A 57671-nucleotide genomic window follows, 5' to 3' on the forward strand; every position below is an offset into this window, starting at 1 on the left:
TGGGGACTAGATCCCCTTGAAGGGTCGTTCGAGACCAGGACGTTGATAGGTCAGGTGTGTAAGCGCAGTAATGCGTTCAGCTAACTGATACTAATTGCCCGTAAGGCTTGATCCTATAACAAGTCTGTCTCGCGCTGAAAACAGCGCGTCGGACTGGTTGGATTCTCGTGTGTGATACACACAACTCAAAAATTACTGCTTCTTCCAAGATTGGTCGCGTTGCGAAGCAACGTGACAACCCTCTTTGCCTGATGACCATAGCGAGTCGGTCCCACCCCTTCCCATCCCGAACAGGACCGTGAAACGACTCTACGCCGATGATAGTGCGGATTCCCGTGTGAAAGTAGGTAATCGTCAGGCTCCCTAAGCCAAGAACCCCCGCCCGAACAGGCGGGGGTTTTTGCATTTCAGCGGCGGAAATGCACAAGGGATCAGGACCGGCGGCGGTGTCCTTTAGCCCGAGATCCCGTGGAATAAACGTTTCGACGAACTCCACACTCAATAAACGACGACCGTAAATTCGACTCCCGATTCAAAGTCCAGGGTCGTGGTCGAAAACCGCCGGTCGTTGTCCAGGTAGTGCTTGTACGGTCGAACGGCGTCCTCGGCCGTGTACATGTTGTCGGCCAGTACGACCGATCCCGGGCGCAGCAGGCGCTCTATCTGCCTGAACAGTTTCAGATAGGCGTCGGCCCATATATCGATGAACACCATGTCGAAAGTGCCGTCCAGTTCGGCGACGGTCTCGAACACGTCGCCCTCCCGCATGTCGACATGGGCATCCAGGCCCGCCGTCCTGACGTGATCGCACAAGCGCGTGAACTTGAGCGGATCGCGTTCGGTTGCGACGACCACGCCACGGCCCAACGTGCGCAGCGCCTCGGCGAAATACAGCGTGGATACGCCGCATGAACTACCGAGTTCAAGGATTCTGGCCGGTCGTTGCGAGAGCACCATGTTGCGCAAGAATCCGCCCGTTTCCGGCGACACGGCCAACGATAGCGGACTGCCTTCGGGGGAATCGAAGTCGTCGCTGGACAGCCCGAACGTTTCGAGAAACCGCCCCCGCAGACGGGGCGCGATCGCTTCGTATTCCTCGGCTAGCGACAGAAAATCCTCGTTCGATCCCTGGAACTGCGCACGGGCGCGGGCGACGATTTCGGCCCGGCTCTCTTCGTGGAGCCGCTGCAGAAGGGCGACGGTGGGTGAAGTCATGTGCGTTCCTTGACGAGATTGATCCGGTCGACGATGTATCCAACGACAGCCTTCCCCGTCAGAGTCGCTGCGCTGTCGCTCGACATCGGCGATACATGGTGTTGCTATGCCGTTCGGGCGAGCGTGATCGCGCGTTCGGGGCACGCCGTCACACACAGTCCGCATGATCGGCACGCGTACGCATTCGGCGTATAGACGACCTTCATGCCGTGCACGCGCTGCTTCAGGCGATGCATCAGGTCAAGGCTGAGGTAATCGACTTTGTCGATGCGCCGGATCTCGAACACGTTCTCGGGGCAAACCGCGACACAATCCCCTTTGCCTTCGCAGCGTTTCAGATCGACGACCGGCGCAATCACGCCCGGCTTCTGTTTGCAGTCGTCCGTTGACTCATCGGACATGTTCATTCTCCCGTGGGCCGGTTGCTGCCGGATCGCCACGCGGTCCGGAAATGCTCGCGCTCCTCCGGTGTCATGGATTCCCACTTGCGCCAGTGGCGTCGGCCGCGCCAGCCGTGATGTCCGCGGAATCCGCCGAACAGGATGCGGCTCAACACGAGCAGGCCCAGCGCATGGGCGAAGTCGATCGTACGGGCGCCGACGAATAGCGCCGGAATCACCCAGTTCCATAACATCATGACGACCCATCCGAGCACGCCTATCGCGATCAACACGAGAAGCGCCTTGCCTGCACATCTGATTCGGAAATTCATCTGTCGATTCCTCTAGGTGTTATCCAGTTCGTCATAAATGGGCTGCAGTCGGGCACGCAAATGCAGGACCGCATAGCGTTTGCGAGCGAGCAGCGTATTGAGCGTGACACCGCTTTGTGCGGCCATTTCCTTGAAGGACCGGCCCTCCAGCTCGTGTGCGATAAATACCTCACGCTGATTCGTCGGCAACTCGTCGAGCGCCTCCTGCAAGGCCTTGAGTACCGACGTGCGAGCGTAGAGCGCTTCGGGGCCGGCATCATGCGCCGGTAGCGCGAGGTCCAGGCGATACTCGCCACTTGTGTCATCGTCGACCTCGGACAGATCGGTCAGCGGCTGCTCCTTCTTTTTGCGAAAGCGGTCAACGATCCGGTTGCGTGCAGCACGGAAAAGCCACGCGCTCGCCTGCTCGATTGGCGCAGGAAGTCGATACGCCTGTACGAATTCGTAAAACACGTCCTGCAGGATGTCCTCGGCGTCGTCCGGGTCGCGAATCCGACGCCGGATGAAATTCACTAGCCTCGATCGTTCACGCATCACTGTCGCTGTGATGTCGCGGTCTGGGTCGGTCATCGTTTGCGAAGTGGGTGGCGATTCCATGTGCCTGAAGACGTTTCAGGCGCGCGAATATTGTGGCGAGAGAAAAAATCTGCTGCTGAACGCCTCCCCTCTACATACCTCAGCGTCCGCACGGTATCCGGCTTGCCGGACCAACCCGTCCGTCCCCCAATCGGCGACTCCGACGGTCCGTTGCTCACACTGGTCTGGCCAGTCAGGCCTTAAGTTCCCCCAACCGCTGTCGTTAAACAGGACGTTGCCTGTTTTTGGCGACCCCATTCCTACAACGCGGTAACGGAGATCGAAGTCATCATGTTGTCCTCGATTCGTGCACGGATACTCGCGACCTGCGTCGCCATCGTGGTAACGGCGCTGGCCGTGACAGGCGGCCTGGTCTATTACGTCGTCAAGCAACACAACGACGAGACAATCGACCAGAATCACAAGTCGATCCTCGCCGGGCACGCGCTGGCGATCAACGAATGGGTGGCCAGCAGAGGCCGGGAAACCCAGGCACTCGCAGATACGATCGCAATCGGCGAAGGGGATCCCCTGCCGGCGCTGAAGCTGCTTGGGAAGTCGGGCGGCTTCGAGGTATTGACGCTCGGCCTGCCGGACAAGACCGCGTTCTCGAACGTGCCGCTCGCCCCCGGCTACGACCCGACGGCACGCCCGTGGTACAAGCAGGCCGTCAGCGCCGGCAGCCTGGTCGTGACGGCACTCTATCGTGATGCAACGACCGGCAAGCCGGCTGTTGCGTTCGCGGTGCCCGTGGTGCGAGACGGCACGGTAAAGGGCGTGCTGGCCGCCAGCCTGTTCATGGAGAGCGTGAGCTCGATCGTGACTTCGGTGCACCCGACACCCGCGAGCTTCGCATTTCTGGTGGACAAGAGCGGGCGCGTGATTGCGTCGGCCAAGACCGACCTGATCATGAAGCCGGCGACCGGTCTTTCTCCTGCACTCGACGCCGACCACCTCGGCGCGCTGCAAAGCGCGTCCAATCCCGTCGCCGTCGACATCGACGGCGCCACCAAGCTGGTGCGGGCCCAGCCGATCGTCGGTACCGATTGGTCCCTCGTGCTCGCGCTCGACAAGGCGGACGTGACGGCCGGCATGCGCGCGGTCGCGACGACGACGCTGGCGGCGATCCTGATCGTGGCCGTGATCGCGGCCGCACTCGTCGGTGCGATGACGAACGCAGCCTTCAAGCGCATCCTGCTGGTCCGCGACGCGCTGACGGATGTGTCGACCGGCAGCGGCGACCTGACGAAACGCCTGCCTGCCGACGGCGCGGACGAAGCCGCACAGATCGCGCATGCGTTCAACCTGTTCGCCGAAAAGATCAGTACGATCCTGCTGCAGATTCGTGAGTTCAGCGAATCCGTCAACCTCGCGAGCGCCGAGATCGCGCAGGGCAACCAGGATCTGTCCGGCCGGACCGAGCATGCTGCATCGAGCTTGCAGGAAACGGCCGCCGCGCTCGAGGAAATCGCCGGCACGGCCCGCAACTCGGCCGATGCGGCGAGTCAGGTGAGCCGTCTGGCGGAATCTGCGTCGGACGTCGCGGTGCGCGGCGGCACGGTCGTCAGCGAAGTCGTCGCGACGATGAACGAGATCACGCAGGCATCGAGCGAGATCGCCAACATCGTCGGCGTGATCGACGGCATCGCGTTCCAGACCAACATTCTCGCGTTGAACGCTGCCGTCGAGGCCGCACGTGCGAACGAGCACGGCCGGGGCTTTGCGGTCGTCGCGGGCGAGGTGCGGGCGCTCGCGCAGCGCAGCGCGCAGGCCGCCAAGGAAATCAAGCAGTTGATTCACTCGTCGGTCGAGAAGATCGAGGGGGGCTCGGGACTCGTCCAGACGGCCGGTACGACGATGAACGAAATCGTCGAGGGCGTGCGCGGCATCACGAGCGTGATTGCGGAAATTACCGTCGCCGCGAAGGAGCAGAGCACGGGGATCGAGCAGGTGAATCAGGCGGTGTCGCATCTCGACAATGCGACGCAGCAGAATGCGGCGCTCGTCGAGCAGTCGGCGGCGGCCGCGACATTGCTGCGCGAGCAGGCCGCCAGGCTCGCGCAGACGGTCGGCGAGTTCAAGCTCGAGGACCGCCGCGCGATGACGTTGCAGTCGGCGTGAGAGGAGCGGTACCGGGTATGTCTGGCGGCGATGCCGACGGACGTTGCAATCAGATCGTGATCCTCAAGATCGGGAAGAACCTGCCCGGGACGACGCTCGACTCCTTTTCGCCGATTTTTTCAGCGCCGAGCGCCAGATAGAACGGAACCGCATTGGGGTCTGCTTCGATCACGAAGCTTCTGATCCCTCTCGCGGCGCTTTCCCTGCGGACCTCTTCCCATAGTGCCCGGGCGACACCGCGGCCCATGTGGTCGGGATGGACGAACAGCCATCCGGGCGTCGGGTGCTCCGATTCCGATGACGCCCTGACCCAGAACCCGATGATTGCCGCGCCTGACTCCGCAACGTATCCGATCGACCCGTCGATCGTCTCCGGCGCAATCGTGCGATCGCTCTGCCACGAGTCGAGCCAGTCCTGCGGATAGCCCCAGTGTGCCTTCGACATGCGAGCCAGTCGTGTGAGTGCGTCCGCGTCCGCGGGACGGGCCGCGCGCACGGTGAATGCCTTGTGCATCTCGTCTCCCGTGATGGCCGACACCTTCGTCGAGGGTATCGCCCGGCCCGCGTCGACTCGACGCCGGATTCGCGCTCGCCGGTTCCAGGGAACGTCGTGCTCGACGCGGCTAGGCGACCTGCGATGCATGCCCGGCGACGACGCGCCAGCCCGCGGATGATCGGCGCCAGAGCCGAGTATAGGCAAACATGCCGTCGAACGCCGTGCCGTCGAAATGACCGGCGAGTATCGCCTTCGTCGTGGTCAGGATCATTTCGCCGATCGCGTATGCGTGTAGTTCCTGCACATCGAGTCTGTCGAGGCGCAGCAGTTTCGCGCGATGCGCGGCCAGGTCGTCTTCCTTCGAGATGATCTGGCCGGTTGGGACGGTGAACACCAGATCGTCGTCCAGCAACGTATCGAGCGCTTCGACATCGTTGGCCAGCATCGCGGCTCGAAGCGCGATTTCACTGGGTTCGATCGCTGTACGGGTTGCATCCATTTCAGGGCCTCGCATCGTCTCTGAAGATTGGTGGTTCGGCTCATACCGGCGAGCAACAGCAGCAACGAACATACCGCACCGACGGATACCGTCTACCGCGCGTTCGACAGCGATTGACGCCGAACGAGCATCACCGCGCAGATGCCGATCGATGCGATGACGTTGACGGCCGGATAGAACGCGACCGCGACACTCCATGTGCTCAACGCCAGCAAGGCCAGCGCGTACTTGAGCACGCACAGCGCGAAATACGCGAGGCTCTCGCTCCACGGATCGCGGATCGTCTTGCGGACGGTCGGGCCGAGCCCGGCCAGCTCGATCAACGTGACCAGGCAGATCGAGAGCGTCGGGTCGTCGGTCAGCATCCACAGCGGAATGGCCGACAGGGCCGCGATCAGGAAAAACCAGTCGACGCGTGTCCAGCCGCGTTCGCCCCGAAAGATGCTCGCCACCAGCGTCAGGAAGCAGGTAACGGCAATGGCTGCCGTGCACCATGCGGACGGCCCCGCACCCGCGACGAACTGGCCGGCAGCCGCGATCGCCGTGACGACCGACCACACGAGCCATGTGAACAGATGCGGACGAACCGTGCGCCGGTAGATTGCGAGCGCATACGGAATCGTCGCCAGCAAAGACACGGCCGTTCCGATCACGCCAAAGATCGAAGCGGCGCCCTGATCGACACGCATCGTCGACGCACCCTCGTTCGTGCAGGCCGACCAGTATGTGGCCGGACGGGCCGGGGCGCAATGTCGTGCCGGCCTCGTGTCGCAGCGGGTGTCACGTCGCATCGCACCGGAAAGCCGATGCGATCGCACGCCGACAGACGGCACCGGGATTGCGACGTGGCAGGACCGATCCCTATACGGGAGAACTGGCGAGCCGGCTCGGCGGCGCGGACGTGTCGTGGATCGTCGGTTTGTCGCTGACGTCGCTCGTCTACTACGCGGGTTCAAGCTGTTCTCGCGGCCGCTGCAGCCCGTCGCGTGAGCGTTTCCGTGTCGGTCGGGCATTCAGTGTCGACGGCTGCTTGCCGCATCATCCGCTCGCCACCCCCGGCTCCCCCTCCGCCGCATGCACGTCCCGCCGGAACGCACCCGGGCTCGTGCCCGTCCATTTCCGGAACGCGCGATGAAACGCGCTCGGCTCGGTGAAACCGAGCTCGGCCGCGATCTCCGCGACGCTGAGCGCATTGCCGCGCAGCAGCGACTGGGCCTGCGCGCCGCGCAGCTCGTCCTTGATTGCCGCGAAGCTTTGCCCTTCGCTGCGCAGCCGCCGCCGCAGCGTCGCGGGCGTCGTGCCGAGGCGCACGGCCAGCGTATCGAAGTCGGGCCACTCCGCGGCCGGTAGCGTTTTCAGCTGCGCGCGTGTCCTCGCGACCCAGCCCGTGTCGTGCCGGTAGCGGACGAGCAGGTTGCCGGGCGCGCCGCGCAGGAAGGTCTTCAGCGCCTGCTCGGAGCGGATCGTCGGCAGCGCGAGGTATGCGGCATTGAATGCGAGCCGGCTGTCGGGCCGGTCGAAATGCACGGGCACGCCGAAGAACTGGTGATAGTCGCTGCGCTGGTCGGGGCTCGGGCATGCGAAGTCGATGCGCTGCAGCGGAATGCGCCGGCCGATCAGCCAGCACGCGACGCCAAGCAGGATCAGCCAGAACGTCCGGTACGCGAACGCCGGGTACGGCGCGCCCGTTTGCGTCAGCACGATCTGCGCCTGCCCGTCGGCCACGATGAGCTCGCCGTGAGGCTCGTCCAGGACCACCCGCAGGAACTGCAGCGCGCGCCGCAGCGCCTTGTCGAGCGTGCCGGCGTGCAGCACCGCATGGCACAGCAGCGTGAAGCTGCCGCGCCGCATCGGGCGTGCGGCGAGGCCGAAGAACTCGTCGTCGAGCGCACCGGCGATCGCGAGCCACAGCCGGCCGTACTGCTGCGGCGTGACGGGCTCGCGCACGACGGCCGGCAGGCCGGCGGCGCGCAGCACGGGCTCCGTCGGAAGGCCTTGCCGGCGCAGGCACGCCAGCGCGTCGTCGACGAAATCCGGCGAAATCATCTGCGGCCCCATTTTCCTGCATCCTCCCGACATGGCAAAAGCGATCACGATTCTAGATTCTGTTTGTCATTGATTGCAATGTGCCGGCTGTCTACTATCGATGTATCCCCCGTCGCGCCCCTGGCTCGCCGGCGGCCATAACGCACAGGAGACACGCATGTCTGATGGAGCTACCGCCCGTGCGGTGCCGGCCTACGCCGACGCCGTGGCCCGGTTCAGTATCGAGACCGCCGCGAAGCAACTGCACGGCGACCTGGAGCGCGGCCTGAACGCGTGCGTGGAATGCTGCGACCGGCACGCATCGGCGGATGCGGTCGCGCTCGACTGGATCGACGCCGGCGGCCAGCGCCACCGCTACACGTTTGCTCAGATGAAGGCGCTGTCGGCACGCGTCGCGAACCTGCTGGTCGCGCAGGGCGTGAAGCCGGGCGACGTGGTGGCGGGCCTGTTGCCGCGTACGCCCGAACTCGTCGCGACGATCCTCGGCACGTGGCGCGCGGGCGCCGTCTACCAGCCGCTGTTCACCGCATTCGGCCCGAAGGCGATCGAGCACCGGCTGCGCATGAGCGACGCGCGCCTGGTCGTGACCAACGTCGCGAATCGCGCGAAGCTCGACGAGATCGCCGGTTGCCCGCCCGTTGCGACGGTGCGCGAGCCGGGCGAGACGCTGCCGGAAAACGACATCGATTTCCGCGCGGCGCTCGATGCGCAGCCCGATTCGTTCGAGCCGGTGCTGCGCAAGGGCACGGACCTGTTCATGATGATGTCGACGTCGGGCACGACAGGCTTGCCGAAGGGCGTGCCGGTGCCGCTGCGCGCGCTGCTCGCGTTCGGTGCGTACATGCGTGAAGCGGTGGACCTGCGTGCCGACGACCGCTTCTGGAACATCGCCGATCCGGGCTGGGCGTACGGCCTCTATTACGCGATCACGGGCCCGCTGCTGCTCGGCCACGCGACGACGCTGTACGAAGGCGGTTTCACGGTCGACAGCACGTATGACGTGATCGAACGGCTCGGGATCACGAGCCTCGCCGGCTCGCCGACGGCCTACCGGATGCTGATGGCGGCCGGGACGGAAGCGGCGGCGCGGCTGAAGGGCAAGCTGCGCGTGGTCAGCAGCGCGGGCGAACCGCTGAATCCGGAGGTCGTGCGCTGGTTTGACGCGGCGCTCGGCGCGCCGATCTACGATCACTACGGCCAGACCGAACTCGGGATGGTCGTGAACAACCACCACGGCCTCGCGCATGCGGTCCACGCCGGTTCCGCCGGCTTCGCGATGCCCGGCTACCGCGTCGCGGTGCTCGACGACGCGAGCCGCGAGCTCGGCCCGGGCGAGCCGGGCAATCTCGCGATCGACATCGCTCGCTCGCCGCTGCTGTGGTTCCACGGCTACTGGCAGCAGGCCACGCCGGCGATCTCGGGCGGCTATTACCGGACCGGCGACAACGTCGAGCTGGAGCCGGACGGCACCGTGAGCTTCATCGGCCGCGCGGACGACGTGATCACGTCGTCCGGCTACCGGATCGGCCCGTTCGACGTGGAAAGCGCGCTGATCGAGCATCCGGCCGTGAGCGAGGCCGCCGTCATCGGCGTGCCCGACGCGGAGCGCACGGAGATCGTCAAGGCGTTCGTCGTGCTGTCGAAAAACTACGACGGCACGCCGGCGCTGGCCGAGGAACTGAGCCTGCACGTGAAGCGGCGGCTGTCCGCTCACGCCTATCCGCGCGCGATCGATTTCGTCGACGCGCTGCCGAAAACCCCGAGCGGCAAGATCCAGCGCTTCGTATTGCGCAAGATGGAAGCCGAGAAAACCGCTCAACCCTGAATACACACTGTACGGACTGCGAATGGATATCAAGGATCGCGTTTTTCTGATTACGGGCGCCGGTTCCGGCCTCGGCGCCGCGGTGGCGCGCATGGTGGTCGCGGAAGGCGGCAAGGCCGTGCTGCTGGACGTCAACGACGAAGCAGGCGCGGGCCTCGCGCACGAGCTTGGCACGGCTGCGCGCTTCGTGAAGACCGACGTGACGAGCGAAGCCGACGGCCACGCAGCCGTCGCAGCCGCGCGTGACGCGTTCGGCCGCATCGACGCGCTCGTCAACTGCGCGGGCGTCGCGCCGGGCGAGAAGGTGGTGGGCCGCGACGGCCCCCACTCGCTCGACCGCTTCGCGCGCGCGGTGTCGATCAATCTGGTCGGCACGTTCAACATGATCCGGCTGGCCGCCGAAGCGATGTCGAAGCAGGAGCCCAATGCGGAAGGGGAGCGCGGCGTGATCGTCAACACCGCGTCGGTCGCGGCGTTCGACGGGCAGATCGGGCAGGCCGCGTATGCGGCATCGAAGAGCGGCGTGGTGGGCATGACGCTGCCGATCGCGCGCGAGCTCGCGCGGTTCGGCATTCGCGTGGTGACGGTCGCGCCGGGCATCTTCGCGACGCCGATGATGGCCGGCATGCCGCAGGACGTGCAGGACGCGCTTGGCAAGAGCGTGCCGTTCCCGCCGCGGCTCGGCCGCCCGGAAGAATTTGCGGCGCTGGTGCGCCACATCGCCGAGAACACGATGCTGAACGGCGAAGTCATCCGTCTCGATGGCGCGTTGCGCATGGCACCGCGCTGACACTGGAGGAAGCGAATCATGACGACTCAGGATCCGATCGTAATCGTTGGTATGGCGCGTACGCCGATGGGTGGTTTTCAGGGCGACCTGGCGGCCGCCAGCGCGAGCGATCTCGGTGCGGTAGCGATTCGCGCGGCGCTCGAGCGCGCGAACGTGCCGGCCGAGCGCATCGATGAAATCGTGTTCGGCTGCGTGCTGCCGGCGGGCCAGGGCCAGGCGCCGGCGCGGCAGGCCGCGCTGAAGGCCGGGCTGCCGCTCGCGGCCGGTGCGACCACGATCAACAAGATGTGCGGCTCGGGGATGAAGGCCGCGATGTTCGCGCACGACCTGCTGCTGGCGGGCTCGGCAGGCGTGGCCGTCGCGGGCGGCATGGAGAGCATGACGAATGCGCCGTACCTGCTGCCGAAGGCGCGCGCGGGGATGCGCATGGGTCACGGGCAGGTGCTCGATCACATGTTCCTCGACGGGCTCGAGGACGCGTACGAGAAGGGCCGCCTGATGGGCACGTTCGCCGAGGATTGCGCGCAGGCGTACCAGTTCACGCGCGAGGCGCAGGATGCGTTCGCGATCGCATCGCTGACGCGCGCGCAACGGGCGATCGCAGACGGCCATTTCGTGTCGGAGATCGCGCCGGTGACCGTGAAGGCCGGCAAGGCCGAAACGGTCGTGTCGATCGACGAGCAGCCGGGCAAGGCGAAGCTCGACAAGATCCCGACGCTGAAGCCTGCGTTCCGCGACGGCGGCACAGTGACGGCCGCGAATGCGTCGTCGATCTCGGACGGCGCGGCCGCGCTCGTGATGATGCGCCGCTCGGAAGCCGAGCGCCTGGGCCTCACGCCGAAGGCCGTGATCGTCGGGCATTCGACCTACGCGGACAAGCCGGGCCTGTTCGCGACCGCGCCGATCGGCGCGCTGCGCAAGCTGTCAGAGAAGACCGGCTGGAACCTGCGCGACGTCGACTTGTTCGAAATCAACGAAGCATTCGCGGTGGTGCCGATGGCCGCGATGCGCGATCTCGACCTGCCGCACGAGAAGGTCAACGTGCACGGCGGCGCGTGTGCGCTCGGGCACCCGATCGGTGCATCGGGTGCGCGCGTGATGGTGACGCTGCTGGCCGCGCTCGAAACGTACGGGATGAAGCGCGGTGTCGCGTCGCTGTGCATCGGCGGCGGCGAGGCGACGGCGATCGCGATCGAGCGCGTCGCCTGACGCACAACGTGTAACGCATCGCATGCTGCGACGCGTACGACGGGTATCGCACGGGAATCACCGGTGCGATACCCGTCGTTCTTTTGGCGGATCGTGTTGTCGCGCTACGCCTTCGCCTCCGGCGACACCGCCCCGCACGCACGAATCACGAGCTGCACGACCTGTTCGGTCTTCTCGTCGAACGCCTTCTGCGTGAACGTGCGCTTGCCGCTCAGCGCGCGGATCTGTGCATCGAAATCCGCGTAGTGCTGCGTGGTGGCCCAGATCAGGTACATCAGCGCATGCGCGTCGATCGGCGCAAGCAGCCCGCGCGCGATCCAGCTGTCGATGACCTTCACGCGCGTATCGAACCACGGCTTCACGCGTTCCGACAGGATGTCCTGCATGTGCTCCGCACCGTGGATGATCTCGTTGGCCCAGACCTTCGAGCCGAGCGGGCGCCGCCGCGACAGCGCCATCTTCGCGCGCACGTACGCACCGATCGCTTCGACGGGATCGTCGTCGGCCTCGAACGATCCGGCCGCGCGATGCCAGTCCTCGAACAGGTCGTCGAGCACGCGGCGGTACAACGCAAGCTTCGTCGGGAAGTAGTAATGCAGGTTGGCTTTCGGCAGGCCGGCGCGCTCCGCGATCATCGCGGTGCTCGCGCCGTCGAGCCCGCGCTCCGCGAACACGGCTTCCGCACAGGCGAGCAGATGCGCTTCGTTGGACTCGCGGATGTGCGCCTTGCGTCGCCGCAAAGGCGCCGGCGTTTCGTCGCTGTCGGTGGCTTCGGTTGTCGCCTCGTCATGTCTCATCGTTGCCCTCGCGCGGCGGGCGTGCCGCGTTGGGCTTCATTCTAGCCGCTGATTCGCATCGAACGCACGCGTACCGATCTCGCGCATTCATCGCCATGCTGCGTTGCGATGGCACGTTTCTCGCTCCATTCATTCACGCAAGAAAGAGATTGATTTGGTCATTTTGATCGTCTAAAACCTGTCCAATCGGACAGGATTCGACGAGCGGCGAAAACCTATCGGCCCGATTCGTCGGACGATTTTCGCGAAGACCGGGGCATGCACCGCGCTTGGGCGGCGTTGCCCCGAAACAGGCATGACGCGCACCGGCACAGACCGGGCTGACGACATCACCGACCCCACAGGAGCGATACGAATGAACGCGGTATCGGAAACAGTGAAGCGGGCAGCTTTCGACACGTCGATCAAGGTCGACGGCAAGCGGTTGTGGGACAGCCTGATGGAAGTCGCGAAGATCGGCGCGACCCCGAAGGGCGGCGTGTGCCGTCTCGCGCTGACCGATCTCGACAAGGCCGGCCGCGACCTGATCGTCGGCTGGGCGAAGGCCGCCGGCTGCACGGTGACGGTCGATACGATGGGCAACGTGTTCATGCGTCGCGCGGGCCGCGTGGCCGATGCGGCGCCGGTCGTCACGGGCTCGCACGCGGATTCGCAGCCGACGGGCGGCCGCTTCGACGGCATCTACGGCGTGCTCGGCGGCCTCGAGGTGATTCGCAGTCTCAACGATCACGGCATCGAGACCGAGCATCCGGTCGAGGTCGTGATCTGGACCAATGAGGAGGGCTCGCGCTTCGCGCCGGCGATGGTTGCGTCGGGCGTGTTCGCGGGCGTGTTCCCGCTCGAATACGGGCTGTCGCGCAAGGATGTGGACGGCAAGACGATCGGCGAGGAGCTGGCGCGCATCGGCTACGCGGGCGACGTGCCGTGCGGCGGCCGCAAGCTGCACGCGGCGTTCGAACTGCATATCGAGCAGGGGCCGATTCTCGAGGCGGAGTGCAAGACGATCGGCGTCGTGACCGACGCGCAGGGGCAGCGCTGGTACGAGATCACGTTCACCGGCCAGGAAGCGCACGCGGGGCCGACGCCGATGCCGCGGCGGCGCGACGCACTGCTCGGCGCGTCGCGCGTGGTCGATCTCGTCAACCGGATCGGCCTCGATCATGCGCCGTTCGGCTGCGCGACGGTCGGCATGATGCAGGTCTACCCGAACTCGCGCAACGTGATTCCGGGCCGCGTGTTCTTCACCGTCGATTTCCGTCATCCGGACGACACGGTACTCGCGAAGATGGATGCTGCATTGCGCGAAGGCGTGGCGCGCATCGCGGGCGACATCGGGCTCGAGACCGAACTCGAGCAGATTTTCTATTACAAGCCGGTGGCGTTCGACGCTGCCTGCGTGGAAGCCGTGCGCAGTGCGGCCGACCGCTTCGGCTTTTCGCATCGCGACATCGTGTCGGGTGCCGGCCACGACGCGTGCTACCTCGCGCAGGTCGCACCGACGTCGATGGTGTTCGTGCCGTGTGTCGACGGCATCAGCCACAACGAGATCGAGGACGCGACGCCCGCCTGGATCGAGGCCGGCGCGAACGTGCTGCTGCACGCGATGCTGTCGCGCGCATGCGAGCCGGCGTCATGACGCCACGACCGTAGCAGCCGGCGGGCTGATCAACGCCTGACAGCCTGACCGCAGCATTCCTAACAACGACCGCCCCGACTGTGCATTCGCAGCCGGCGGGGACGGCTTTGTCTCCACCCAGTCGAAGGAACGCGTATGACCACCAAGCCAACCGGCGATATCGCCGCGCAACGCCTGTCGTCCACGCAACTCTCGTGCGAATTCGCCGACATCGCGCCGCTGCTCGATCCGACGGCCGCGGCGGCCGCCGCGAGCCGCTGCCACTACTGTTACGACGCGCCGTGCGTGCAGGCCTGCCCGACGCAGATCGACATCCCGAGCTTCATCCGCAAGATCGGCAACGGCAACCTGAAGGGTGCCGCAACCGACATCCTGTCGGCGAATCCGCTCGGCGGGATGTGCGCCCGCGTGTGTCCGACCGAGATCCTGTGCGAAGGCGCATGCGTGCGCAACCATCAGGACGCGCAGCCCGTCGCGATCGGCGCACTGCAGCGGCATGCAACCGACTGGGCAATGGAGACCGGCGCGGTGCGCTTTACGCGCGCGCCCGACACGGGACGCCATGTCGCGGTGGTCGGCGCGGGGCCGGCCGGGCTCGCATGCGCGCACCGGCTCGCGCTCGCCGGGCATCGCGTCACGCTGTTCGACGCGCGCCCGAAGGCCGGCGGCCTCAACGAATACGGGATCGCCGCGTACAAGACCGTCGACGATTTCGCGCAGCGTGAAGTCGAGTGGCTGTTGTCGGTGGGCGGCATCACGTTGAAAACCGGCGTCGCGCTGGGCCGCGACATCACGCTCGACGCGCTGCGCGAGCAGCACGACGCGGTGTTTCTCGCGATGGGGCTCGGCGGTGTGCGTGCGCTCGCGATCGACGGCGAGCAACTGAACGGCGTGATGAACGCGGTCGACTTCATCGAACAGGTGCGGCAGGCCGACGCGCTCGGGAACGTGCCGGTCGGGCGGCGCGTGGTCGTGATCGGCGGCGGCAATACGGCTATCGATGCGGCGGTGCAGAGCCGCAAGCTCGGCGCCGAGCGCGTGACGATGGTGTACCGGCGCGGTGTGGATGCGATGAGCGCGACGTGGGCGGAGCGCGAGTTCGCGCAGAAGAACGGCGTCATGCTCGTCACGCATGCGAAGCCGGTGCGCATGGCGGGTGAGAACGGGCAGGTGACGGGTGTCGAGTTCGAGGCGGCATCGGGTGAGCGTTTCACCGTCGATGCGGACATGGTGCTGAAGGCGATCGGCCAGACGCTGGTGGCGGACGCCATCGGCGCCGCGCTGCTGACGGCGGACGGCGCCCGCATCGCGGTGGACGCCGACGGGCGTACCGCATGGCCCGACGTGTGGGCCGGCGGCGACTGCGCGGCGACGGGCGGCGTCGACCTCACGGTGCAGGCCGTGCAGGACGGCAAGCGCGCGGCCGCGTCGATCGACACGACGCTTGCGCAGCGCGACGCGAAGGCCGCGTGACCGCGCGACGCACGTCACACACCACGAGCACAACGAACACGACCCCACTCTCACGGAGCCGACCATGGCCGACCTTCGCTGCACCATCGCGGGCATCACTTCGCCGAACCCTTTCTGGCTGGCGTCCGCGCCGCCGACCGACAAGGCTTACAACGTGAACCGCGCGTTCGAGGCGGGCTGGGGCGGGGTCGTCTGGAAGACGCTCGGGCTCGATCCGCACGTCGTCAACGTCAGTTCGCGCTACGGCGCGGTGCAGTGGAACGGCCAGCGCATCGCGGGGCTGAACAACATCGAGCTGATCACCGACCGTCCGCTCGACGTGAACCTGAGAGAGATCGCGCAGGTGAAGCGCGACTGGCCGGACCGCGCGCTGATCGTGTCGCTGATGGTGCCGTGCAACGAGCGCGACTGGAAATGGATCCTGCCGCTCGTCGAGGATACGGGCGCCGACGCGGTCGAGCTGAACTTCGGTTGTCCGCACGGGATGAGCGAGCGCGGGATGGGCGCCGCGGTCGGGCAGGTCCCCGAATATGTGGAGATGGTCACGCGCTGGGTGAAGGAAGGCACGAAGCTGCCGTGCCTCGTGAAGCTGACGCCGAACATCAGCGACATCCGGATGGGGTCGCGCGCCGCTTACAAGGGCGGCGCGGACGGCGTGTCGCTGATCAACACGATCAACTCGATCGTCGCGGTCGATCTCGACCACATGGCGCCGATGCCGATGGTCGACGGCAAGGGCACGCACGGCGGCTATTGCGGCCCGGCGGTCAAGCCGATCGCTTTGAACATGGTCGCGGAGATCGCGCGTGACCCGGAAACGCCGAACCTGCCGATCTCGGGCATCGGCGGCATCTCGTCATGGCGCGACGCGGCGGAGTTCATGGTGCTCGGCGCCGGCAGCGTGCAGGTGTGCACCGCCGCGATGCATTACGGATTCCGGATCGTGTCGGACCTGGCCGACGGATTGTCGAACTGGATGGACGAGAAGGGCTACGCAACGCTCGACGACATCCGCGGCCGCGCGGTGCCGAACGTGACCGACTGGAAATACCTGAACCTGAAATACGACATCAAGGCGCGTATCGACCAGGACCGCTGCATCCAGTGCGGGTTGTGCCATATCGCGTGCGAGGACACGTCGCACCAGGCGATCACGGCGACGAAGGACGGCGTGCGGCATTTCGAAGTGGTCGATTCGGAGTGCGTCGGGTGCAATCTTTGCATGCATGTGTGTCCGGTCGAGCAATGCATCACGATGGAGCGTGTCGATTCGGGCGACTACGCGAACTGGACCACGCATCCGAACAATCCGGCGAGCGCGGAGGCGGGGGCGAGTGCAGGCGCGGCGGCACCCGAGAAGCACGCGAAGAAGGCTGCTTGACGGCGTCCGGCGATGCGGGTCATCCTGCATCGCCGCCTTTCGTTCCACCCGGGCCGGCATCGAACGATGCCGGCGTTGATGTTTTCGTGGAGTGAGTCAGATGAATCACGCAGCGAATCCCGCCGATCCCGATCGCGCCGCGGCGCAGGGCGGCAGCCTGTACAACGACGACCTCGCGCCGACGACGCCGGCGCAGCGCACGTGGAAGTGGTATCACTTCGCGGCGCTGTGGGTCGGGATGGTGATGAACATCGCGTCGTACATGCTCGCGGCCGGGCTGATCCAGGAGGGCATGTCGCCGTGGCAGGCGGTGACGACGGTGCTGCTCGGCAACCTGATCGTGCTCGTGCCGATGCTGCTGATCGGCCATGCCGGCGCGAAGCACGGGATTCCGTACGCGGTGCTCGTGCGCGCGTCGTTCGGCACGCAGGGCGCGAAGCTGCCGGCGCTGTTGCGCGCGATCGTCGCGTGCGGGTGGTACGGGATCCAGACCTGGCTCGGCGGCAGCGCGATCTATACGCTGCTGAACATCCTGACCGGCAACGCGCTGCATGGCGCCGCGCTGCCGGTCATCGGCATCGGGTTCGGGCAGCTCGCGTGCTTCCTCGTGTTCTGGGCGCTGCAGCTCTACTTCATCTGGCACGGCACCGATTCGATCCGCTGGCTCGAAAGCTGGTCGGCGCCGATCAAGGTCGTGATGTGCGTGGCGCTCGTGTGGTGGGCAACGTCGAAGGCGGGCGGCTTCGGCACGATGCTGTCGGCGCCGTCGCAGTTCGCTGCGGGCGGCAAGAAAGCCGGGCTGTTCTGGGCGACCTTCTGGCCGGGGCTGACCGCGATGGTCGGCTTCTGGGCGACGCTCGCGCTGAACATCCCCGATTTCACGCGCTTCGCGCATTCGCAGCGCGACCAGGTGATCGGGCAGTCGATCGGGCTGCCGTTGCCGATGGCACTCCTGTCGGTGGTGTCGGTCGTCGTGACGTCGGCGACCGTCGTGATCTACGGCAACGCGATCTGGGATCCGATCGACCTGACGAGCCGGATGACGGGCATCGGCGTGGGCATCGCGCTCGTGATCCTCACGCTCGACACGATGTGCTGCAACCTCGCCGCGAATCTCGTCGGCCCGGCCTACGACTTCTCGAGCCTGTGGCCGAAGGCGATCTCGTACCGCACCGGCGGGATGATCACCGCGACGATCGCGATCGTGATGATGCCGTGGAAGATCCTCGCGACGACGGACGGCTACATCTTCACCTGGCTCGTCGGCTATTCGGCGCTGCTCGGGCCCGTGGCGGGGATCCTGATGGTCGACTACTTCCTGATTCGCGGCACGCGGCTCGACACGCGCGCGCTGTTCGACGAGCGCGGCGGCTTCAGCTACGCGCGCGGCTGGAACCCGGCCGCGCTGGCCGCGCTCGCGGCCGGCGTGCTGCCGAACCTGCCCGGCTTCCTGCACACGGCGTTTCCGGCGTCGTTTCCGAACGTGCCGGCGTTCTTCAACACGCTTTACACGTACGCGTGGTTCGTCGGCCTCGTGCTGGCGTCATGCGTGTACGGCACCTGGATGAAGTGGCGTGCCGGACAGCACGCGCAGATCGCGAGCGCCTGATTCGGCACCCGACAGTCAACGAGGAGGCAACCCCATGGCAATCCTGATTCGTGGCGGCACCGTGGTCGATGCGGACCGTTCCTACCGCGCGGACGTGCTCTGCGCAGCTCCGGAGGACGGCGGCACGATCCTGCAGATCGCCGGGCAGATCGATGCGCCGGCCGGCGCGACCGTCGTCGATGCGCACGACCAGTACGTGATGCCGGGCGGCATCGATCCGCATACGCACATGGAACTGCCGTTCATGGGCACGACCGCGAGCGACGATTTCTACTCGGGTACGGCCGCCGGGCTCGCGGGCGGCACGACGAGCATCATCGACTTCGTGATCCCGAGCCCGAAGCAGCCGCTGATGGACGCGTTCCAAGCATGGCGCGGCTGGGCCGAGAAGGCGGCGGCCGACTACGGCTTCCACGTGGCCGTGACGTGGTGGGACGAGAGCGTGCACCGGGACATGGGCACGCTCGTGCGCGAACACGGCGTGTCGAGCTTCAAGCACTTCATGGCGTACAAGAACGCGATCATGGCCGACGACGAGGTGCTCGTGAACAGCTTCTCGCGTTCGCTCGAACTCGGCGCGTTGCCGACCGTGCATGCGGAGAACGGCGAGCTCGTGTTCCAGTTGCAGAAGGCGCTGCTCGCGCGCGGGATGACGGGGCCGGAAGCGCATCCGCTGTCGCGGCCGCCGGAGGTCGAGGGTGAGGCCGCGAACCGTGCGATCCGCATTGCTCAGGTGCTCGGCGTGCCGGTGTATATCGTGCATGTGTCCGCGAAGGACGCGGTCGATGCGATCACGAAGGCGCGCAGCGAAGGGCTGCGCGTATTCGGCGAGGTGCTGCCGGGCCACCTGGTGATCGACGAGGCCGTCTATCGCGATCCGGACTGGACGCGTGCGGCCGCGCACGTGATGAGCCCGCCGTTCCGCTCGGCCGAGCACCGCGAGGCGCTGTGGCGCGGGCTGCAGGCGGGGCAGTTGCATACGACGGCGACCGACCACTGCGTGTTCTGTGCGTCGCAGAAGGCGATGGGCCGCGAGGATTTCACGAAGATCCCGAACGGCTGCGGCGGTGTCGAGGATCGCATGTCGGTGCTGTGGCATCACGGCGTGAATCATGGCCGCATCACGCCGAACGAGTTCGTGCGGATCACGTCGACGAACGCCGCGCAGATCTTCAATCTGTATCCGCGCAAGGGCGCCGTGCAGGTGGGCGCCGATGCCGATCTCGTCGTGTGGGACCCGGCCGCGACCAGGACGATCTCGGTGAAGACGCATCACCAGCAGGTCGACTTCAACGTGTTCGAGGGGATGACGGTACAGGGCGTCGCGACCCACACGCTCACGCGAGGCGCGCTCGCGTGGGCCGACGGCGATCTGCGTGCCGTGCGCGGCGCGGGCCGCTATCTGAAGCGCCCGCCGGCGGCGAGCTACTACGAGGCCGCGCGGATCGCGAACCGGTTGCGCGAGCCGCATCCGGTCGAACGCGCCGGTTGAGCGTTGCGTATCGCGCGGGGCGTGTCGGTTCGAACGACACGCCCCTTGCATGTTTGAGCGTGCGTTTCCGTTCGTGCCGGCACCGCTCATCCCTCCTCTCCGCATCACGCCAATCCTCTCAATATTTGGGATGAATCGAGCGCGATCGCGTCTTGCCGATCTCCAGGTACATAGAACAACTGAGCAAGTCGACGCAGCACGCGACGTCGCGCAAACGCGACCATTTTGTTTGCGTTGTCGGCATGCATGCCGGCGAGTAATATCCACCGACGGCGTTGCGCAGGCGTGCCGGGCCGCCCGCCGAACAATCCAACAACATTGAGAGCAAGGAGTACGAGGTGGATATTCTGCGCAGTCTCCTGGGTATGCTGTTCCTGCTGCTGGTTGCCTATCTGCTGTCGAACAACCGGCGCGCAGTGAGCGGCCGGACCATGATCGCCGCGCTGTGCACGCAGCTGGCGATCGGCGCGCTGGTGCTGTTCGTACCGGCGGGCCGCACGGCGCTGGCGGGTGCCGCGAACGGCGTGAATCGCGTGCTCGACATGGGCAATCACGGCATCGCGTTCGTATTCGGCGGCCTCGTCGACAGCCGGATGTTCCAGCTGTTCGGCGACGGCGGGTTCGTGTTCGGCCTGCGCGTGCTGCCGATGATCATCTTCGTGACCGCGCTGATCGCGGTGCTGTACTACATCGGCGTGATGAAGTGGATCGTCGCGATCCTCGGCGCGGCGCTGGCGAAAGTGCTCGGCGTGAGCCGCATCGAGGCGTGCTCGGCGGTCGCGACGATCTTTCTCGGGCAGAGCGAGATGCCCGCGCTCGTGAAGCCGTTCGTGCGGAACATGACGAGCGCCGAGATCTTCACGGTGATGGCGAGCGGCATGGCGTCGGTCGCGGGTTCGGTGCTGGTCGGCTACGCCGGCCTTGGCGTGAGGATGGAATACCTGCTCGCCGCATCGTTCATGGCGGTGCCGGGTGGGCTGCTGTTCGGCAAGCTGCTGTATCCGACGGTCGAGCCGAGCCGCGTCGTGGTCGACGGGCTCGACTTCGACGACAAGCGGGCCGCCAACGTGATCGAGGCGGCGGCGTCCGGCGCGTCGGTCGGGCTGCGGATTGCGATCAACGTCGGCGCGATGCTGATCGCATTCGTGGGGCTCATCGCGCTGATGAACCTGATCGTCGGCGGCGTGGCCGCGTTCGCGGGCTTTCCGCAGATCACGCTGGTGGGTATCATCGGCCACCTGTTCGCGCCGCTCGCGTGGATCATCGGCGTGCCGTGGCACGACGCGGCGCTGGCCGGCAACTTCATCGGCGAGAAGCTGATCTTCAACGAGTTCGTCGCGTATGGCGACCTGTCACCGTACCTGAAAGGTGGCGAGCACGTCGCGGCGGCCGGCCTGCAGGTGCTCGACCCGAAGACGCTCGCGATCGTGTCGTTCGCGCTATGCGGTTTCGCAAACTTCTCGTCGATAGCGATTCTCGCCGGCGGCTTCAGCGCAGTCGCGCCCGAGCGTCGCTCGGAAGTCGCGCGGCACGGCCTGCGCGCGCTGACGGCCGCGACGCTGTCGAACCTGATGAGCGCCGCGATCGCCGGCCTGTTCTTTTCCCTGCATTGAGCCGGCAGCGGCCATCGATTGATCGAGGAGAGGCAACGATGTTCTTACCGCAGGAATTCATTCGCCGAAAGCGCGACGGGCAGCCGCTCGATCGCGACGGGATCGCCGCGTTCGTGCGCGGCGTGACCGACGGCAGCGTGACCGAGGGCCAGGTGGCCGCGTTCGCGATGGCGGTGTATTTCAACGACCTGAGCACCGACGAGCGCGTCGCGCTGACGCTCGCGCAGCGCGATTCGGGCGACGTGCTCGACTGGCGCGCGCTCGCGCTCGACGGGCCGGTGATCGACAAGCATTCGACCGGCGGCGTCGGCGATGTCGTATCGCTGATGCTCGGGCCGATGGTGGCCGCGTGCGGCGGCTACGTGCCGATGATCTCGGGGCGCGGGCTCGGCCATACCGGCGGCACGCTCGACAAGCTGAGCGCGATTCCGGGTTACAACGTCACGCCCGATACCGATGCGTTTCGCCGCACGGTGCGCGACGTCGGCGTCGCGATCATCGGGCAGACCGCGCGGCTCGCGCCGGCCGACATGCGCATCTATGCGATTCGCGACGTGACGGCGACCGTCGAGTCGATCGCGATGATCACCGCGTCGATCCTGTCGAAGAAGCTCGCGGCCGGACTCGACGGGCTCGTGATGGACGTCAAGGTCGGCTCCGGCGCATTCATGCCGACCGCCGAGAAATCGGCGGAACTGGCCCGCAGCATCGTCGACGTCGGCAACGGCGCCGGGATGAAGACGACCGCGATCCTCACCGACATGAACCAGTCGCTCGCGCCGTGCGCGGGCAATGCGATCGAAGTGGCGTGCGCGATCGACTACCTGACGGGCAAGTCGCGTCCGGCACGCCTGCATGACGTCACGATGGCGCTGTCGGCGGAGTTGCTCGTCACCGGCGGGCTGGCACGCGACGTCGCAGCGGCGCGCGCGAAGTTGCAGCAGGCGCTCGATACGGGTGCGGCAGCGGAACGCTTCGCGAGAATGGTCACCGCGCTCGGCGGCCCCGCGGACCTGATCGACGCACCCGCACGTCATCTCGCGCGGGCGGAGGTGATCGTGCCGGTTCCGTCGCGCACGAGCGGCATGGTGCAGCGAGTCGATTGCCGCGCGCTCGGGCTGGCGGTCGTGGCGCTCGGCGGCGGCCGCACGCGCGCGGCGGATGCGATCGACTACAGTGTCGGCCTGACGGCGCTCGCGGAGATCGGGCAGCGTGTCGATGCCGGCGAGCCGCTCGGTTACGTGCATGCCCGCGACGCCGTCGCGGCCGCGCACGTGGTGGACGCGATCCAGCGCAGCTACGGGCTGGGCGAGACGGGCGACGCGCCGCCGACCATTTATCAGCGGATCGGCTGACGGATCGCCGGTACCGACACCGGCGATCGCTGCACGTCACGGGCGTATCGCGATGGCCGGGATGCGGCCGCGCGGAAACACCCGGCACACAATCGGAGGCACGACGAGATGGAACGAAACGAACTGATCGAAGCGGCGAAGGCGGCGCGCGAACGCGCGTATGCGCCGTATTCGCGCTTCAAGGTCGGCGCGGCGCTGCAGGCGCGCGACGGGACGGTTTTTCACGGCTGCAATGTCGAGAATGCGTCCTACGGACTCTGCAACTGTGCGGAGCGCACGGCGATGTTTTCGGCCATCGCGGCCGGCTATCGTCCGGGGGATTTCACGCGGCTCGCGGTGGTGGGCGACACGGACGGCCCGATCGCGCCGTGTGGCGCGTGCCGTCAGGTGATGATCGAGATCGGCACGCCCGACATCGAAGTGATCCTGGCCAACCTGAAAGGGGCCGTCGAGGTCACGACGGCCCATGCATTGCTGCCGGGCGCGTTCCGGTTGTAACGGCGCGCGCTTTTCACGCTACGCGCCGCACGCATCACGCGCCGTCGCGCGCGTCGCGGATCGGGATCACAGTGCGTGCGCCGCACTGGCGCAGCAGGTCGCGCAGCTCGTTGATGACCGGAAACACCTCGTGGTTCCAGTCGGCGCCCTGGGCATCGTGCGCTTCCTGCTCGCGCTCGACGATCCAGCGATCCTCGCGGAAGATGCGCTCGGTGAACCAGACGAGCAGCGGCCACGCGAGATCGAGCGCGAACGGGATGCCGGGCTTGTGGATCGACAGCAGTCCGAACGTGCGGTTGGTGCGCTGCTCGGCGTCGAGCGGCACGTAGACGATCCACAGGTCCATCACGAGCGTGCCTTCGCTCGAACGGATCTGCAGCGTCTGGTACGGGTAGCCGGTGCGCACCGTCATCACGCTCTTGTCGGACTGGTCGGCCGGCTTCTTGCTGGCGCCGAACACGAGCGCTTCACCCACCGGCTGCTTGCCTTCCATCCGCGCGAACGTGTAATCGACCTCGACCCAGTCGTCGCCGCGGCGCCGGCCTACCGAGCGCGCGCGCATCTGCCCCATCTGCTTGCGGTGCAGGAACTGATGGTTCATGTCCATCAGGTTCTCGTGCATGAACGAGTAGTGGCACTTGACTTCGCGGCCGAAGCGGCGCGTCTTGTATGCGCGGTTGTCCGCCGATTCGAGCGCGGGGAACGGCCGGGTATCGGCGAGCGTCGCATCGCCCGGGAACACGAAGATCAGCCCGTGCGCTTCGCGGCACGGATACGCGCGCACGCCATTGGGCAGCCGCTCGCGGCCGAGGTACGGCACGTCGACGCAGCGGCCGCTGTCGCACGCGTAAGTCCAGCCGTGATAGCAGCAGCGCAGCGTCTCGCCGCTCACGACGCCCGCGTGCAGCGGCACCTGGCGGTGCGCGCAACGATCCTCGAGCGCATACACGGCGCCGGACTCGGTGCGCACGAGCACGATCGGATCGCCGGCGAAGCGCACGCCGAGCGTCTTGCCGCGTTTCAGCTCGCGCGACCACGCGAGCGGATACCAGTGATCGGGATGAATCGGCACGCGGCGCAGGTCGCGCACGGCCGCGCCGGAAGAGGGTTCTTCAAGGGTGCCGCTGTCAGGAATGGGCACTGCGCGCATGCGTGACGTCTCCGGGCTGAACTGGGATTCCAGGCGCCGCGTGATGCGGCGGGGATCTGGAGAAGTCTACGCGAAGTTGCCCGCCGAGGCGGAAGCGATGCGGGTTTGCCCCGGCACGGCGCGCGTGGTTTCGTTGATGTAGGGCAAACCGGCTCGAAGGCGGCGCGCGCTGGCCGTGCGGCGGGCGTCACCCCGTCAAGCGGCCGCTTGACGGTCACGAGCGCGCATCGCGCCACAGTACAGCGTCGGTGCGGTACAGCGCCGGGAAGTGCTGCTTCAGCCCGGTGATCTTCGGCATGTCGTTGTACGCGATGTACGGCGCGTCGGGGTGCAGTTCGAGGTAGTTCTGGTGATAGGCCTCGGCCGGGTAGAACCCCTTGTAGTCCTCGACGCGCGTGACGACGGGGCCCGGAAACACATGCGCGGTGCCGAGCTGCGCGATGTAAGCGGTCGCGACCGCGCGTTGCTGCGCGGTGGCCGGGAAGATCGCCGACCGGTACTGCGATCCTTCGTCGGGGCCCTGCCGGTTGAGCTCGGTCGGATCGTGCGCGACCGAGAAGAACACCTGCAGCAGCCGGCCGTACGTGATCTGGGTCGGGTCGTAGACGATGCGAACCGATTCCGCGTGCCCGGTCAGCCCCGAGCCGACGAGTGCGTAGTGCGCGGTTTCGGACGCGCCGCCCGCATAGCCGGCCGTGACCTGCTTCACGCCCTTCACGTGCTCGAACACGCCCTGCACGCCCCAGAAGCAGCCGCCGGCGAGCACGGCCGTCTCGTCGTGCGATGCGCCGGGCGTTTCGTCGAGCGTCGGGGCGGGCACGGTGCGCATCGGCTCGGCGGAATTGACGATGCGCTGGTAGCCGAACACGGCGGCAGCCGCGACGGCGATGGCGCCGATGCGCCGCAACATCGCCGTGCGCCGTTGCGGCGCGGGACCGCGGGGGGAGGTGGTGTTCACGGTGTGCTCCTTCGAAAGGCGGTATGGGAAGCGGGGGGGGGGCCGGATGCGGCGCCCATGCGCCGCGTCCTGCCGGGATCAGCCGAACGTGAACGCATACGCATTCACGCCGGGATCGAGAAACTCGATCGAGAACGTGCGGTCGGCGATCGCGCCGGGCTGCCGGACCAGCTGGTACAGGCGCTGCCCGGTCACGGTGCCGTAGCCTTGCGCATCGACGTCGCTGCCGTGCGCGGCACCGGGCGCCGCGCCGTCGAGCGTCACGCGAAAGCGCACCGGCTTGCCGTCCTCGCCGGGGCCGAGCACCAGGTGCAGGTCGCGTGCGTGGAAGCGGTAGACGATGCGGCCGGCCGGCGCCGCGAGCGTCGCGCGTTCGGCGCCGACCTGCCACGTGCCGGCGAGGCCCCAGTCGTTGAGATCGGGACGGGCCGGCTCGGCGTAGTGGTACGCCGCGTCGCGCACCACACCGCCCGGCGACATGAAGTCCTCGGCGCGTGCGTAGCCGACGTAGGTCTCGGGCGAGCGGACGTCCGCATTGTCGGCCGCCGCGAGCGCACCCTTCGCGGGCGCACCGGCGAGCCCGATCGGCACGTTCAGCGCTTCCGGATGGCCGGCCTCGGCGAGCAGCGACTGGATCGCGCGCTCCGATTCCGCGTATTCGCCTTCGCCGAAGTGGTGGCGGCGCACGCGGCCCTGCGCGTCGACGAAGTAGTGTGCGGGCCAGTATTCGTTGCTGAACGCGCGCCAGATCGTGAAGCGGTTGTCGATCGCGACCGGGAAGTCGATGCCGAGGTCGTGCACGGCCTTCTTCACGTTGCCGATGTCGCGCTCGAACGCGAACTCGGGTGCGTGCACACCGATCACGACGAGCCCGTAGGGCGCGTACTTGCGTGCCCAGGCGGTCGTGTACGGCAGCGTGCGCAGGCAGTTGATGCACGAGTACGTCCAGAAATCGACCAGCACGACCTTGCCGCGCAGGCCGGCCGCCGTCAGCGGCGGCGAGTTCAGCCACTGCACCGCGCCGTCGAGCGACGGCAGCGTGCCTTCGACGGGCAGCGCGGCCGGCGCATGCGTCGTCTCCACCGCGCGCATCATTGCGCCGCCGGCGATCGGCCCGCCGTTGGCCTGCGTGCCATCGGCAGCCGCGGCCATCATCGCGCCGCCGTTCGTGTCGTCGGCGGTGTTGCCGGTGGCGGCCATCGCCGCCGGTGTGCCCGGTGCGCCGCTCGAGCGCCCGCCGAGCCGATCGACGAGCTTCGTCTCGAGCCCGCCCGTCGTGACGGTCGACAGTTGAGCGAGCGCACCCGTATCGAGGCCGAGCGCGATCGCGCCGACGCCGGCCAGCAGCGCCACGCCGATCCCACGCTTGATCCATTCGCCGGCGCCGAGCGAGCGCTTCATCGCGGCGAACACCTTGCCGCCGATCACGAGCGCGACGCCGAGCGACGTCGCCGCGCCGGCCGCATACGCGACCAGCAGCAGCGTCGTGCCGACGCTGGCGCCACGCAGGGCGGCGCCGGTCAGCACGAGCCCGAGGATCGGGCCTGCGCACGGCGCCCACAGCAGGCCGGTCGCGACGCCGAGCAGCAGCGACGACGCAGGGCCGGCCGGGCGGCCGTCGCGCTGTGCGAAGCCGGTGAGCCGGTTGCCGGCGGCGACGAGCGGGCGCGTCAGGTGCTCCGCGAGGCGCGGCATCAGCAGCGTCAGGCCGAATACCGCGAGCAGCACGATGGCGACCCAGCGGCCGGCCTGGTTGGCCTGCGCGACCCAGCCGCCGCCGACGGCCGCGAGCGTCGCGACGACAGCGAACGTGAGCGCCATGCCGACGAGCAGCGGCAGGCCGCTGCGTACGAACGGCTGGTCGGCGCGCGCGAACACGAACGGCAGCACGGGCAGGATGCACGGGCTCAGGATCGTGAGCACGCCGCCGAGGTAGGCAAGGACGATGAGCAGCATGGTGCGTTCTCCAGTCGGTCGGAGGTTCGGGGCCGGATCAGGCGGCGGCGGGGTGGAAGGTGAGCGCGAGGCCGTTCATGCAATAGCGCAGGCCGGTCGGTTGCGGGCCGTCGTCGAACACGTGGCCGAGATGGCCGCCGCAGCGGCGGCAGTGCACTTCGGTGCGGATCATCCCGAACGACGCGTCGGTGTTCGTCGCGACCGCGTGGTCGAGCGGCTTCCAGAAGCTCGGCCAGCCCGTATGGCTGTCGAACTTGGCGGCCGACGAGAACAGCGCCAGGTTGCAGCCGGCGCACGCGAACGTGCCTTGCCGGTGCTCGTCGTTCAGCGGGCTGGTGTACGGCCGCTCGGTGCCGGCCTCGCGCAGGACCGAGTACTGCGCGGGCGTGAGCCGGCGATGCCATTCGGCGTCGCTGAGGGTGACTTCAAAGGGGGCGGCCGTCTGCGGGGTGGCCGGCGATGCGGCGAACGCACGGCCGACCAGCGCGCGGCGGCCGACGGACGACAGGGTCGCGAGCACGGCGAGGCCGGTGGCGCCGGCGAACAGCAGATGTCTGCGGGTGGGCATGATGGGCTCCTGGCGGCAGGTCCTGAAAATATGCGCCCATCGTAGTCAGCGGCCGGTGTCGAAGTCCTCACGGAAAGTTAAATGAATTGTGATATCCGGGCGATGCATGCGGCTTTTCGGTGACTCGAATATCTGAACGTAAATCATCGACGCGGTGACGCATGCATGCGTCAATTACTGGAATCGACTGGACAGAAACGCGATAACTTCGGGTGCAGCAACGGTCATGACCGTTCCGTGATCCATGCCCGGGTAGGTCTTGTACGCCAGCGACGGAGGAGGTGTCGTTGCTTGCAGACGTGAGACAAGTTCGTTAGTAAGCGTCGGTTGTACGAACACGTCTGCCGTCCCCTGAAGGATCAGCGTGGGCGCCGTCAATCGGAAGTTGGGCTCAACCGCCGGATCATTTGCGGCAAGATAGGCTTGCACTTCCGGCACGCTACTCCACTGAGGATTGAAGCCGGCGTATCCGGCAGTTGTCTTGGTCGCGATCAACTGACCGATCTGACCGAAGGCCGCGAACACGCATTTTGTCTTCAGGTCCGTCAACTGGGACGCCAGATCGGCGCCCATCAGCTTCGAAACGTCCACATTGGGCGAGCCGACTTGCACTGCGACAGTCAGCATGCCGACGAACAAATTCTGGATTGCGGTATAGAGAGCGGCATTCGCGGGATCGCCAGCGGCCATGTCGCTGAGCCCGTTGATTGACGCAGCGACAGACGTGAAGGGCGCGATCGCGACCGTGCCGCGAAAATCGAGGCTGGAGGCTTCACCGACAAAACGCTGGAGTTCGAGGACACCCCGCCCACCTTCCGAATGTCCGATGGCCGCCCAACGGGTGGAAAGCGGCGTGTCGCTCTCACGCGCCGCGACTACCGCCGCAATGATCGATCGCGCCTCGCTTGCTGAGCTGTAGTATCGGTACGGAGTGTTCTCGGCCGGCCCCAGGCCTTCGAAATCGGGAGCGACCACCGCATAACCTGCATGGACCAGCGATTCGATGAAGTCGCTGTAATGGCTCGGGAAACCTTGCGCGGTCAGTCCGCCGTCGAGCGTGTCCAGCGTCAGGCTCGGTGCGCATGTGGCTTGCCCCGCGGTCGTGGTACCGTGCGCCCACGCGACGATCGGCCATCCGCCCGCAGGTGCATTGCCCTTCGGAACAAACAACAGCGAAGTCGCGGGCGTAGTGCCGCCCGCCGTTGCCGGCATCGTATAGGTGAGAAGCGTTGCGTGCGCGTCCGGTACCGACGTGACGGCCTGAGGTACTGCAGACATCAGTCTGGCATACCCGGAGTTGACGTCGTCGCCCCCGCCGCAGGCTCCGAGCGTCAATGTCATCGCCATCATCCATGCAGTAAGCGCTCTCCGCCCTCGTGATTCGCATGAACGTCGCGCAACGGATGCTGTCTTGGGATGCTTTCCACGAACGTTGATCGAGCGAGATGAACTTGCTCGCTTTACCTCCGTCGACGAGGTCCGACAGGTTTCTTTGTGTTCATTCATGATGAGCGTGGCCGGTCAACCGTTGAAGGGAAGGATGGCGATCCCGGTGGAAGCATGCCGAAAACCATTTGCGCCGCGCGCCCCCCGCGAACCCGATACTCCAACGAGATCGCTTCAGCGCGGCGCGTCGACACATGAGTCGACGGGATCGCCGCGGATCAGAACCGATGTCGAATGGCGACGCGAATCGCGGTTTGGTGATTGGAGGTCGACGGCGTCAACTGATTGATGGACGCGACGGCGACTCGACCGGTCGAGTCGGTCCCGCTGGCACGCTGATAGGTGCCGACGAGGTAGACGTCGGTGCGCTTCGAGAGGAAGTAATCGGCTCCGACGGAAGCCTGATTGTAATGAGCTCCACCTTTGGAATCGGCGCCACTATTCCGCGTGTAGACATACGCGGCACCGATGAGGAATGACGGCGTGAACTGGTATTTCACGCTCGCTTCGACGTTGTCGAACTTTGCGGTTCCTGCGATGCCGCCAGCGGGCACCGGCCCGCTCGATGTGTCGCCAAGGTGACGGAACTGCGTATTGGAGTAGGTCGTTCCCAACGTCAGCGCGCCGATCGTATACGCGGCACCGGCGCCGATAACTTGCAGCGAATGCGCTGACGCATAGCCCGAGATCACCGGTGATGCGCCGAAGTTCGAGCCCGGCACTTCATTGACCGTGGCGGCGACGGTTCCGCCGGAGCCGTAGAACGACGTGTTCGGGTTTCGGACGTTGAGATAGCCGGCGCCCAAAGAAAGGGGACCATTCGCGTAACTGACACCGGCCGACCAGATCTGATTGCGGCCCGTATGTCCCGCGACACCGCCGAGCGAGTAGAGCGCGGTTGCCGTCACGCCATGAAAGACCGGGCTGGTGTACTTGATCGCGTTGTTGACGCGGTTCGTATTGTTGAAGTTGTCATTGTCGGACGGGTGAGCGGCCATGGAGCCGCCCCATTGATCACCCACCTCGAATAGGCCGAGCGTATCGACGACGGAATCGTATTGTCGCCCGAGCGTTACCGTGCCATACGGGCTGGACAGGCCAACGTACGCCTGCCGACCGAATCCGAGGCCGCCTTGGCCGAGCTTGCCGGTATTGACGTCAAACCCGTTCTCCATCACGGCGATCACACCATAGCCACTGCCGAGATCCTCCCGTACACGCAGCCCCCAGCGGCTGCCATTCAGCACGCCGCTCGAGAGATTGTAAAGGTGATGGCCAGCCGCATTGCTGACGTAGTTGGCACCTTCATCCAGAATCCCGTAGAGCAGTACGGTGCTTTGCGCACTTGCCGTACCGCTGACGAAGCCTGCCGCTGCGCAAAGCGCAATTGCCTTTCTCATTGAACGTCTCCAAAGTCTCTTCTGAATTTATTCGCCGTGACGTGGTGATTCATGGATCAAAAGTTGATTCGGAAGCCTTAATAAATTGAACCGATGAGTTTCCTTGGGAAGAGACTTCAGATCGGTACAACAGAATCTACCTGGTCCAGATATCGCTACGTTCGATGATTAGATTCGCCACCACCACCATCGTCAATCGGTTGGCCCGTCTGATTCCGTGCATTGGAATGCGCATGATCCGAGGCCGTGCGGATGGGGTAGAGACCCTTACGGGTAAACCGCGTCAAGTTGGAAAGAACGAAGCGAGGCAAGAGTCCCGTGTTGATTCGTCCTGGCAGAGACAATGTGAAGCGTGCTCAGATCGTCACGAGTGACGGAGATCCTTTCGGGTTGATTGCCTCGTTGTTCTGTCCGCACAGTCCGAAACAGGTTTTCGTCGCAGAGCAGGGGGGCTTGTGAATGAGAGGCCGGGTTCTGTGACCCATGGATGAGGAGGAAGCGCGGGAGCGTTCAGGCAGGTGATCGCGGTTCGTCGCGAGCATCGCGAAGCACTAACTCGAGATCACGCGCGGCCCGGTTAAGTGCCGGCACGACGTGTTATCCGAGCGCGCCGACATTCGGCCGATGTGATTGAATTCCAGTGCGGCATATGTCTCGGCACGTTCCTTGTCGTACGTTGTTTGATTTGGAACGGTTGTGCACCAGCCGTCGAATCGATGGCCGGTGCGTGCGAAGATGTGGCAGGGCAGATCAGACGATCTTGCGTGATCGCAAATCGGCAACCTCGCGTGCATCCAGTCCGATGCCGGCGAGAATTTCATCGGTATGCTCGCCGGTCAGCGGTGGTCGCGTATGGATCTCCGGCGGCGTGCGCGACAACGACACCGGCGTGGCGAAGATGGGCACCTTTTTCGGCGCACCGGGATAGTCCATCCAGCGGATCACGTCGGCCGCCTTGATGGTTTCGTCTTCCAGTGCCTGGCGTGGCGAATTGACAGGGCTGGCCGGGATGCGCGCCTGCTCCAGTTCGGCCAGCGCATCGGCGAGCGTCTTGTCTGCGCACCATGCGCTCATGAGTTCGCTCAGGAACGCACCGTTCTCGCCGCGCAGCCTGTCATCGGCGAAGCGCGGATCGTCGAGGAGTTCCGGCCGGCCCATGAGTTGCGTCCATCGTTTGAACATCGGACGGCCGATGACCTGGGTGATGAACCAGCCGTCCGTCGCCTTGAAGATGTCGGACGGCGCATAGCCGGACGCGCGGTTCAGCGTGGCCTGGCGATCCAGCCCGAGCAACGCTTCCTCGATCAGCGCGCCGCTGGCCATGTTCAGGCCGGTGCACAGCAGCGACGCGCTGACTTCCTGTCCCATGCCGCTGCGCTGGCGTTCGTAGAGCGCCAGCATGACGCCGAGCGCACACGAGAACGCCGTGGCGAAGTCCACCACCGGAACCATGGCCTTTTGCGGCCGATCGGGCGTACCGGCGATGTACACCGCGCCGCTCAGTGCCTGGCCGACACCATCGAAGCCCACGCGGTCGCGCACGGCCTCGCTGTTGCCGAATGCATTGGACGCAACGAGGATGATGTCGGGCTTGATTGCGCACAGGCTGTCGTAGTCGAGCCCGAGGCTCTTGAGCGTGCGGGGCGGCATGTTCGCGATCACCACGTCGGCATCGACAACCAGCTTGCGCACGATATCGCGCCCCTCGGGGCTGTCGAGATCAAGCGTCATCGAGCGCTTGTTGCGGTTGACCTGCAAGAACAGCGCGCCTTCACCGTGTTCGGTCACGGGTACGATATATCGATCCTCGCCGCCGCCAACGCGATCGATGCGAATGACGTCCGCACCGTAGTCGGCCAGCAGCGCCGAGCAGAACGGCCCGGCGATGAAGCGTCCGAAATCGAGGACCTTGATGCCTTCGAGTACTTTCATGTTTCGTGTGCGGTTGAGTCAGGCGGAGGTCGCGGCAGCGCGCACTTCGTCGAGCGCGCCGGGGTTGTCGAGTGACGACAGGTCGCCCGGGGGCTGCCCGCAGTACACGCTACGGATCACGCGCCGCATGATCTTGGAGCTGCGCGTCTTCGGCAGTTGCGCGACCACATGTACACGGCCCGGCCGGAACGGGCGACCGAGACGCTTGTCGACGTGGCCGGACACGATGGCCTCCAGATCCGCACCCGTGCCACCGGCGCCGGGCTTGGGCACGACGAACACGACGAGTTTCTGCCCCTTGTCCGCATCGGCGACACCGATCGCGGCCGCCTCGGCCACGTCCGGCAGTTCCAGCACGACTTCCTCGACCTCGGCCGGCCCCAGGCGCTTGCCCGCGACTTTGAGCGTGTCGTCGGAGCGGCCCATCATGAAGTAGTTGCCTGTGGACGTGCGCAGCGCCAGGTCGCCGTGGACCCAGATGCCCGGAATGGTCTGCCAGTAGGTTTCCAGGTAGCGTTCGTCGTCGTGCCAGAACGACTGCGTCATGCCGACGAACGGAGCGCGAATCGCGAGCTCGCCGATTTCGCCGGTCACGCTCTGACCGTCGGCATTCACCACGTCTGCGGCCACGCCGGGCGAGACGGTATTGAAGCCGCTCGGCGGAATCGGCCGGATCGGAACGCTCGCGAGCAGGGCGCCCGATGCCTCGGTGCCGCCCGTGTAGTTGATGACGGGCGCCGTGCCGTCGCCGAAGCGCTGCAGGAACCAGTTGAAATGCTCGGGCGCGATGCCTTCGCCCGCCGTGATCAGTAATCGAACGGTGGAGCGATCGCCCGCGAGCGCGAGCGCCTCGTGGCTGGCCATCCCGCGGATCAGCGTGGGCGCCGATCCGAAGTGCGTGACGCGGTGACGTTCCACCACGCGCGACATGCGCGACCAGTCGGGGTAGTCCGGCGCGCCGTCGTAGCACACCAGCGTCGCGCCCCGCAGCAGCGCGCAGCCGAGCACCAGCGTACCCGCGATCCAGCCCATGTCGGCGGGCCAGCAGTAGACGTCGCCGGGATGCACGTCGAAGTGAACCAGCGAATCGTGCGCGATCTTGATCGGGAAGCTCCCGTGCGTATGCACCACGCCTTTCGGCTTGCCCGTGGTGCCCGACGTATAGATCACCATGAACGGCGTATCGGGCGTGACGGACACCGGCGGGACGCCCTGGCCCTGTCCGGCGCTTGCCGTTTCCTGCCAGTCGAGGTCGCGTGTATCCTGAGCGGTGTCGCCTTCGCCACGCTTCCAGATCACGTGTTCGAGCAACGGCAGCTGGCGCCATGCGTCGCGCAGCGCGCCCTGTACATCCACTCGCTTGGTCCGGCGTGAGAAGCCGGTGGATGCGATCACGATGCGCGCCTCGGCAGCCGACAGGCGAGCCACGATCGCATCGACCCCGAAGCCGCTGAACAACGGCACGGCCAGCGCGCCGAGATGCACGATGGCCAGCAGCGAGACGGTCGCCTCGACGCCGTTTTCCATCAGCAGGCCGACGCGGTCGCCCTGTCTGACACCGTGCCGTACGAGTCCCGCGGCGAAATCGCTGACGCGCTGCTCCAGCTCCGCGTAGGTCAGCTCGCGGACGCTGCCGTCTTCCCGCTCGGCGACAACGGCCTTTTGTTGCGCAGTGGCGGGGTTGCGCGCCCAGCCATAGATGGTGTTGACCCAGTTGAGTTTGCCGCCGGGGAACCAGCTCGGAAACTGCGGGCCGCGCGACAGGTCGGCGTAGCCTGTCGGCAGTGCGTCCCATGCGATTGCGCATTCATCCATCACCGTCGTCCAGTAGCGCTCCGGCTCCGCGATCGACACACGCATCAGTTCTTCGTACGACGGCACGCCCAATGCGTGCATCAGTTTCACGATGCCGGCGTGCTGCATCTCGCGCTGGCCGGGTTGCCACACCTGGCCGGATTCACGGTTGCTCATGATCGTCTCCTGCCTTATGCGCGCTCGACAATCATCGCGATGCCCTGGCCGCCGCCGATGCACATCGTTTCAAGGCCGTAGCGGACCTTGCGGCGCTGCATTTCGTGCAGCAGCGTGCTCATGATGCGGACACCCGTCGCGCCCACGGGGTGGCCCAGCGAGATGCCGGAGCCGTTCACGTTGAGCTTGTCTTCCAGCGTCGCCATCGAGCTGCCCCAGCCCTTCACGCAGGCCAGCGCCTGGCACGCGAACGCTTCGTTCAGCTCGATCAGGTCCATCTGGTCGAACGTGAGGCCGGTGCGTGCCAGCACCTTCTGCACGGCAGGCACCGGGCCGATGCCCATGCGGGCCGGGTCGCAGCCGGCGGCGGCCCAGCCGACCAGCCAGCCGATCGGCGTCAGGCCGAGTTCGTCGAGCTTGTCCTCGGCCACGATCAGGCAGGCGGCGGCCGCGTCGTTCTGCTGGCACGCATTGCCGGCCGTGACGACGCCGTCCTTCATGATCGTACGCAGCTTCGCGAGGCTTTCGATAGACGTTTCGCCGCGTACACCCTCGTCCTGAGAGACGATCAACGCGTCGCCCTTGCGCTGAGGCACCGATACAGGAACGATCTCGGTATTGAAATATCCGGCCTGCTGCGCGGCGGCGGCGCGCTGATGGCTGCGTGCGGCGAAGCGGTCGGACGCGTCGCGCGTGATGTCGTATTCGCGCGCCAGCGTCTCGGCGGTTTCGATCATGCCGCTGATACGGCCGAAGCGGCTTTCCGGTTGCGAGCGTTCACGTCCACGGTCGAGCCGGTCGTGCATCGTGACCGAACCTGCCCGCTTGCCCCAGCGCATGTCGGTGGTATAGAACTCGACGTTGCTCATGCTTTCGACACCGCCTGCCATCACCACGTCGGCCGCGCCGGTCTGCACCATCATGGCTGCCGTGGCGAGCGCCTGGACGCCGCCGCCACAGCGCCGGTCCAGCTGCATGCCGGCCACTTCGATCGGAAAACCTGCCTGCAGTGCGACCCAACGCCCGGTGCACGGCGTTTCGCCGCTCGCATAGCTTTGCGCGAACACGACGTCGTCGATGCGTGCGGGATCGAGCCCGGTACGCTCAACGACGGCGCGCGCGACGGTCGCGCCCAGTTCCTCCACGGGAACGCCCTTCAACGCTCCGCCAAACGCGCCCACGGGGGTGCGCAGCGGGGAGACGATGGCTGCTCGTTTCATTTCGAATGCCTCTTGATTGTCATCAATATTCAGCCACCCAGGTTCGCGTGTCACGCGCCGGCAGCCATGTTCGTTGCAATGCCGTTACCGGATCAGCCGTAGCGTCCGCCCGTGACGTGCAGCACTTCGCCGCTGATGAAGCCGGCGCGCTCACTGGCGAGGAAAGCCACCGCGTCGGCGATGTCGTCCGGACGCCCGACGCGCTTGATCGGCTGCGCGGCCACGGCGCGTTCCTTGATCGTTTCGTAGGTCGGCAGCGCTTGCACCATTTCCGTTTCCATGAAGCCCGGCGCCACGCAGTTTGCCGTGATCCCGTAGCGGCCTTCTTCCATCGACAGCGCCTTGGCCATGCCGATCAGACCCGCCTTCGCAGCCGAGTAGTTGGCCTGCGTGGGATTGCCCAGATAAGCGCGCGAGCTGATGTTGATCAGCCGGCCCCAGCCCTGCTCGATGAAATGCGGCATGACGGCCCGTGCGGCCAGGAAGGCGCCCTTGAGCATGACATTCATGACGAAATCCCAGTCGTCTTCGCTCATCTTGACCAGGTACTTGTCACGCGGTGCACCGGCGTTGTTCACCAGGATATGCACGCCACCGAAGTGCTCGATCGTTTGGTCGACGAGGCGCTGGACGTCTGCTTCCCGCGTGATGTCACCTACGATGCAGTGTGCGGCCAGACCGTCGTCCTGCAGCGCCTTGGCCGTGGCTTGCGCCAGTTCGGCGTTGATGTCGGTGATGACGACGCTCGCCCCTTCCTGTGCGAGCCGGCGCGCGGTGGCGGCGCCCAGGCCGCGAGCCGAGCCCGTGACGATGGCAACTTTGCCGGTCAAACCCAGATCCATTTGTGTCTCCTGAAGAATTGTGTTTCAGCGCAGATCGACCCGCGCGTTGGTCAAAACCACCACGTTGCGCTCCACGGCCGTGACGCGCAGTGAAACCGTGTTGCCGCGTATCCACATCTCGGTGCGCAGCGTATCGCCGGGCCAGGCCGGCGCGGTGAAGCGCACGCGCATGCCTGCAAAGCGTGTGTCGTCGTAGGCCAGCACCGTACGCAGCACCGCATGCGCCGCGACGCCCATCAAGGCCATGCCGTGCAAAATGGGGCGGGGAAACCCTGCCGCAGAGGCCACGGCCGGATCGGCGTGCAACGGATTCAGGTCGCCGCTCAATCGATAGATCAGTGCCAGTTGCGTCGGGGTGGTGAACTCGCATACACAGTCCGGCGCTCCGTCAGGCATTGCGTGCGGTGTCGGCAGGGCGTCGGTGCTACCGCCTTCGCCGAACCCGCCATCGCCGCGCAACAGGCTCAGCTGGACGACGGTGGCAAGCAGGTTTCCCGTCTCGGCATCCGCGATGTCGCGCGTCTGCTGGAGAAATGCGCCTTTGTTTTCCCCTTTGTCCCACAGGCCGGTGATGCGCGTCGTGCCCGTGACGCGGCCGCTGGCCGGCAGGGGCGCGTGAATCCTGATTTCCTGCTCCGCGTGCAGGATCTTTTGCCAGGTGATGCCCGTGTCCGGTTCGCGTGCCCAGAAGCCCGGGTACGCGAGCACGTTCGCCATGGTCGGCAGCGCACGGAGCGACGCGCCGTCCTTGCCTTCGTAGACGTAACGCAATTGCCCGGCGTCGAGCGGGTCGGCGCCGAGGCCCACGCCGAGCGCATAGAGCTGGGTGTCGCGCAGCGAGTACGCATGCTCGATGGGCGGGAACGGGCGGGACAGCAAGTGATTCGGCTGGAGCGGCATGGTGGACGTAACGGCAGTTGATTCGAGCTCTTACGATGGAACCGGCTCGAACGGCGGTCAACGGATCGCCGGACGTTGTTCCGTACCTTGGCAGGAGCTGCCATACCTGTCGTGGCCGATCGCCAATGCCAGCCTTGTCGTGGCACTTTCATTCTGCGGAACGTTTTCGGCGGATCGGTTGTATCGCGTTGTCGGCCGGCGCAGCATCGGAGCATGTTCATCCCTTCATCTGGCGTACCGACATGATTCGCGATCAAGAAACGCTCAACGGCCTGCTCGAGTCCATCGCCCGCTTCGTACGCGAGCGGCTCATGCCCAATGAAGAACTCGTTGCGGAAACCGACGAAATTCCCGACGACATCGTCGCCGACATGAAGGCGATGGGCCTGTTCGGCCTCACCATCCCGGAACGCTTCGGCGGCCTGGAGCTGACCATGGAAGAGGAGGTGCTGGCGGTGTTCGAACTGTGCCGCGCGTCGCCGGTATTCCGGTCGCTGCTGGGCACCACCGTGGGCATCGGTTCGCAGGGCATCCTGTTCGACGGCACGCCCGAGCAGCAGGAGAAGTATCTGCCGCGCCTCGCGACTGGCGAGCTGATCGCGTCGTTCGCACTGACCGAACCGGAAGCGGGCTCCGACGCGGCGTCACTTCGCACCACGGCGATCCGGGATGGCGATGACTACGTGGTCAACGGTACCAAGCGCTTCATCACGAACGCGCCTCACGCGGGCATCTTCACGCTGATGGCCCGCACCAATCCGGACGACAAAGGCTCGGGCGGCATTTCGGCGTTCATCGTCGATGCGAAAGCGCCTGGCATCAGCTTCGGCAAGCGCGACAAGAAAATGGGGCAGAAAGGTGCCCATACGTGCGACGTGATCTTCGATAGCGTGTGCGTGCCGGCAGCGAACCTGATCGGCGGGAAGGAAGGGCAAGGTTTCAAGACGGCGATGAAGGTGCTGGACAAGGGCCGCATCCATATCGCCGCGGTATGCGTGGCTGTGGCCGAGCGAATGCTGTCGATGGCGTTGTCCTATGCGATGGAGCGCAAGCAGTTCGGCAAGCCGATCGCCGATTTCCAGCTCGTGCAAGCGATGCTGGCTGACAGCAAGGCCGAGATCTATGCGGCTCGCAGCATGGTGGTCGACGCCGCGCGCCGGCGCGACGACAAGCTGCCGGTCAGCACCGAGGCCTCGTGCGCGAAGCTGTTCGCCTCCGAGATGTGCGGCCGCGTGGCCGATCGCGCCGTGCAGATTTTCGGCGGCGCCGGCTACATGGCCGAATACGCGATCGAGCGCTTCTATCGCGATGTGCGCCTGTTCCGCATCTATGAGGGCACGACCCAGATCCAGCAGGTGGTGATCGCCCGCAACATGGTCCGTGACGCTCAATGAAGCGCGACGCGAAGGGTGCAATGACGGCTGTCGACGAGCATGCCGAAGCACGGCGCGACAGGGCGACGGAGGCCGAACGATCGTTCGCACGCCCGAGCCCGGACGGGGCGCGGCGCGATGCCGCGAACTGGGCGTGGGTGGGCGGCAGCGCTGACTGGATGGACCACACATCGTTGTTCATGCACCACGACTAACGCGGGTTGCGGGCTTCTGCATGCCGCCCCGATGCCGCCAGCAGGTCGGCTGAGTGCTGTTCGTCGTCGCGATGCCGATAGCGACTCCCGGCAGAACTCGTGAGAATGCAGATGCCCGGAAGCAGTCCGATGCATCGCGAACGACGCCGCGGATCCCGCGCATCGCCGGGAAATCGGTCCGCCGGCGGATGGATCGCGTCGACAGGATCTCTTTAACCCTTAACGATTCATGGCTGCTGTGACTTCTACCCCCATCCAGTCCATCCTGATCGCGAATCGCTCTGAAATCTCGATCCGTGTGATGCGTGCCGCCGCTGAGCTGAACATTCGCACGGTGGCGGTCTATTCGAAGGAAGACCGGCTCGCGCTGCATCGCTTCAAGGCGGACGAGAGCTACTTGATCGGCGAAGGCAAGAAGCCGCTCGCCGCGTATCTGGACATCGACGATATCCTGCGCGTCGCGCGGCTGGCGAAGGTCGACGCGATCCATCCCGGCTACGGCTTCCTGTCCGAGAACCCGGATTTCGCACAGGCCGTGATCGATGCCGGCATCCGCTGGGTCGGCCCGTCGCCGGACGTGATGCGCACGCTCGGCAACAAGGTGGCCGCGCGCAACGCGGCGATCGCCGCAGGCGTGCCGGTGATGCCCGCGACCGCGCCGTTGCCGGACGATCTCGATGCGTGCAAGGCACTGGCCGCGGAAGTTGGCTATCCGCTGATGCTGAAGGCGAGCTGGGGCGGCGGCGGGCGCGGGATGCGCGTGCTCGAGAACGAACGCGACCTCGAGACGCTGCTGCCCGTCGCGCGCCGCGAGGCGCTGGCCGCGTTCGGCAACGACGAGGTGTACGTCGAGAAACTCGTGCGCAATGCGCGGCACGTCGAGGTGCAGGTGCTCGGCGACCTGCACGGCACGGTCGTGCATCTGTACGAGCGCGACTGCACGGTGCAGCGACGCAACCAGAAGGTCGTCGAACGCGCGCCGGCGCCGTATCTCGATCACGACGGCCGGCAAGCACTGTGCGAATCGGCGCTGCGCCTGATGCGTGCCGTGGGCTACACGCACGCGGGCACCGTCGAATTCCTGATGGACGCCGACACCGGCCAGTTCTACTTCATCGAGGTGAACCCGCGCATCCAGGTCGAGCACACGGTGACCGAGATGATCACCGGGATCGACATCGTGAAGGCACAGATCCGCATCACGGAAGGTGGGCAGATCGGGCTGACGGAGGATGCGACGGACGGCGACGGCTCGCTCATCGCGCGCGCAGCCGGCGTGCCGGAGCAGCACGCGATCCCGCTGAACGGCAACGCGCTGCAATGCCGGATCACGACCGAGGATCCGGAGAACGACTTCCTGCCCGACTACGGGCGGCTCACGGCCTATCGCAGCGCGGCGGGCTTCGGCGTGCGGCTCGATGCCGGCACCGCCTATGGCGGCGCGGTGATCACGCCGTACTACGACTCGCTGCTCGTGAAGGTGACGACGTGGGCGCCGACGGCGGCCGAATCGATTCACCGGATGGATCGCGCGCTGCGCGAGTTCCGGATTCGTGGCGTCACGTCGAACCTGCAGTTCCTCGAGAACGTGATCAACCATCCGGCCTTCATCGCGGGTGACGTGACGACGCGCTTCATCGACAAGACGCCGGAACTGCTCGAATTCGCGAAACGCGGCGACCGCGCGACGAAGCTGCTGCGCTATCTAGGCGAGCTGAACGTCAACGGCAACGCCGAAATGAACGGCCGCACGCTGCCGGCGCTGCCGCTGCAGAAACCGGTGCTGCCGAAGATCGATACGGCCGTGGCGATCCCGGCCGGCACGCGCGATCGCTTGCGCGAGCTTGGCCCCGAGAAGTTCGCGCGCTGGATGCTCGACCAGAAACAGGTGCTGCTGACCGACACGACGATGCGCGACGCCCACCAGTCGCTGTTCGCGACGCGCATGCGCACGGCCGACATGCTGCCGATTGCGCCGTTCTACGCGCGCGAGCTGTCGCAGCTGTTCTCGCTCGAATGCTGGGGCGGCGCGACTTTCGACGTCGCGCTGCGCTTCCTGAAGGAAGACCCGTGGGAGCGGCTCGCGCTGCTGCGCGAACGCGTGCCGAACATCCTGTTCCAGATGCTGCTGCGCGGCTCGAACGCGGTTGGCTATACGAACTACGCGGACAACGTCGTGCGCTTCTTCGTGCAACAGGCCGCGAGCGCGGGCGTCGACGTGTTCCGCGTGTTCGACTCGCTGAACTGGGTGCGCAACATGCGCGTGGCGATCGACGCGGTGGGCGAGAGCGGGATGCTCTGCGAAGGCGCGATCTGCTACACCGGTGACCTGTTCGACACGTCGCGCTCGAAGTACGACCTCAAGTATTACGTCGGCATCGCGCGCGAGCTCCAGCAGGCCGGCGTGCACGTGCTCGGCATCAAGGACATGGCCGGCATCTGCCGTCCGCAAGCGGTCGCGACGCTCGTGAAGGCGCTCAAGGAGGAAACCGGGCTGCCCGTGCATTTCCACACGCACGACACGAGCGGCATCGCTGCGGCGTCGGTGCTTGCGGCAGTGGATGCGGGCTGCGACGCGGTGGACGGTGCGCTCGATGCGATGAGCGGGCTCACATCGCAGCCGAACCTTTCGAGTATCGCGGCCGCGCTGGCCGGCAGCGAGCGCGATCCGGGGCTTGACCAGGATCGTCTGCACGAAGCGTCGATGTACTGGGAAGGCGTGCGCCGCTACTACGCACCGTTCGAATCGGAGATCCGTGCCGGCACGGCCGACGTCTATCGCCACGAGATGCCCGGCGGCCAGTACACGAACCTGCGCGAGCAGGCGCGCTCGCTCGGCATCGATCATCGCTGGACCGAGGTGTCGCGTGCGTATGCGGACGTGAACCGGCTGTTCGGCGACATCGTGAAGGTCACGCCGACGTCGAAGGTGGTCGGCGACATGGCGCTGATGATGGTCGCGAACGACCTGAGCGTGGACGACGTGCGCAGCCCGGACAAGGACATCGCGTTTCCGGAATCGGTCGTATCGCTGTTCAAGGGCGAGCTGGGTTTCCCGCCCGACGGCTTCCCGGCGGAGCTGTCGCGCAAGGTGCTGAAGAGCGAGCCGCCGGCGCCGTATCGCCCGGGCGACCAGATTCCGCCGGTCGATCTCGACGAGGCACGCAAGCAGGCCGAGGCCGCGTGCGAGCAGCCGCTCGACGATCGGCAACTGGCGTCCTACCTGATGTATCCGAAGCAGACGGCCGACTACTACTCGCACGTTCGCGCCTATAGCGACACGTCGGTCGTGCCGACGTCGGCGTTCCTGTACGGCCTGCAGCCGCAGGAGGAGGTGGCGATCGACATCGAGCCGGGCAAGACGCTGCTCGTGTCGCTGCAGGGCCAGCACGCCGATGCGGAGGACGGCATCGTGAAGGTGCTGTTCGAGCTGAACGGCCAGTCGCGCTCCGCGCTGGTCGAGCAGAAGACGGTCGTGCACGCGGGCAAGGAGCGCCATGGGTTGCAGCGCGCCGATCCGGGCAATCCGCTGCACATCGCCGCGCCGATGCCGGGCTCGGTGGTGACGGTCGCCGTGCAGCAGGGGCAGCGCGTGACGGCCGGTACGACGCTGATCGCGCTCGAGGCGATGAAGATGGAAACACACATCGCGGCGGAGCGCGACTGCGAGATCGCGGCCGTGCACGTGAAGCCGGGCGAACGGGTGGCGGCGAAGGATCTGCTGATCGAGTTGAAGGGGGCCGTGTAATGCCGGCTCGTTTGTCGGACCACGATTCCAGATGCGCGTTGCCGTCTGTCTCGTCCCTTTGATCGGATCGATTTGATTAGGAAGTGATCGCTTGGACAAGCTTCAAGCAATGAAATTCTTCGTGCGTGTTGCCGAAGAGGGCAGCTTTACCGGCGCGGCAGCGCGTATGGGCGTCACGACCGCGCTCGTGTCGCGTGCGGTTGGTGCGCTCGAGACGCATCTGAGGACGCGGTTGATCAACCGAACGACGCGGCGGATCGCACTGACGGAAGCGGGTGAGCGCTATCTCGGTCGGTGCGAGCAGATTCTCGCCGGCATCGACCTGGCCGAGGCGGAGGCGGCCGACGCGCATGCGAGGCCGGCAGGGCGTTTGCGCGTACACGCGACACCGGGCTTCGGCCAGAGCTATGTATTGCCGGCCGTGTTGGCATATCGGCAATCCTATCCGAACGTGTTGGTCGAGCTGACGCTGTCTCAACATGTGCCGGACTTGATCGATGACGGCTATGACGTCTCGTTGCAGCTGAGTGCGGCTGACCTGCCGGATTCGGGGCTCGTGTCGAAGCGTCTCGGTAGGCTCAGCAGTGTGCTGTGCGCATCACAGGCGTATCTCGACACGCATGGCGTACCGCTCGATACACAAATGCTTGCCGAACACGCTTGCCTGCAAATCGTCTCGTCCGTGTTCCCGAACAACCACTGGCAGTTGACCGGGCCGCATGGTGCCGAGCGGTTCGAACTGCCGCCGGCCCAGCTCCGGGTCAATACGGCGGAGGCGCTGGCCGTGGCCTTGCGCGCTGGCGCCGGAATCGGCGCATTGCCCATGTCGACGGCAGTGCCGACCCTGCGAGGTGGCGGACTGGTACGGGTGCTGCCCGATTACACGCTGCAGTCGCTGACGGCTTACGCACTCTATCCATCACGCCAGTATCTCGATGCGAAGATCCGGACCTTCGTCGAGTCGCTGCAAGCATCGATTCCGACGGCCCTCGAGGCGGATATGGTCGCGCTCAACGTGACCTGACATTTCGAGCTCGCTCAGGAAATCGCTCGATCGCCGGCAATTCGTCGAAAAGACTCGGTCTCGGCGGCCCTCGTTGTCAATCTCGAATTAACACTGTTGTCGTCTCGTGTGTCTTGATGGCAATGCATCCCGCCCGCATCATCGTTGCTCCTGTATTCACGGACCGCGCGACGAGCGATGGCCTCGCATTCAAATGACGAATGAGCATGCTTCCCTTTTCCGACCTCTTGTTTTTCGTAACGGCCTGACATTGCGCAATCGCGTGGTGATGGCGCCGATGACCACCTGGTCTGCCGCCCCAGATGGCGCGATTTCAGATGCCGAACTCGACTACTACCGGCGCCGTGTTCAGGGCGTTGGCATGGTCGTGACCGGTTGTACGCATGTGACGGAGAACGGCATCGGCTTTACCGACGAGTTCGCCGCTTACGACGACCGTTTCATTCCCAGCCTGAGAAGACTGGCCGAAGCGGCCAAGAGCGGTGGCGCGCTTGCCGTCCTGCAAATATTCCATGCTGGCAACAAAGCCGTTGTCGAGGCCGTCCCCAATGGCGAACTCGTGAGCGCATCCGACGTCGCCGCGCTGGCGGGGCCGTTCAACCGCGGTGACGTCACGCCGCGACCGCTGGCGTCCAACGAGATCGAAGACATGGTGCGGGCTTTTGGCGACACCGTTCGTCGGGCGATCGAAGCGGGATTCGATGGCGTGGAACTGCACGGCGCGCATGGCTTCCTGCTGCAAAATTTCTTTTCTCCGCGCTACAACCGGCGCTGTGACGAATGGGGTGGGTCGCTGGAGAACCGCATGCGCTTTCCGCTGGCGGTCGTCAGCGAGGCGCGACGTGTGATTGCCGCGTACGCGAAGCGCCCGTTCCTGTTGGGATATCGGATATCTCCGGAGGAGCGCGAGGAGGGCGGATATCGTGTGCCGGATGTTTGCGCACTGGTAGACAAGCTCATCGAGGGCGGGGTCGACTACGTGCACGCGTCGCTCAATGACGTGCACGGTGCACGGCCGTTGGGCGCGGATACCGGCCTCACGGTGAAAGCGATCGTCGACCATGTCGGCGGCCGCGTGCCGGTGATGTCTGCCGGGATGCTTCGCACCCCGCGCGAAGCCGCGGACGCCCTCGATCTCGGGCTGTCGCTGGTTGCGGTTGGAAAAGGGCTCGTGATGAATCCGGATTGGGTGGCGATCGCCGAAACAGGTTGCGACGCACAAATTCGCCACGCAATCGATATGGGCGAGCAGTCGCAATTGTCGATTCCGGAGGGCTTGTGGGCGGCGATTGAAATGGCGCCTGGCTGGATTCCCGTGCATCGGCCAGAGGCGGTTGTCGACTGATCCGGGGCGATTGCGGATTTGTTCCGTACTATGATTGGTCGCATGACAGGCGTTCCGACGCGTCAGCTACGGAAAACCGCCGATTCACCGTATCCGTGTGCAGTGTGCGTTCTGTTCCGTCTTTCAAAGTACGGAATGAGTCGGCGATCCAATTGACTTGATGCTTCCCGGGTCCTGTAATGAATGCCATCGGATGCAACCACGGACCGCGCGCCGTTGATGCCGCGCGCGGTCCGTGGTTGCAGAACAGATAGTTCATGGCCGTTTTCAGAGCCAGATAGAGACAAACGGAGCAATCGATGTCGCCTCACGCACGCCAGGCAGAGACACCCGCGTCCGGACAGGAGAAGGCAACCTGGGGCGATACGTCGCTCGACGACGGCCGGAATCTGGACAGCGGATCCGCATCCCAGGCGATGGTCGTTCCATTGGCACGGAGTCTCGCGATACTGGCTGCGTTTTCCCCGCACGAGCCGTGGCTCGGCAACCAGGAACTCGTGGCCGAGACGGGTATTCCTGCACCGACGGTTTCGCGGATGGCGCGTTCTCTGGTCGCGCTCGGTTACCTTCACTATTCGCCGCAGCGTCGAAAATACCGGCTTGCCGCGCCGGTGTTGTCGCTCGGCTATGCGGCAATCGCTCATTCCAACGTTCAACTGCTCGCGCGACTTGAAATGCAGGCATTCGCGAATGCGAGCGAAACCTATGTGGTACTCGGCACACGGGATCGTCTCGACGTGATCGTGCTGGAAACGTGCGCGAGCAAGCCGGCGTCGGTCGATCTGAAGCTCTATGCGGGCACTCGCTTGCGTATCGCATCATCGCCGATGGGCTGGGCCATGCTCGCGGCACTCCCGGAACTCGAACGCTTTTACTTGCTGGGCAACATCGAACGCAAGACAGGGCGTGATTGGCCCAACCTGCGTCGCCGTATCAGCGAGGGCATTTCACAGGTGCACAACGTCGGCTATTGCGTGTCGCTGGGCGAGTGGGAGCCGGATCTCACGATTCTCGCGGTGCCACTGGTGGTCCAGGACCATACCCCGCTCGTGCTCGCCTGCATTGGCCGCAGCGCTCGGCTGGGACGTGCCCGGGTCGAGCGTGAACTCGGGCCGCGTCTCGTTGCAGCAGCCCGGCATTTGCAGGAGCAGGCGATCGTCGCCGGCTGATACGAATATGGAAAAGACCGACAGCCAAACAGGTGTGACGTTGACCGTCGAGCGCGGGCTCGAGGTGCTGCATGCGTTTCGGGCGGTACGTGCGCCCTTGTCGAATGCGGAGCTGGTACGGCGTACCGGTCTCCCGAAGGCGACGGTGTCCCGCCTGACGTCGACGCTGATTTCGACGGGTTATCTGCGCCGCGTGGGCGGCGGCCGGCAGTTCGAACTCAGTGCCGGCGCATTGAGCATCGGCCACGCGTACCTGGAGGCAAATCCGGTCACGCGTCTGGTTACGCCCGTGATGCAGAAACTTGCCGACAAGCTGGATCTGTCGGTAGCGCTTGCGGTCCCGCATCGGCTCGACATGGTGTATATCGCGTGGCGAGCGAGCCCGAAGATCGCGACCTTGCGGCTTGGCGTCGGCTCCTTGCTGCCGATGGAGTCGACTGCTGTCGGCCGTGCTTACCTCTACGGACTACCTGAGGATGCGCGCGATGCATTGATCGCGGAGTTGCTCGAAGCGGCAGGAGACGACGCGGATGTCGTCCAAAAGAACCTTGATGCGGCGTTTGCCGACCTGGAGCAGTCGGGCGTGTGCATGTCGGTTGGCGAATATCAGCGGAATGCATACGGCATAGCAGTGCCTATTGTGGTCGGTCGTACCCACACGCTGATGACGCTGAACTGCGGGGCGGTCGAGCTGGAGCCGGATATGACTGCAATCCGTCGGCGCGTAGTGCCCGAATTGAAGGCGGCTGCGGAAACGCTGTCGCTTATTTTGAGTGATGTCGACTGCGAGCCCTGACGTCCGGCGGTTCCATGATCCGATGGACGTCAGGGCATCGCAGGGGCGATGGTTTTACAGTTCGCTCACGAGCTCCGGCACGAGCGAGAACAGATCGCCGACGAGGCCATAGTCGGCCACGCTGAAGATCGGCGCTTCCGGATCCTTGTTGATCGCGACGATCACCTTCGAATCCTTCATGCCGGCCAGGTGCTGGATCGCACCCGAGATGCCGACCGCGATGTACAACTGCGGTGCGACGATCTTGCCGGTCTGGCCGACCTGGTAGTCGTTCGGCACGTAGCCTGCGTCGACTGCCGCGCGCGAGGCGCCCAGTGCTGCCGACAACTTGTCCGCCAGCGGCTCCAGCACCTTCGTGTAGTTCTCGCCGCTGCCCAGACCACGGCCGCCCGACACGATGATGCTTGCGCTCGTCAGTTCCGGACGGTCCAGCTTAGTCACTTCACGGCTCACGAACTGCGACTTGCCGGCATCGGCCGCCGCGTCGATCTTCTCGACCGACCCGCTGCCGCCTTCCGAGGCCACCGGATCGAAACCCGTTGCACGCACCGTGATGACCTTGATCGGATCGCTCGACTGCACCGTCGCGATCGCGTTGCCCGCGTAGATCGGGCGCTCGAACGTGTCGGCCGAATCGACCGCCGTGATGTCCGAGATCTGCGCGACGTCCAGCTTCGCGGCGATACGCGGCGCGATGTTCTTGCCGTAGGCCGTCGCCGGCGCGAGGATGTGCGAGTAGTCCTTCGCGATGTTCAGCGCGGTCGCTTCGACGTTTTCCGCCAGACCCGCTTCGAGTTGCGGCGCGTCGGCCAGGAGGACCTTCGACACACCTGCGATCTTCGCTGCTGCGTCCGCAGCCGCTTGCGCATTGTGGCCCGCGACCAGCACGTGAATGTCGCCGCCGATCTTCGCTGCCGCCGCCACCGTATTCAACGTCGCGGCCTTGATCGACGCGTTGTCGTGTTCTGCAATCACCAGAATCGTCATTTCTTTCCGCTCCCTCTTACAGCACCTTGGCTTCGGTCTTCAGCTTCTCGACCAGCGTCTTCACATCCGGCACCTTCACGCCGGCTGCGCGCTTCGGCGGCTCGACCACCTTGAGTACTTTCAGGCGTGGCTTCACATCGACACCGAGATCTTCCGGCTTCACCGTGTCCAGCGGCTTCTTCTTCGCCTTCATGATGTTCGGCAGCGTCACGTAGCGCGGCTCGTTCAGGCGCAGATCCGTGGTGATGACGGCGGGCAGTTGAAGCGACAGCGTTTCCGCGCCGCCGTCGACTTCGCGTGCGACGGTTGCACGGCCGTCGGCCACCGTCACCTTCGATGCGAACGTCGCTTGCGGCAGGCCTGCCAGCGCCGCCAGCATCTGGCCCGTCTGGTTCGAATCGTCGTCGATCGCCTGCTTGCCGAGGATCACCAGTTGCGGCTGCTCCTTGTCGACCAGCGCCTTCAGGATCTTCGCGACGCCCAGCGGCTCGACACCATCGTTCGACTCGACGAGGATCGCGCGATCCGCACCGATCGCCAGCGCCGTACGCAGCGTTTCCTGCGCTTGCGCGACGCCGACCGACACCGCGATCACTTCGGTCGCGACGCCCGCTTCCTTCAGGCGCACGGCTTCTTCCACCGCGATTTCGTCGAACGGGTTCATCGACATCTTCACGTTCCCAATGTCGACGCCCGATTGGTCGGATTTCACGCCGACCTTCACGTTCGCGTCGACGACGCGCTTGACCGGGACCAATACCTTCACTTTGCGTCTCCTTTTCCAATCAACAATCCTGCACCCACTGCACGGAATAATCTGCCGCACTGGCGTAGCGTCAACAGTGTCGGTTCTGCCATGGTCAGGTCAACACCGGCGGTTCAATGATTCCGTACTTCGGAAACCGCGAGGAGCGCGTGGAATTGACAATACGTGCCGGATGGCGCGGCACAGACGAAAAGCTGCATTGTGGTTATTCCGACGTACGGAACAACACCTGGTCGTGCGTTGACGCTTCCAGACGCCGCGCACACGATTGGGATCAAAGCCCAGCGCATGCGGAAACCGCGTCGGCTTCGTTCGGATGGGTGGTCGCGCTGGGACTGTCGACGAGATCGCGGAGCTGTTCGTATTCCTTGCATCCGACGAGTCCGGCCATACGTCCGGAACGACTGTCACGGTGGACTGCGGGATCACGTCGCGTGGCTCGGTCAGTCAAACATAGAAAGGAAGAATCATGTCAGAGAGCGATCAGGAGACATCCGTATACGCGTCGTATTCGAGTCTTGCGTTCGATCGACCCGCGAAGGGGGTCTTACGCATTACGCTCAACCGTCCTGAGCGGCTCAACGCGCTCGACGCGCGCGGTCACGATGAACTGGCGCGAGTGTGGAGAGACGTCGACGAGGATCCGAGTGTCGCCGCCGTGATTCTGTGCGGTGCAGGCAAGGCATTCTCGGCAGGTGGCGACTTCGACATGGTCGAGGAAATGATCGATTCGTTCGACGCGCGGGTGCGCGTTTGGCGCGAATCCAAGGATCTCGTCTACAACATCATCAACTGTTCGAAGCCGATCGTCTCCGCGATCCATGGCTCGGCGGTAGGCGCGGGGCTCGTGGCGGCGCTGCTCGCGGATATTTCGGTGGCCGGCCGATCGGCACGCCTGGTCGACGGTCATACGCGGCTCGGCGTCGCAGCCGGCGATCACGCAGCGATCATCTGGCCGCTGCTTTGCGGCATGGCCAAGGCCAAATATCACCTGATGCTGTGCGAACCCGTGAATGGCGAGAAGGCCGAGCAGATCGGGCTGGTATCCGTCGCGGTAGACGATGCCGACGTTCAGGAAACGGCATTGTCGATCGCAGTGCGGCTCGTGAACGGTGCGCCGTCGGCGACACGCTGGACCAAATATGCGCTCAACAACTGGCTGCGCCAGGCCGGGCCGACTTTCGACGCGTCGCTGGCACTGGAGATGCTCGGGTTCGGCGGGGCCGAAGTACGCGAAGGCGTGAAGTCGTTCCGCGAGAAGCGCGCGCCGGAATTCCCCCTCGAAACGCCGGTGTCTCCGACGCGGAGCGTATAAGCCGGAAGATCGGTGAATGGACACGGGCCTTGCAAACCTCCGTATCTCACATGCGAATGCCGCGCGCCGGCTCGTTCCGTTCGGCATCACTCGGTAGAACAGCGCTGGTGTCATGTGTGAGGTTTGGTGAAGTCTGATCGACGAGATACCGATCACCGGGATCGTACCGATCGCGGACGCGAACCAGCCATTGCACAAGCGTTTTCTGCATACGTGACCCGTGATCTATTCTCTGCTTCAGGAAACTGAAATGGCGTTCAATATTTCCTTTTCGGCACAGTCGTATCTGTTCGTACCCGGCAACCGCCCGGAGCGCTTCCAGAACGCATTGTCGAGCGGTGCCGATGCCGTCATCGTCGATCTCGAAGACGCGGTCGAGCCAGGGGCCAAGGAGGATGCGCGTGCAACTCTGACGGCCTGGCTGTCGCGCACTCATCCCGTTGTGGTACGGATCAACGGTCGTGGGACGCCGTGGTTTGAAGAGGACGCGAAGCTTGCAGCGCTCGATGGTGTTGCCGGCGTCGTAGTGCCAAAGGTAGAAAGCGCTTCCGACGTGATCGAAGTCGCGTCGCGCGCACGCCGCAAGGTTCCGATATTTCCACTCGTTGAAACGGCTGCCGGCATGTTCTCGGCGCTCGAGATCGCGAAGGCGCCCAACGTGAAACGATTGATGTTCGGGACGTTGGATTTCATCGCGGAAATGGGGATGCAGGACGATCGCGATGCATTGAATCCGTATCGTGCACGGCTTGCGCTCATTTCGCGCGTCGTGGGGCTTGAACAGCCGATCGATGGCGTCACGCCGGATGTCAACGATGTCGAGCGGCTGACGGCTGACGCGTTGAACGGCAAGCGCCAGGGTTTTGGCGCAAAGCTGTGTATCCATCCGAAGCAGATTGCGGCCGTTCATGCTTGTTATCGACCTGATGCGCAGGAGCTGGCGTGGGCAACACGTATTGTCGACGCGATGGCGCAGTCGGACGGTGGCGTGATCACGGTAGACGGCAAGATGGTCGATCGTCCTGTTCTGCTGCGCGCGCAGCGTGTGCTCGCGATTGCAGCCGCGAAGCAGTCGTGATCACTGACTCCGCTTACCGATCGACCGGGTATAGGAACGCGGTCGCACAGTGAGCGAATGAAAAAGGTCGGCTGGTCGTGACGACGAAGCCGAGTTCAACCTGCGATGGGAATCCGTCGCTTCTACCTGATTTGAATCAGCACATGTCCCAAACCAGTCTCATCGAGCAATACGGCCCGCGCGAATCGATGGAATACGACGTCGTGATCGTCGGCGGCGGCCCCGCCGGGCTGTCGGCGGCGATCCGGCTCAAGCAGCTGGCCGCCGAGAGAGGCACCGAGATCGGCGTGTGCGTGCTCGAGAAGGGTTCCGAAATCGGCGCGCACATCCTGTCGGGCGCGGTGATGGACCCGCGCGCGATCAACGAACTGTTCCCCGACTGGAAGGAGCGCGGTGCACCGCTCGACGTCGAGGTGACGGAAGACCGCTTCCTGTTCCTGTCCGAGAAGAGCGCGGTCACCACGCCGAACTGGGCGCTGCCCGCCAACTTCCAGAACCACGGCAACTACGTGATTTCGCTGGGCAACGTCACGCGCTGGCTTGGGGCACAGGCCGAGGCGCTGGGCGTCGAGATCTTCCCCGGCTTTCCCGCTGCCGAGATTCTCTATAACGACGACGGTTCGGTCAAAGGCGTCGCGACCGGCAACATGGGCGTGGGCAAGGACGGCGAGCCGACCGAGAACTTCCAGCTCGGCATGGAACTGCACGCGAAGTACACGCTGTTCGCCGAAGGCTGCCGCGGCCACCTCGGCCGCCAGCTGATCTCGAAGTTCAAGCTCGACGCGAACGCCGATCCGCAAGCCTACGGGATCGGCATCAAGGAACTGTGGGAAATCGACCCGGCCAAGCACAAGCCGGGCCTCGTGATCCACACGGCCGGCTGGCCGCTGAAGTCGGATACGTACGGCGGCTCGTTCCTGTATCACATGGACAACAACCAGGTCGTGGTCGGCTTCGTGGTGGGCCTCGGCTACACGAACCCGTACCTGTCGCCGTTCGAGGAATTCCAGCGCTACAAGACGCACCCGTCGATCCGCGCGTTCCTGGAAGGCGGCAAGCGCGTGTCGTACGGCGCGCGCGCGATCACGGCGGGCGGGCTGCTGTCGCTGCCGAAGACGGTGTTCCCGGGCGGCGCGCTGATCGGCGACGACGCGGGCTTCCTGAACGCATCGCGGATCAAGGGCAGCCACGCGGCAATCAAGACCGGCATGCTGGCCGCCGACGCCGCGTTCGACGCGGTGCAGGCCGGCCGCCAGTCGGACGAGCTCAACGCGTACCCGGATGCGTTCAAGCAGTCGTGGCTGTACACGGAGCTGTACCGCGCGCGCAACTTCAAGCAGTGGATGGCCAAGGGGCTGTATCTCGGCACGCTGATGGTCGGGCTCGAGCAGAAGGTGATGGGCGGCAACGTGCCGTGGACGCTGCACCACAAGCACGCGGACCACGAGATGCTGAAGCCGGCGTCGCAATGCGAGCCGATCGAGTATCCGAAGCCGGACGGCAAGCTGACGTTCGATCGCCTCTCGTCGGTGTTCATCTCGAACACGAACCACGAGGAGAACCAGCCGGCGCACCTGACGCTGAAGGACGCGAGCGTGCCGGTGAACGTGAACCTGCGCACGTACGCGGGGCCGGAGGCGCGCTTCTGCCCGGCGGCGGTGTATGAGTTCGTGAAGAACGACGACGGCAGCGACCGCCTGGTGATCAACGCGCAGAACTGCGTGCACTGCAAGACCTGCGACATCAAGGACCCGACGCAGAACATCGTGTGGGTCACGCCGGAAGGCGGCGGCGGGCCGAATTACCCGAACATGTAAACCAAAGTACGGAACGCGGGCCGGGACCGCGTTGACCCCCAACCGTGGCGGTGCTGGAATCAAAGCAGAGTGCCTCCACCGCTGCCCTGATCATCCCATTCCACATGGACCGTTCCGAACGCGGTGAGCAGCGTCGGAGTCGCGTCTCCGTGACTTTCGAGTTCGTCGACTCATGAACCATGCTGAACCCTTGACCCCAGGGCCGTTGAACGAAGCCGCCATGGCTGACTGCTGCGAGGCACTCTCCATCATCATTCGCTCGGGTGACACCGTGATGTGGGGCCAGTCACACGCTGAGCCGGTCACGCTGATGCGCGCGCTCGTTGCCCAGCGTGAGCATCTGAAGCGGATCCGCATCTTCCTCGGTATCGGCCTCGCCGACGTACTTGCCCCCGAGCATGCCGACGCGTTCGACTTTCTCGCGTACTGCGGGAGCGGATCGAACCGAAAGCTGGCCCGCGCGGGCGTGCTCGACATTCTTCCTGTCCATTACTCCCAGCTGCCGGGGTTGATCCGTTCTGGCGGGTTGCGGATAGATGTCGTGATGCTTCAGGTCTCGCCGCCGGACGACCAGGGACGCTACAGCCTCGGACTTGCGCGCGAGTATCTGGTCGAGGCGGTCAAGCACGCGCGCGCGATCGTCGCCGAGGTGCACCCGGATGTTCCGTGGACTCATGGTGGGCCGTATCTTCGGGCTGACGATATCGATTTGCTGGTGGCATCCGACGCGGTGTTCCCCGAGCCGTCCGTCACGGAACCCGGGCCGGTCGAGCAGGCAATCGGTCGGCATGTCGCCTCGCTCGTCGAGGACGGCGCGACGCTGCAGACAGGCATCGGCTCGATTCCCGATGCAGTGATGGCGGAATTGCGGGGCAAGCGCGACCTCGGCGTGCATTCGGGAAGTATCGGCGATGGTGTTGCAATGCTCTGCGAGGCCGGTGTCGTCACGAACGCGAAGAAGGCGATCGACACGGGGGTCACGATCGGTGGGGTCATTATCGGTTCCGCACGGGTGCGTCGCTTCGCGCATCGCAATCCCGCGCTCGAGTTGCGCGGTACCGAATACACGCATAACCCGGACGTGCTCCGCCGGATCGACCGGTTCGTCGCGATCAATTCAGCGGTGGAGGTGGACCTGACCGGGCAGATCAATGCCGAGATGGTGGGCGACACGTACGTCGGCGCAGTCGGCGGTGTCGGCGACTTCCTGCGCGCGGCACAGCTCAGCCATGGAGGCGTTCCTATCGTTGCGCTGCCGTCAACCGCCGGGCGGCATAGCCGGATCGTGACGCGATTGTCGGGGCCGGTCACGATACCGAGAAGCGACGGATGCGTGATCGTGACCGAATACGGGATTGCCGATCTGCGTGGCCTGTCTCTTGCCCAGCGCATTCCAAAGATGATTGCAGTCGCACACCCCGATCATCGCGAACGTCTCGCACGCGAAGCCCGTCCGGGCAGCTGAATGACGCGACCACGGGCGACGTGCCGGATTGAGTCGAGGCGCGCCGCCGATAGCGGAGCAATGGAAGGAGAAACACACCATGCAGAAGCGCGCCAATCGCTCGCTGTTGAATGAACGGACCATGGCAGACGTGGAAACGATCCATCGTTTGTCATCGTCACGATTTACTTGTCGCGCCTATTTGCCGGACGCTGTTCCGGCGAGTGTGATCGGCAGCATCGTCGACATCGCTAAACGTTCTGCGTCGTGGTGCAATGTGCAGCCATGGCACGTGGTGGTGACATCCCGCGAGACGACTGATCGGTTCCGTGCTGCACTGGTCGACCATGCCGCGCGGCATACCGAGATGGATTCCGATATACCGTTTCCGGCCGAGTACCCCGGTGTCTATGGCGAACGTCGCCGCGAAGTCGGATATGCCCTTTACGAGGCGCTCGGTATCGACCGCGATGACCGCGTCGCTCGTGCCAGGCAGGCTGCGGAGAACTTCCGGCTGTTTGGTGCGCCTCACGTGGCGATCCTGACGATGCCCGCCGAACTCGGACAGTACGCAGCCGTCGACAGCGGGGCATTCGTCGCGTCGTTCCTGCTGGCGGCTCGGGCCTATGACGTTGCCACGACGCCCCAGGCGGCGCTCGCAAACCATGCGGGCTTCATTCGAAATTATTTCGGGATCGGAGACGAGCGGAAGTTCGTTTGCGGCATCGGATTCGGTTATGCCGATCTGGCGCATCCCGCCAACGGATTTCGCTCCACCCGGGTAGCGACGAAGGACGTGATGCGGATGGTCTGAGCAGTGACGCGTTCGCCTGCCTCGATTTTTGCCGCATGTGACGGCTCGACCTGCTGAGCCGATTCGATGACAACCGGGCCGCGCTAGACGGGGCGGATGTGGCGACCGAGGAACTGCGCTGCAACCTCGCCGAAGACGTCGTTGCGATCGCCAGCCACCATGTGCCCGGCGGCAGCAACGTTGACGTACTCGGCATGGGGGCACAGTTTGAGGAATTCGTGCACGCCCGCTTCGCTGACGATGTCGGAATTGCCGCCGCGCACCAGCAATGTCGGCAGCTTGAGCCGTCGCGCACACGCGGAATAGCGTGCATGGCGTCGATCCAGGTCGCGGGGCCACGCGAGAAAATGCGGATCCCAGTTCCAGCGATATCTTCCGTCTCCGTCGTGACGCAGGCTGCGGCTCACGTTGCTTGAAACGAATCCATTTTTCGGATTCCGGCGATATCGGCTGATCGCGTCGACGGCTTCGTCGGGAGATTCGAACCCGTCCGGCCGTCGCATCAGCGACTGCAGACGGACGACACCGTGCGGCTCGACACACGGCGCAATGTTGACGAGCACCAGTGCGGCTGCATCAAGAAAGCCTTCCCCGACTGCGAGCAAGCTCGTGCCACCTCCCAGGCCGGCGCCGACGAGCATCGGTCGTCGGCCGTCGAAGAGCGTCGCGACGCGTTCGAGATCGCGGACCATCGCGATCTGACTGTAGTTGCCGGTCGGCGACCAATCCGATTCACCATGGCCTCTTGCGTCGAAGGCAACGGCATGAAAGCCGGCCGCGCCGAGCGCGTGGCCGATTCCGCTCCACGCATGACGCGTTTGCCCGCTGCTGTGCAGCAGGATGACGGGGGCGCCGAGCGGGTCGCCCCACGATTCGCCGGCGAGCCTCAGGCCGTCGGCACTTGTCCAGGTGTGAGTCCTGCCCTTCGAGCACGAAGGGCTGGTTTCCTCTTTCATCGAAATCGTCATGATTGCACCGCTTCAGCATTACGTAACCATTCGCCACCGGTCAGGCATCGTGAGCCATCGAGGCGCTCGGATCCCGCGTTCTCGGCCCGGGATCCGGATCGACTGCTATTGCCCATCGTGATCGCCGAGCATTCTGTAAGTTTGACGCCGTGGAAAGTTGCGTCAATCTCGGTGCGCGGAACGTTCCGTACTGCGGTCACGCCCGCGTCACTTTATCTGCCGTTGAACGAGTGCAATGACGGCGCCGGCCAGGGAAATGATTGCAATCACGTAGAAGCAATCCAGTACGCTCATGAAGCTCGCCTGATGCGCTGCCATGCGCGCGAATTCTCCGAGGGCCGCACCTTCGGCCTGCGCGGTATTCATGCCGTGCTCGGCGAACGCATGAGCCATCGACTGCAGCGCGTTCTCGAAGATCGGGTTGTAAGGGGTTGCAAACTCCGCCAGGCGGGTTTGATGGAGCGCGAGGCGGTGCTGATCCAGGATGATGATGGACGCGGTCGATAGCGAGTATGCAAGCTGCTTGACGATATTCTTCAGTCGGTAGCCGTGCGTAAATTCGTGATCCGGGAAGATCTGGAACGCGACGTTTCCGTTCGGCAGAGCGATGAACATCAACAGGAAGCCGCGCACGATCAGCGGTGCCAGGAGCCACGACACACTCACATCGGGGGGGAGGTGGATAAACCACACGGCGATGAACGTAGCCATCAGGAATCCTGGAACGATCAACAGCTTCTTGCGCGTCACGAACTTCGCGTATCGGAAATACAAGAACGCCACGACGATCGACGACAGTGACGTGAATCCGACGATTCGGCCCGCATTCTCCACCGGGTAGCCGAGGCCGCCTTCGAGCAGTCTCGATATCAGATAGCCGATTGCATTCGTGATGTAGTAGTAGAACGCATAGAGCACGATGGCGACTCTGAAGGGGCCTTCTCGCAATGCACTCAACCGAATGAGCGGTTTTGGGTGGTTCCATTGCTGCCAGGCAACCCAACCGAGCGCGAGCAGGCCCGCTGCGGTAAGGAGCAACAGTATCGGCGACGTGCTGAACAGCTCGAAGCGGACCTGCTGAGCGACGATCTGCAGCGCACCGAGGGCGAGCGCGAAAATCAGGTAG

General features: G+C 65.2%; 49 protein-coding genes and 2 rRNA genes (1 of these 51 running past the window's edge). 27 read left to right on the forward strand and 24 right to left on the reverse strand.

The window, feature by feature from the left end; genetic code table 11:
- Positions 1-115: ribosomal RNA gene (locus tag C5O79_RS13535) — 23S ribosomal RNA — on the forward strand; the annotation flags it as partial.
- 132 nt (positions 116-247) lie between these two features.
- Positions 248-360: ribosomal RNA gene (gene rrf / locus C5O79_RS13540) — 5S ribosomal RNA — on the forward strand.
- A gap of 138 nt (positions 361-498) precedes the next feature.
- Here the strand turns inward: rrf and C5O79_RS13545 are convergent.
- From C5O79_RS13545 to C5O79_RS13560, 4 genes are all read right to left on the reverse strand, one after another.
- Positions 499-1215, reverse strand: coding sequence for a class I SAM-dependent methyltransferase (locus C5O79_RS13545; protein WP_122478437.1), 717 nt, complete (start codon positions 1213-1215; stop codon positions 499-501).
- A gap of 104 nt (positions 1216-1319) precedes the next feature.
- Positions 1320-1616 carry a 4Fe-4S dicluster domain-containing protein gene (locus C5O79_RS13550; protein ID WP_122479049.1) on the reverse strand — a complete coding sequence of 99 codons (297 nt, stop codon included), beginning with the start codon at positions 1614-1616 and terminating at the stop codon, positions 1320-1322.
- A gap of 2 nt (positions 1617-1618) precedes the next feature.
- On the reverse strand, positions 1619-1927 hold the full coding sequence (locus tag C5O79_RS13555) for a hypothetical protein (protein WP_039343153.1): 309 nt from the start codon (positions 1925-1927) through the stop codon (positions 1619-1621).
- Between the two features lie 12 nt (positions 1928-1939).
- Positions 1940-2524 carry a sigma-70 family RNA polymerase sigma factor gene (locus C5O79_RS13560; RefSeq protein WP_081421319.1) on the reverse strand — a complete coding sequence of 195 codons (585 nt, stop codon included), beginning with the start codon at positions 2522-2524 and terminating at the stop codon, positions 1940-1942.
- A gap of 270 nt (positions 2525-2794) precedes the next feature.
- On the opposite strand from C5O79_RS13560, the gene C5O79_RS13565 reads away from it, so the two are divergent.
- A complete protein-coding gene (locus C5O79_RS13565; protein ID WP_122478439.1) occupies positions 2795-4624 on the forward strand; it encodes a methyl-accepting chemotaxis protein in 1830 nt (609 codons plus the stop codon).
- Positions 4625-4673: 49 nt separating this feature from the next.
- On the opposite strand, the gene C5O79_RS13570 is transcribed toward C5O79_RS13565, so the two are convergent.
- The 4 genes from C5O79_RS13570 to C5O79_RS13590 all read right to left on the reverse strand — a co-directional run bounded on the left by C5O79_RS13570 (position 4674) and on the right by C5O79_RS13590 (position 7677).
- Positions 4674-5138, reverse strand: coding sequence for a GNAT family N-acetyltransferase (locus C5O79_RS13570; protein WP_122479052.1), 465 nt, complete (start codon positions 5136-5138; stop codon positions 4674-4676).
- Between the two features lie 109 nt (positions 5139-5247).
- Positions 5248-5619, reverse strand: coding sequence for a nuclear transport factor 2 family protein (locus tag C5O79_RS13575; RefSeq protein ID WP_124472665.1), 372 nt, complete (start codon positions 5617-5619; stop codon positions 5248-5250).
- A 92-nt stretch (positions 5620-5711) separates the two neighbouring features.
- Complete coding sequence (locus C5O79_RS13580; protein ID WP_046547401.1) at positions 5712-6308, reverse strand: hypothetical protein; 597 nt, start codon at positions 6306-6308, stop codon at positions 5712-5714.
- A 349-nt stretch (positions 6309-6657) separates the two neighbouring features.
- Positions 6658-7677: an AraC family transcriptional regulator gene (locus C5O79_RS13590; protein WP_046547259.1), complete on the reverse strand. Its 1020-nt coding sequence runs from the start codon at positions 7675-7677 to the stop codon at positions 6658-6660.
- A 145-nt stretch (positions 7678-7822) separates the two neighbouring features.
- Between C5O79_RS13590 and C5O79_RS13600 the strand changes: the two genes are divergently transcribed.
- From C5O79_RS13600 to C5O79_RS13610, 3 genes are read left to right on the forward strand one after another with little or no spacing between them, the layout of a single operon-like run.
- Complete coding sequence (locus C5O79_RS13600; protein ID WP_122478445.1) at positions 7823-9490, forward strand: acyl-CoA synthetase; 1668 nt, start codon at positions 7823-7825, stop codon at positions 9488-9490.
- 22 nt (positions 9491-9512) lie between these two features.
- The gene (locus C5O79_RS13605) at positions 9513-10280 is read left to right on the forward strand and encodes a 3-hydroxyacyl-CoA dehydrogenase (protein WP_122478447.1); all 768 of its coding nucleotides are present in this window, start codon (positions 9513-9515) and stop codon (positions 10278-10280) included.
- 18 nt (positions 10281-10298) lie between these two features.
- A complete protein-coding gene (locus C5O79_RS13610) occupies positions 10299-11489 on the forward strand; it encodes an acetyl-CoA C-acetyltransferase (RefSeq protein ID WP_122478449.1) in 1191 nt (396 codons plus the stop codon).
- A 104-nt stretch (positions 11490-11593) separates the two neighbouring features.
- Here the strand turns inward: C5O79_RS13610 and C5O79_RS13615 are convergent, their stop codons facing one another.
- Positions 11594-12286: a TetR/AcrR family transcriptional regulator gene (locus C5O79_RS13615; protein WP_105815509.1), complete on the reverse strand. Its 693-nt coding sequence runs from the start codon at positions 12284-12286 to the stop codon at positions 11594-11596.
- A 355-nt stretch (positions 12287-12641) separates the two neighbouring features.
- Between C5O79_RS13615 and C5O79_RS13620 the strand changes: the two genes are divergently transcribed.
- The 8 genes from C5O79_RS13620 (at position 12642) to C5O79_RS13655 (ending at position 23343) form a co-directional block, all read left to right on the forward strand.
- Positions 12642-13922: a Zn-dependent hydrolase gene (locus tag C5O79_RS13620; protein WP_122478451.1), complete on the forward strand. Its 1281-nt coding sequence runs from the start codon at positions 12642-12644 to the stop codon at positions 13920-13922.
- A 135-nt stretch (positions 13923-14057) separates the two neighbouring features.
- Positions 14058-15395 carry an NAD(P)-dependent oxidoreductase gene (locus tag C5O79_RS13625; RefSeq protein ID WP_122478453.1) on the forward strand — a complete coding sequence of 446 codons (1338 nt, stop codon included), beginning with the start codon at positions 14058-14060 and terminating at the stop codon, positions 15393-15395.
- Positions 15396-15459: 64 nt separating this feature from the next.
- Entirely contained in the window at positions 15460-16776 is a 1317-nt protein-coding gene (gene preA, locus C5O79_RS13630; protein ID WP_011349350.1) for an NAD-dependent dihydropyrimidine dehydrogenase subunit PreA, read from the forward strand.
- A 100-nt stretch (positions 16777-16876) separates the two neighbouring features.
- Positions 16877-18385, forward strand: a complete 1509-nt coding sequence (locus tag C5O79_RS13635) for an NCS1 family nucleobase:cation symporter-1 (protein WP_046547267.1) — start codon at positions 16877-16879, stop codon at positions 18383-18385.
- Between the two features lie 34 nt (positions 18386-18419).
- Positions 18420-19877 carry a dihydropyrimidinase gene (gene hydA, locus C5O79_RS13640; RefSeq protein ID WP_122478455.1) on the forward strand — a complete coding sequence of 486 codons (1458 nt, stop codon included), beginning with the start codon at positions 18420-18422 and terminating at the stop codon, positions 19875-19877.
- Positions 19878-20215: 338 nt separating this feature from the next.
- Positions 20216-21490 carry a NupC/NupG family nucleoside CNT transporter gene (locus tag C5O79_RS13645; protein WP_046547269.1) on the forward strand — a complete coding sequence of 425 codons (1275 nt, stop codon included), beginning with the start codon at positions 20216-20218 and terminating at the stop codon, positions 21488-21490.
- Between the two features lie 38 nt (positions 21491-21528).
- The gene (gene deoA, locus C5O79_RS13650) at positions 21529-22845 is read left to right on the forward strand and encodes a thymidine phosphorylase (protein WP_131931398.1); all 1317 of its coding nucleotides are present in this window, start codon (positions 21529-21531) and stop codon (positions 22843-22845) included.
- A gap of 3 nt (positions 22846-22848) precedes the next feature.
- Positions 22849-23343, forward strand: a complete 495-nt coding sequence (locus C5O79_RS13655; RefSeq protein ID WP_260437035.1) for a cytidine deaminase — start codon at positions 22849-22851, stop codon at positions 23341-23343.
- A gap of 34 nt (positions 23344-23377) precedes the next feature.
- Here C5O79_RS13655 and C5O79_RS13660 read toward each other — a convergent pair whose 3' ends face one another.
- The 11 genes from C5O79_RS13660 to C5O79_RS13710 form a co-directional block, all read right to left on the reverse strand.
- Positions 23378-24493, reverse strand: coding sequence for an aromatic ring-hydroxylating dioxygenase subunit alpha (locus C5O79_RS13660; protein WP_046547271.1), 1116 nt, complete (start codon positions 24491-24493; stop codon positions 23378-23380).
- Positions 24494-24707: 214 nt separating this feature from the next.
- A complete protein-coding gene (gene msrA / locus C5O79_RS13665; protein WP_122478460.1) occupies positions 24708-25403 on the reverse strand; it encodes a peptide-methionine (S)-S-oxide reductase MsrA in 696 nt (231 codons plus the stop codon).
- 126 nt (positions 25404-25529) lie between these two features.
- Complete coding sequence (locus C5O79_RS13670) at positions 25530-27407, reverse strand: cytochrome c biogenesis protein DipZ (RefSeq protein WP_122478462.1); 1878 nt, start codon at positions 27405-27407, stop codon at positions 25530-25532.
- A 37-nt stretch (positions 27408-27444) separates the two neighbouring features.
- Complete coding sequence (msrB, locus tag C5O79_RS13675) at positions 27445-27975, reverse strand: peptide-methionine (R)-S-oxide reductase MsrB (protein WP_039343235.1); 531 nt, start codon at positions 27973-27975, stop codon at positions 27445-27447.
- 174 nt (positions 27976-28149) lie between these two features.
- Positions 28150-29316, reverse strand: coding sequence for an alpha/beta fold hydrolase (locus C5O79_RS13680; protein ID WP_163009079.1), 1167 nt, complete (start codon positions 29314-29316; stop codon positions 28150-28152).
- A gap of 323 nt (positions 29317-29639) precedes the next feature.
- A complete protein-coding gene (locus C5O79_RS13685; RefSeq protein WP_039343236.1) occupies positions 29640-30821 on the reverse strand; it encodes a porin in 1182 nt (393 codons plus the stop codon).
- Between the two features lie 750 nt (positions 30822-31571).
- Positions 31572-32753: a CoA transferase gene (locus C5O79_RS13690; RefSeq protein WP_122478466.1), complete on the reverse strand. Its 1182-nt coding sequence runs from the start codon at positions 32751-32753 to the stop codon at positions 31572-31574.
- A gap of 18 nt (positions 32754-32771) precedes the next feature.
- Positions 32772-34727 (reverse strand): AMP-binding protein, encoded by a 1956-nt coding sequence (locus tag C5O79_RS13695; protein WP_122479055.1) that lies wholly within the window; start codon positions 34725-34727, stop codon positions 32772-32774.
- An 11-nt stretch (positions 34728-34738) separates the two neighbouring features.
- Complete coding sequence (locus C5O79_RS13700; RefSeq protein ID WP_046547283.1) at positions 34739-35944, reverse strand: acetyl-CoA C-acetyltransferase; 1206 nt, start codon at positions 35942-35944, stop codon at positions 34739-34741.
- A gap of 92 nt (positions 35945-36036) precedes the next feature.
- Positions 36037-36786: an SDR family NAD(P)-dependent oxidoreductase gene (locus tag C5O79_RS13705; RefSeq protein ID WP_043185634.1), complete on the reverse strand. Its 750-nt coding sequence runs from the start codon at positions 36784-36786 to the stop codon at positions 36037-36039.
- A 24-nt stretch (positions 36787-36810) separates the two neighbouring features.
- Positions 36811-37686, reverse strand: coding sequence for a MaoC/PaaZ C-terminal domain-containing protein (locus tag C5O79_RS13710; protein ID WP_047853011.1), 876 nt, complete (start codon positions 37684-37686; stop codon positions 36811-36813).
- Between the two features lie 242 nt (positions 37687-37928).
- Here C5O79_RS13710 and C5O79_RS13715 point away from each other — a divergent pair, with 242 nt between their 5' ends.
- The 7 genes from C5O79_RS13715 to C5O79_RS13740 all read left to right on the forward strand — a co-directional run bounded on the left by C5O79_RS13715 (position 37929) and on the right by C5O79_RS13740 (position 47356).
- On the forward strand, positions 37929-39080 hold the full coding sequence (locus tag C5O79_RS13715; RefSeq protein WP_131931428.1) for an acyl-CoA dehydrogenase family protein: 1152 nt from the start codon (positions 37929-37931) through the stop codon (positions 39078-39080).
- On the forward strand, positions 39077-39274 hold the full coding sequence (locus C5O79_RS38105) for a hypothetical protein (protein ID WP_165935641.1): 198 nt from the start codon (positions 39077-39079) through the stop codon (positions 39272-39274). Before C5O79_RS13715 ends, C5O79_RS38105 begins: the two co-directional genes overlap by 4 nt.
- A gap of 229 nt (positions 39275-39503) precedes the next feature.
- Entirely contained in the window at positions 39504-43022 is a 3519-nt protein-coding gene (locus tag C5O79_RS13720) for a pyruvate carboxylase (RefSeq protein ID WP_122478470.1), read from the forward strand.
- Positions 43023-43113: 91 nt separating this feature from the next.
- Positions 43114-44046, forward strand: coding sequence for a LysR family transcriptional regulator (locus tag C5O79_RS13725; RefSeq protein ID WP_122478472.1), 933 nt, complete (start codon positions 43114-43116; stop codon positions 44044-44046).
- 193 nt (positions 44047-44239) lie between these two features.
- Entirely contained in the window at positions 44240-45391 is a 1152-nt protein-coding gene (locus C5O79_RS13730) for an NADH-dependent flavin oxidoreductase (RefSeq protein WP_131931400.1), read from the forward strand.
- Between the two features lie 299 nt (positions 45392-45690).
- Complete coding sequence (locus tag C5O79_RS13735) at positions 45691-46560, forward strand: helix-turn-helix domain-containing protein (protein WP_052759265.1); 870 nt, start codon at positions 45691-45693, stop codon at positions 46558-46560.
- A gap of 7 nt (positions 46561-46567) precedes the next feature.
- Positions 46568-47356: an IclR family transcriptional regulator gene (locus tag C5O79_RS13740; RefSeq protein ID WP_131931402.1), complete on the forward strand. Its 789-nt coding sequence runs from the start codon at positions 46568-46570 to the stop codon at positions 47354-47356.
- Between the two features lie 54 nt (positions 47357-47410).
- Here the strand turns inward: C5O79_RS13740 and C5O79_RS13745 are convergent, their stop codons facing one another.
- Positions 47411-48343, reverse strand: coding sequence for an electron transfer flavoprotein subunit alpha/FixB family protein (locus C5O79_RS13745; protein ID WP_039343248.1), 933 nt, complete (start codon positions 48341-48343; stop codon positions 47411-47413).
- A 16-nt stretch (positions 48344-48359) separates the two neighbouring features.
- Positions 48360-49109 carry an electron transfer flavoprotein subunit beta/FixA family protein gene (locus C5O79_RS13750; protein WP_131931404.1) on the reverse strand — a complete coding sequence of 250 codons (750 nt, stop codon included), beginning with the start codon at positions 49107-49109 and terminating at the stop codon, positions 48360-48362.
- A 316-nt stretch (positions 49110-49425) separates the two neighbouring features.
- Here C5O79_RS13750 and C5O79_RS13755 point away from each other — a divergent pair, with 316 nt between their 5' ends.
- The 6 genes from C5O79_RS13755 (at position 49426) to C5O79_RS13780 (ending at position 55577) form a co-directional block, all read left to right on the forward strand.
- Positions 49426-49566 (forward strand): SDR family oxidoreductase, encoded by a 141-nt coding sequence (locus C5O79_RS13755; protein WP_081421317.1) that lies wholly within the window; start codon positions 49426-49428, stop codon positions 49564-49566.
- A gap of 12 nt (positions 49567-49578) precedes the next feature.
- Positions 49579-50424 carry an enoyl-CoA hydratase/isomerase family protein gene (locus tag C5O79_RS13760; RefSeq protein WP_039346718.1) on the forward strand — a complete coding sequence of 282 codons (846 nt, stop codon included), beginning with the start codon at positions 49579-49581 and terminating at the stop codon, positions 50422-50424.
- Positions 50425-50674: 250 nt separating this feature from the next.
- Positions 50675-51502, forward strand: coding sequence for a CoA ester lyase (locus C5O79_RS13765; protein WP_046546401.1), 828 nt, complete (start codon positions 50675-50677; stop codon positions 51500-51502).
- A gap of 143 nt (positions 51503-51645) precedes the next feature.
- On the forward strand, positions 51646-53319 hold the full coding sequence (locus C5O79_RS13770) for an electron transfer flavoprotein-ubiquinone oxidoreductase (RefSeq protein WP_122478482.1): 1674 nt from the start codon (positions 51646-51648) through the stop codon (positions 53317-53319).
- A gap of 220 nt (positions 53320-53539) precedes the next feature.
- The gene (locus C5O79_RS13775) at positions 53540-54784 is read left to right on the forward strand and encodes an acetyl-CoA hydrolase/transferase C-terminal domain-containing protein (RefSeq protein ID WP_047853004.1); all 1245 of its coding nucleotides are present in this window, start codon (positions 53540-53542) and stop codon (positions 54782-54784) included.
- Positions 54785-54863: 79 nt separating this feature from the next.
- Entirely contained in the window at positions 54864-55577 is a 714-nt protein-coding gene (locus tag C5O79_RS13780; protein WP_236862397.1) for a nitroreductase, read from the forward strand.
- 83 nt (positions 55578-55660) lie between these two features.
- On the opposite strand, the gene C5O79_RS13785 is transcribed toward C5O79_RS13780, so the two are convergent.
- Positions 55661-56545 carry an alpha/beta hydrolase gene (locus tag C5O79_RS13785; protein ID WP_122478486.1) on the reverse strand — a complete coding sequence of 295 codons (885 nt, stop codon included), beginning with the start codon at positions 56543-56545 and terminating at the stop codon, positions 55661-55663.
- 207 nt (positions 56546-56752) lie between these two features.
- Positions 56753-57671: the 3' portion of an MFS transporter gene (locus tag C5O79_RS13790; protein ID WP_122478488.1), read on the reverse strand. 632 nt of this gene lie beyond the right edge of the window; only the last 919 of its 1551 coding nucleotides appear in the window; its start codon lies beyond the right edge, outside the window; it ends in the stop codon at positions 56753-56755.

Source organism: Burkholderia sp. SRS-25, assembly GCF_004343765.1.
In the GTDB taxonomy this organism is placed as follows: Bacteria; Pseudomonadota; Gammaproteobacteria; order Burkholderiales; family Burkholderiaceae; genus Burkholderia; species Burkholderia contaminans.

Coding starts and splice junctions, on each gene's coding strand:
- C5O79_RS13545 (WP_122478437.1), bottom strand. CDS start 1,215: ATGACTTCACCCACCGTCGCCCTTCTGCAGCGGCTCCACGAAGAGAGC.
- C5O79_RS13550 (WP_122479049.1), bottom strand. CDS start 1,616: ATGTCCGATGAGTCAACGGACGACTGCAAACAGAAGCCGGGCGTGATT.
- C5O79_RS13555 (WP_039343153.1), bottom strand. CDS start 1,927: ATGAATTTCCGAATCAGATGTGCAGGCAAGGCGCTTCTCGTGTTGATC.
- C5O79_RS13560 (WP_081421319.1), bottom strand. CDS start 2,524: ATGGAATCGCCACCCACTTCGCAAACGATGACCGACCCAGACCGCGAC.
- C5O79_RS13565 (WP_122478439.1), top strand. CDS start 2,795: ATGTTGTCCTCGATTCGTGCACGGATACTCGCGACCTGCGTCGCCATC.
- C5O79_RS13570 (WP_122479052.1), bottom strand. CDS start 5,138: ATGCACAAGGCATTCACCGTGCGCGCGGCCCGTCCCGCGGACGCGGAC.
- C5O79_RS13575 (WP_124472665.1), bottom strand. CDS start 5,619: ATGGATGCAACCCGTACAGCGATCGAACCCAGTGAAATCGCGCTTCGA.
- C5O79_RS13580 (WP_046547401.1), bottom strand. CDS start 6,308: ATGCGTGTCGATCAGGGCGCCGCTTCGATCTTTGGCGTGATCGGAACG.
- C5O79_RS13590 (WP_046547259.1), bottom strand. CDS start 7,677: ATGGGGCCGCAGATGATTTCGCCGGATTTCGTCGACGACGCGCTGGCG.
- C5O79_RS13600 (WP_122478445.1), top strand. CDS start 7,823: ATGTCTGATGGAGCTACCGCCCGTGCGGTGCCGGCCTACGCCGACGCC.
- C5O79_RS13605 (WP_122478447.1), top strand. CDS start 9,513: ATGGATATCAAGGATCGCGTTTTTCTGATTACGGGCGCCGGTTCCGGC.
- C5O79_RS13610 (WP_122478449.1), top strand. CDS start 10,299: ATGACGACTCAGGATCCGATCGTAATCGTTGGTATGGCGCGTACGCCG.
- C5O79_RS13615 (WP_105815509.1), bottom strand. CDS start 12,286: ATGAGACATGACGAGGCGACAACCGAAGCCACCGACAGCGACGAAACG.
- C5O79_RS13620 (WP_122478451.1), top strand. CDS start 12,642: ATGAACGCGGTATCGGAAACAGTGAAGCGGGCAGCTTTCGACACGTCG.
- C5O79_RS13625 (WP_122478453.1), top strand. CDS start 14,058: ATGACCACCAAGCCAACCGGCGATATCGCCGCGCAACGCCTGTCGTCC.
- preA (WP_011349350.1), top strand. CDS start 15,460: ATGGCCGACCTTCGCTGCACCATCGCGGGCATCACTTCGCCGAACCCT.
- C5O79_RS13635 (WP_046547267.1), top strand. CDS start 16,877: ATGAATCACGCAGCGAATCCCGCCGATCCCGATCGCGCCGCGGCGCAG.
- hydA (WP_122478455.1), top strand. CDS start 18,420: ATGGCAATCCTGATTCGTGGCGGCACCGTGGTCGATGCGGACCGTTCC.
- deoA (WP_131931398.1), top strand. CDS start 21,529: ATGTTCTTACCGCAGGAATTCATTCGCCGAAAGCGCGACGGGCAGCCG.
- C5O79_RS13660 (WP_046547271.1), bottom strand. CDS start 24,493: ATGCGCGCAGTGCCCATTCCTGACAGCGGCACCCTTGAAGAACCCTCT.
- msrA (WP_122478460.1), bottom strand. CDS start 25,403: ATGTTGCGGCGCATCGGCGCCATCGCCGTCGCGGCTGCCGCCGTGTTC.
- C5O79_RS13670 (WP_122478462.1), bottom strand. CDS start 27,407: ATGCTGCTCATCGTCCTTGCCTACCTCGGCGGCGTGCTCACGATCCTG.
- msrB (WP_039343235.1), bottom strand. CDS start 27,975: ATGCCCACCCGCAGACATCTGCTGTTCGCCGGCGCCACCGGCCTCGCC.
- C5O79_RS13680 (WP_163009079.1), bottom strand. CDS start 29,316: ATGACATTGACGCTCGGAGCCTGCGGCGGGGGCGACGACGTCAACTCC.
- C5O79_RS13685 (WP_039343236.1), bottom strand. CDS start 30,821: ATGAGAAAGGCAATTGCGCTTTGCGCAGCGGCAGGCTTCGTCAGCGGT.
- C5O79_RS13690 (WP_122478466.1), bottom strand. CDS start 32,753: ATGAAAGTACTCGAAGGCATCAAGGTCCTCGATTTCGGACGCTTCATC.
- C5O79_RS13700 (WP_046547283.1), bottom strand. CDS start 35,944: ATGAAACGAGCAGCCATCGTCTCCCCGCTGCGCACCCCCGTGGGCGCG.
- C5O79_RS13705 (WP_043185634.1), bottom strand. CDS start 36,786: ATGGATCTGGGTTTGACCGGCAAAGTTGCCATCGTCACGGGCTCGGCT.
- C5O79_RS13710 (WP_047853011.1), bottom strand. CDS start 37,686: ATGCCGCTCCAGCCGAATCACTTGCTGTCCCGCCCGTTCCCGCCCATC.
- C5O79_RS13715 (WP_131931428.1), top strand. CDS start 37,929: ATGATTCGCGATCAAGAAACGCTCAACGGCCTGCTCGAGTCCATCGCC.
- C5O79_RS38105 (WP_165935641.1), top strand. CDS start 39,077: ATGAAGCGCGACGCGAAGGGTGCAATGACGGCTGTCGACGAGCATGCC.
- C5O79_RS13720 (WP_122478470.1), top strand. CDS start 39,504: ATGGCTGCTGTGACTTCTACCCCCATCCAGTCCATCCTGATCGCGAAT.
- C5O79_RS13730 (WP_131931400.1), top strand. CDS start 44,240: ATGACGAATGAGCATGCTTCCCTTTTCCGACCTCTTGTTTTTCGTAAC.
- C5O79_RS13735 (WP_052759265.1), top strand. CDS start 45,691: ATGTCGCCTCACGCACGCCAGGCAGAGACACCCGCGTCCGGACAGGAG.
- C5O79_RS13740 (WP_131931402.1), top strand. CDS start 46,568: ATGGAAAAGACCGACAGCCAAACAGGTGTGACGTTGACCGTCGAGCGC.
- C5O79_RS13745 (WP_039343248.1), bottom strand. CDS start 48,343: ATGACGATTCTGGTGATTGCAGAACACGACAACGCGTCGATCAAGGCC.
- C5O79_RS13755 (WP_081421317.1), top strand. CDS start 49,426: ATGGGTGGTCGCGCTGGGACTGTCGACGAGATCGCGGAGCTGTTCGTA.
- C5O79_RS13760 (WP_039346718.1), top strand. CDS start 49,579: ATGTCAGAGAGCGATCAGGAGACATCCGTATACGCGTCGTATTCGAGT.
- C5O79_RS13765 (WP_046546401.1), top strand. CDS start 50,675: ATGGCGTTCAATATTTCCTTTTCGGCACAGTCGTATCTGTTCGTACCC.
- C5O79_RS13770 (WP_122478482.1), top strand. CDS start 51,646: ATGTCCCAAACCAGTCTCATCGAGCAATACGGCCCGCGCGAATCGATG.
- C5O79_RS13775 (WP_047853004.1), top strand. CDS start 53,540: ATGGCTGACTGCTGCGAGGCACTCTCCATCATCATTCGCTCGGGTGAC.
- C5O79_RS13780 (WP_236862397.1), top strand. CDS start 54,864: ATGCAGAAGCGCGCCAATCGCTCGCTGTTGAATGAACGGACCATGGCA.
- C5O79_RS13785 (WP_122478486.1), bottom strand. CDS start 56,545: ATGACGATTTCGATGAAAGAGGAAACCAGCCCTTCGTGCTCGAAGGGC.